59 protein-coding genes and 1 pseudogene (1 of these 60 only partly in view) are annotated in these 56,915 nt (G+C 76.8%); 40 read left to right on the forward strand and 20 right to left on the reverse strand.

The genetic code is table 11. The annotated features are described in order from the left end of the window. Positions 1–195 precede the first annotated feature (195 nt). On the reverse strand, positions 196–939 hold the full coding sequence (locus CHC04_RS03695) for a CDP-alcohol phosphatidyltransferase family protein (RefSeq protein ID WP_245816958.1): 744 nt from the start codon (positions 937–939) through the stop codon (positions 196–198). A gap of 162 nt (positions 940–1,101) precedes the next feature. On the opposite strand from CHC04_RS03695, the gene CHC04_RS03700 reads away from it, so the two are divergent. Together CHC04_RS03700 and CHC04_RS03705 are read left to right on the forward strand one after the other, a co-directional pair. Further along, positions 1,102–2,238, forward strand: coding sequence for a D-alanine--D-alanine ligase family protein (locus tag CHC04_RS03700; RefSeq protein WP_089402487.1), 1,137 nt, complete (start codon positions 1,102–1,104; stop codon positions 2,236–2,238). Next, entirely contained in the window at positions 2,235–2,876 is a 642-nt protein-coding gene (locus tag CHC04_RS03705) for a hypothetical protein (protein WP_089402488.1), read from the forward strand. The genes CHC04_RS03700 and CHC04_RS03705 overlap by 4 nt, the downstream gene beginning before the upstream one ends. A 15-nt stretch (positions 2,877–2,891) precedes the next feature. Here CHC04_RS03705 and CHC04_RS03710 read toward each other — a convergent pair whose 3' ends face one another. Beyond that, entirely contained in the window at positions 2,892–3,419 is a 528-nt protein-coding gene (locus CHC04_RS03710; protein WP_245816959.1) for a DUF3515 domain-containing protein, read from the reverse strand. A gap of 85 nt (positions 3,420–3,504) precedes the next feature. Continuing rightward, positions 3,505–3,762, reverse strand: a complete 258-nt coding sequence (locus CHC04_RS03715; RefSeq protein WP_245816960.1) for an Lrp/AsnC ligand binding domain-containing protein — start codon at positions 3,760–3,762, stop codon at positions 3,505–3,507. A gap of 68 nt (positions 3,763–3,830) precedes the next feature. Between CHC04_RS03715 and CHC04_RS03720 the strand changes: the two genes are divergently transcribed. The 3 genes from CHC04_RS03720 to CHC04_RS03730 are packed head-to-tail and all read left to right on the forward strand — an operon-like array spanning position 3,831 to position 6,017. After that, positions 3,831–4,865: a thiamine-phosphate kinase gene (locus CHC04_RS03720; protein ID WP_245816961.1), complete on the forward strand. Its 1,035-nt coding sequence runs from the start codon at positions 3,831–3,833 to the stop codon at positions 4,863–4,865. Beyond that, positions 4,849–5,403: a GNAT family N-acetyltransferase gene (locus tag CHC04_RS03725; RefSeq protein WP_089402491.1), complete on the forward strand. Its 555-nt coding sequence runs from the start codon at positions 4,849–4,851 to the stop codon at positions 5,401–5,403. The genes CHC04_RS03720 and CHC04_RS03725 overlap by 17 nt, the downstream gene beginning before the upstream one ends. Next, the gene (locus CHC04_RS03730; RefSeq protein WP_089402492.1) at positions 5,391–6,017 is read left to right on the forward strand and encodes a cytidylate kinase-like family protein; all 627 of its coding nucleotides are present in this window, start codon (positions 5,391–5,393) and stop codon (positions 6,015–6,017) included. The genes CHC04_RS03725 and CHC04_RS03730 overlap by 13 nt, the downstream gene beginning before the upstream one ends. Before the next feature lie 164 nt (positions 6,018–6,181). Here CHC04_RS03730 and rpmB read toward each other — a convergent pair whose 3' ends face one another. Continuing rightward, positions 6,182–6,373, reverse strand: a complete 192-nt coding sequence (gene rpmB / locus CHC04_RS03735; RefSeq protein ID WP_012950027.1) for a 50S ribosomal protein L28 — start codon at positions 6,371–6,373, stop codon at positions 6,182–6,184. A gap of 161 nt (positions 6,374–6,534) precedes the next feature. On the opposite strand from rpmB, the gene CHC04_RS03740 reads away from it, so the two are divergent. The 12 genes from CHC04_RS03740 (at position 6,535) to smc (ending at position 19,113) form a co-directional block, all read left to right on the forward strand. Next, complete coding sequence (locus CHC04_RS03740) at positions 6,535–8,130, forward strand: DAK2 domain-containing protein (protein WP_089402493.1); 1,596 nt, start codon at positions 6,535–6,537, stop codon at positions 8,128–8,130. Between the two features lies 1 nt (position 8,131). Further along, on the forward strand, positions 8,132–10,330 hold the full coding sequence (gene recG / locus CHC04_RS03745) for an ATP-dependent DNA helicase RecG (RefSeq protein ID WP_089402494.1): 2,199 nt from the start codon (positions 8,132–8,134) through the stop codon (positions 10,328–10,330). 79 nt (positions 10,331–10,409) lie between these two features. After that, on the forward strand, positions 10,410–10,964 hold the full coding sequence (gene rsmD, locus CHC04_RS03750; protein ID WP_089402495.1) for a 16S rRNA (guanine(966)-N(2))-methyltransferase RsmD: 555 nt from the start codon (positions 10,410–10,412) through the stop codon (positions 10,962–10,964). Then, the gene (coaD, locus tag CHC04_RS03755; RefSeq protein WP_089402496.1) at positions 10,961–11,440 is read left to right on the forward strand and encodes a pantetheine-phosphate adenylyltransferase; all 480 of its coding nucleotides are present in this window, start codon (positions 10,961–10,963) and stop codon (positions 11,438–11,440) included. Before rsmD ends, coaD begins: the two co-directional genes overlap by 4 nt. Before the next feature lie 73 nt (positions 11,441–11,513). After that, complete coding sequence (locus CHC04_RS03760; RefSeq protein ID WP_089402497.1) at positions 11,514–12,203, forward strand: hypothetical protein; 690 nt, start codon at positions 11,514–11,516, stop codon at positions 12,201–12,203. A 201-nt stretch (positions 12,204–12,404) separates the two neighbouring features. Continuing rightward, positions 12,405–12,953: a YceD family protein gene (locus CHC04_RS03765; protein ID WP_245816962.1), complete on the forward strand. Its 549-nt coding sequence runs from the start codon at positions 12,405–12,407 to the stop codon at positions 12,951–12,953. Between the two features lie 2 nt (positions 12,954–12,955). Further along, positions 12,956–13,135, forward strand: a complete 180-nt coding sequence (gene rpmF, locus CHC04_RS03770; protein WP_089402499.1) for a 50S ribosomal protein L32 — start codon at positions 12,956–12,958, stop codon at positions 13,133–13,135. Between the two features lie 44 nt (positions 13,136–13,179). Beyond that, on the forward strand, positions 13,180–13,926 hold the full coding sequence (gene rnc / locus CHC04_RS03775; RefSeq protein ID WP_089402672.1) for a ribonuclease III: 747 nt from the start codon (positions 13,180–13,182) through the stop codon (positions 13,924–13,926). 4 nt (positions 13,927–13,930) lie between these two features. After that, positions 13,931–14,833: a bifunctional DNA-formamidopyrimidine glycosylase/DNA-(apurinic or apyrimidinic site) lyase gene (gene mutM / locus CHC04_RS03780; RefSeq protein ID WP_089402500.1), complete on the forward strand. Its 903-nt coding sequence runs from the start codon at positions 13,931–13,933 to the stop codon at positions 14,831–14,833. Continuing rightward, on the forward strand, positions 14,830–15,102 hold the full coding sequence (locus CHC04_RS03785) for an acylphosphatase (protein WP_089402501.1): 273 nt from the start codon (positions 14,830–14,832) through the stop codon (positions 15,100–15,102). Before mutM ends, CHC04_RS03785 begins: the two co-directional genes overlap by 4 nt. A gap of 151 nt (positions 15,103–15,253) precedes the next feature. Continuing rightward, positions 15,254–15,457, forward strand: coding sequence for a hypothetical protein (locus CHC04_RS03790; protein WP_089402502.1), 204 nt, complete (start codon positions 15,254–15,256; stop codon positions 15,455–15,457). An 89-nt stretch (positions 15,458–15,546) separates the two neighbouring features. Continuing rightward, complete coding sequence (gene smc / locus CHC04_RS03795) at positions 15,547–19,113, forward strand: chromosome segregation protein SMC (protein ID WP_089402503.1); 3,567 nt, start codon at positions 15,547–15,549, stop codon at positions 19,111–19,113. A gap of 61 nt (positions 19,114–19,174) precedes the next feature. On the opposite strand, the pseudogene CHC04_RS03800 reads toward smc, so the two are convergent. The 3 genes and pseudogenes from CHC04_RS03800 to CHC04_RS03810 form a co-directional block, all read right to left on the reverse strand. Continuing rightward, a pseudogene (locus CHC04_RS03800) lies at positions 19,175–20,081 on the reverse strand (IS5 family transposase). A gap of 45 nt (positions 20,082–20,126) precedes the next feature. Continuing rightward, entirely contained in the window at positions 20,127–20,942 is an 816-nt protein-coding gene (locus tag CHC04_RS03805) for an endonuclease/exonuclease/phosphatase family protein (protein WP_089402504.1), read from the reverse strand. Positions 20,943–20,954: 12 nt separating this feature from the next. Continuing rightward, entirely contained in the window at positions 20,955–22,661 is a 1,707-nt protein-coding gene (locus CHC04_RS03810; RefSeq protein ID WP_089402505.1) for an alkaline phosphatase D family protein, read from the reverse strand. A gap of 83 nt (positions 22,662–22,744) precedes the next feature. On the opposite strand from CHC04_RS03810, the gene ftsY reads away from it, so the two are divergent. Beyond that, a complete protein-coding gene (ftsY, locus tag CHC04_RS03815; protein WP_089402506.1) occupies positions 22,745–23,971 on the forward strand; it encodes a signal recognition particle-docking protein FtsY in 1,227 nt (408 codons plus the stop codon). 139 nt (positions 23,972–24,110) lie between these two features. Here ftsY and CHC04_RS03820 read toward each other — a convergent pair whose 3' ends face one another. The 4 genes from CHC04_RS03820 to CHC04_RS03830 are packed head-to-tail and all read right to left on the reverse strand — an operon-like array spanning position 24,111 to position 26,660. Then, a complete protein-coding gene (locus tag CHC04_RS03820; protein WP_089402507.1) occupies positions 24,111–24,854 on the reverse strand; it encodes an energy-coupling factor ABC transporter ATP-binding protein in 744 nt (247 codons plus the stop codon). Next, entirely contained in the window at positions 24,851–25,630 is a 780-nt protein-coding gene (gene cbiQ, locus CHC04_RS03825; RefSeq protein ID WP_089402508.1) for a cobalt ECF transporter T component CbiQ, read from the reverse strand. Before cbiQ ends, CHC04_RS03820 begins: the two co-directional genes overlap by 4 nt. Positions 25,631–25,632: 2 nt before the next feature. Then, entirely contained in the window at positions 25,633–25,959 is a 327-nt protein-coding gene (locus tag CHC04_RS24455) for a PDGLE domain-containing protein (protein WP_217897145.1), read from the reverse strand. Beyond that, complete coding sequence (locus tag CHC04_RS03830) at positions 25,956–26,660, reverse strand: energy-coupling factor ABC transporter permease (protein WP_217897146.1); 705 nt, start codon at positions 26,658–26,660, stop codon at positions 25,956–25,958. The genes CHC04_RS24455 and CHC04_RS03830 overlap by 4 nt, the downstream gene beginning before the upstream one ends. Before the next feature lie 336 nt (positions 26,661–26,996). Here CHC04_RS03830 and CHC04_RS03835 point away from each other — a divergent pair, with 336 nt between their 5' ends. The 4 genes from CHC04_RS03835 to CHC04_RS03850 all read left to right on the forward strand — a co-directional run bounded on the left by CHC04_RS03835 (position 26,997) and on the right by CHC04_RS03850 (position 31,470). Then, a complete protein-coding gene (locus tag CHC04_RS03835; protein WP_089402509.1) occupies positions 26,997–28,367 on the forward strand; it encodes an ammonium transporter in 1,371 nt (456 codons plus the stop codon). Beyond that, the gene (locus CHC04_RS03840; RefSeq protein WP_073421809.1) at positions 28,364–28,702 is read left to right on the forward strand and encodes a P-II family nitrogen regulator; all 339 of its coding nucleotides are present in this window, start codon (positions 28,364–28,366) and stop codon (positions 28,700–28,702) included. Before CHC04_RS03835 ends, CHC04_RS03840 begins: the two co-directional genes overlap by 4 nt. Positions 28,703–28,800: 98 nt before the next feature. Then, the gene (locus CHC04_RS03845) at positions 28,801–31,182 is read left to right on the forward strand and encodes a [protein-PII] uridylyltransferase (protein WP_089402673.1); all 2,382 of its coding nucleotides are present in this window, start codon (positions 28,801–28,803) and stop codon (positions 31,180–31,182) included. 87 nt (positions 31,183–31,269) lie between these two features. Continuing rightward, entirely contained in the window at positions 31,270–31,470 is a 201-nt protein-coding gene (locus tag CHC04_RS03850; RefSeq protein ID WP_089402510.1) for a hypothetical protein, read from the forward strand. A 26-nt stretch (positions 31,471–31,496) separates the two neighbouring features. On the opposite strand, the gene CHC04_RS03855 is transcribed toward CHC04_RS03850, so the two are convergent. Beyond that, positions 31,497–32,537: a baeRF3 domain-containing protein gene (locus CHC04_RS03855; RefSeq protein WP_089402511.1), complete on the reverse strand. Its 1,041-nt coding sequence runs from the start codon at positions 32,535–32,537 to the stop codon at positions 31,497–31,499. After that, positions 32,534–32,968: a hypothetical protein gene (locus tag CHC04_RS03860; protein ID WP_089402512.1), complete on the reverse strand. Its 435-nt coding sequence runs from the start codon at positions 32,966–32,968 to the stop codon at positions 32,534–32,536. Before CHC04_RS03860 ends, CHC04_RS03855 begins: the two co-directional genes overlap by 4 nt. A gap of 224 nt (positions 32,969–33,192) precedes the next feature. Here CHC04_RS03860 and CHC04_RS03865 point away from each other — a divergent pair, with 224 nt between their 5' ends. Beyond that, a complete protein-coding gene (locus CHC04_RS03865) occupies positions 33,193–33,501 on the forward strand; it encodes a helix-turn-helix transcriptional regulator (RefSeq protein ID WP_089402513.1) in 309 nt (102 codons plus the stop codon). A 12-nt stretch (positions 33,502–33,513) separates the two neighbouring features. On the opposite strand, the gene CHC04_RS03870 is transcribed toward CHC04_RS03865, so the two are convergent. The 4 genes from CHC04_RS03870 to CHC04_RS03885 are packed head-to-tail and all read right to left on the reverse strand — an operon-like array spanning position 33,514 to position 38,400. Continuing rightward, on the reverse strand, positions 33,514–33,903 hold the full coding sequence (locus CHC04_RS03870) for a hypothetical protein (RefSeq protein WP_089402514.1): 390 nt from the start codon (positions 33,901–33,903) through the stop codon (positions 33,514–33,516). Beyond that, a complete protein-coding gene (locus tag CHC04_RS03875; protein ID WP_217897147.1) occupies positions 33,900–34,226 on the reverse strand; it encodes a P-II family nitrogen regulator in 327 nt (108 codons plus the stop codon). The genes CHC04_RS03870 and CHC04_RS03875 overlap by 4 nt, the downstream gene beginning before the upstream one ends. Then, on the reverse strand, positions 34,223–36,799 hold the full coding sequence (locus tag CHC04_RS03880) for a DUF2309 domain-containing protein (protein ID WP_089402515.1): 2,577 nt from the start codon (positions 36,797–36,799) through the stop codon (positions 34,223–34,225). The genes CHC04_RS03875 and CHC04_RS03880 overlap by 4 nt, the downstream gene beginning before the upstream one ends. Then, positions 36,796–38,400 carry a proton-conducting transporter transmembrane domain-containing protein gene (locus CHC04_RS03885; protein WP_141233682.1) on the reverse strand — a complete coding sequence of 535 codons (1,605 nt, stop codon included), beginning with the start codon at positions 38,398–38,400 and terminating at the stop codon, positions 36,796–36,798. The genes CHC04_RS03880 and CHC04_RS03885 overlap by 4 nt, the downstream gene beginning before the upstream one ends. Positions 38,401–38,607: 207 nt before the next feature. Here CHC04_RS03885 and ffh point away from each other — a divergent pair, with 207 nt between their 5' ends. Together ffh and CHC04_RS03895 are read left to right on the forward strand one after the other, a co-directional pair. After that, positions 38,608–40,170, forward strand: coding sequence for a signal recognition particle protein (ffh, locus tag CHC04_RS03890; protein ID WP_089402517.1), 1,563 nt, complete (start codon positions 38,608–38,610; stop codon positions 40,168–40,170). Continuing rightward, positions 40,167–41,273, forward strand: coding sequence for an amidohydrolase family protein (locus tag CHC04_RS03895; RefSeq protein ID WP_245816963.1), 1,107 nt, complete (start codon positions 40,167–40,169; stop codon positions 41,271–41,273). Before ffh ends, CHC04_RS03895 begins: the two co-directional genes overlap by 4 nt. Positions 41,274–41,288: 15 nt before the next feature. Here CHC04_RS03895 and CHC04_RS03900 read toward each other — a convergent pair whose 3' ends face one another. Continuing rightward, on the reverse strand, positions 41,289–42,224 hold the full coding sequence (locus tag CHC04_RS03900) for an alpha/beta hydrolase (protein ID WP_217897148.1): 936 nt from the start codon (positions 42,222–42,224) through the stop codon (positions 41,289–41,291). Between the two features lie 86 nt (positions 42,225–42,310). Continuing rightward, positions 42,311–42,904 carry a hypothetical protein gene (locus CHC04_RS03905; RefSeq protein WP_089402519.1) on the reverse strand — a complete coding sequence of 198 codons (594 nt, stop codon included), beginning with the start codon at positions 42,902–42,904 and terminating at the stop codon, positions 42,311–42,313. Between the two features lie 150 nt (positions 42,905–43,054). On the opposite strand from CHC04_RS03905, the gene CHC04_RS03910 reads away from it, so the two are divergent. Continuing rightward, positions 43,055–44,803, forward strand: coding sequence for a proline--tRNA ligase (locus tag CHC04_RS03910; protein ID WP_089402676.1), 1,749 nt, complete (start codon positions 43,055–43,057; stop codon positions 44,801–44,803). A 26-nt stretch (positions 44,804–44,829) separates the two neighbouring features. Here CHC04_RS03910 and CHC04_RS03915 read toward each other — a convergent pair whose 3' ends face one another. Beyond that, on the reverse strand, positions 44,830–45,768 hold the full coding sequence (locus tag CHC04_RS03915; protein WP_176449807.1) for an AraC-like ligand-binding domain-containing protein: 939 nt from the start codon (positions 45,766–45,768) through the stop codon (positions 44,830–44,832). A gap of 203 nt (positions 45,769–45,971) precedes the next feature. On the opposite strand from CHC04_RS03915, the gene CHC04_RS03920 reads away from it, so the two are divergent. The 14 genes from CHC04_RS03920 to dprA all read left to right on the forward strand — a co-directional run. Further along, positions 45,972–48,110 carry a molybdopterin-containing oxidoreductase family protein gene (locus CHC04_RS03920; RefSeq protein WP_089402521.1) on the forward strand — a complete coding sequence of 713 codons (2,139 nt, stop codon included), beginning with the start codon at positions 45,972–45,974 and terminating at the stop codon, positions 48,108–48,110. 244 nt (positions 48,111–48,354) lie between these two features. Further along, entirely contained in the window at positions 48,355–48,840 is a 486-nt protein-coding gene (gene rpsP / locus CHC04_RS03925; RefSeq protein ID WP_089402522.1) for a 30S ribosomal protein S16, read from the forward strand. A gap of 3 nt (positions 48,841–48,843) precedes the next feature. Then, positions 48,844–49,080, forward strand: coding sequence for an RNA-binding protein (locus CHC04_RS03930; RefSeq protein WP_073421815.1), 237 nt, complete (start codon positions 48,844–48,846; stop codon positions 49,078–49,080). 17 nt (positions 49,081–49,097) lie between these two features. Next, positions 49,098–49,622 (forward strand): ribosome maturation factor RimM, encoded by a 525-nt coding sequence (gene rimM, locus CHC04_RS03935; protein ID WP_089402523.1) that lies wholly within the window; start codon positions 49,098–49,100, stop codon positions 49,620–49,622. Beyond that, positions 49,619–50,362 carry a tRNA (guanosine(37)-N1)-methyltransferase TrmD gene (gene trmD / locus CHC04_RS03940; RefSeq protein WP_089402524.1) on the forward strand — a complete coding sequence of 248 codons (744 nt, stop codon included), beginning with the start codon at positions 49,619–49,621 and terminating at the stop codon, positions 50,360–50,362. Before rimM ends, trmD begins: the two co-directional genes overlap by 4 nt. After that, on the forward strand, positions 50,355–50,855 hold the full coding sequence (locus CHC04_RS03945) for an NUDIX hydrolase (RefSeq protein WP_089402525.1): 501 nt from the start codon (positions 50,355–50,357) through the stop codon (positions 50,853–50,855). Before trmD ends, CHC04_RS03945 begins: the two co-directional genes overlap by 8 nt. A 202-nt stretch (positions 50,856–51,057) precedes the next feature. After that, positions 51,058–51,414, forward strand: a complete 357-nt coding sequence (gene rplS, locus CHC04_RS03950; protein ID WP_089402526.1) for a 50S ribosomal protein L19 — start codon at positions 51,058–51,060, stop codon at positions 51,412–51,414. A gap of 66 nt (positions 51,415–51,480) precedes the next feature. After that, positions 51,481–52,404 (forward strand): signal peptidase I, encoded by a 924-nt coding sequence (gene lepB / locus CHC04_RS03955; protein WP_089402527.1) that lies wholly within the window; start codon positions 51,481–51,483, stop codon positions 52,402–52,404. Positions 52,405–52,652: 248 nt separating this feature from the next. Next, positions 52,653–53,369 (forward strand): response regulator transcription factor, encoded by a 717-nt coding sequence (locus tag CHC04_RS03960; RefSeq protein ID WP_089402528.1) that lies wholly within the window; start codon positions 52,653–52,655, stop codon positions 53,367–53,369. Positions 53,370–53,576: 207 nt separating this feature from the next. Continuing rightward, positions 53,577–54,377 (forward strand): ribonuclease HII, encoded by an 801-nt coding sequence (locus CHC04_RS03965; protein WP_089402529.1) that lies wholly within the window; start codon positions 53,577–53,579, stop codon positions 54,375–54,377. After that, a complete protein-coding gene (locus CHC04_RS03970) occupies positions 54,374–54,694 on the forward strand; it encodes a DUF2469 domain-containing protein (protein ID WP_073421822.1) in 321 nt (106 codons plus the stop codon). The genes CHC04_RS03965 and CHC04_RS03970 overlap by 4 nt, the downstream gene beginning before the upstream one ends. Positions 54,695–54,825: 131 nt before the next feature. Further along, a complete protein-coding gene (locus CHC04_RS03975) occupies positions 54,826–55,185 on the forward strand; it encodes a YraN family protein (protein ID WP_089402530.1) in 360 nt (119 codons plus the stop codon). After that, positions 55,182–56,702 (forward strand): YifB family Mg chelatase-like AAA ATPase, encoded by a 1,521-nt coding sequence (locus CHC04_RS03980; RefSeq protein WP_089402531.1) that lies wholly within the window; start codon positions 55,182–55,184, stop codon positions 56,700–56,702. Before CHC04_RS03975 ends, CHC04_RS03980 begins: the two co-directional genes overlap by 4 nt. After that, positions 56,699–56,915, forward strand: partial view of a DNA-processing protein DprA gene (dprA, locus tag CHC04_RS03985; protein WP_089402532.1) — the 5' portion only. The gene runs 1,043 nt beyond the window's last position; the window shows 217 of its 1,260 coding nt (coding positions 1–217); it begins with the start codon at positions 56,699–56,701; its stop codon lies beyond the right edge, outside the window. The genes CHC04_RS03980 and dprA overlap by 4 nt, the downstream gene beginning before the upstream one ends.

Here is a 56,915-nt window from a genome sequence, read left to right on the forward strand (position 1 = left end):
GGCCCGCGGAACCCGACGGAGGCGCACGCGCTCGGGCCGGAGACGTCGGCACGGGCGGCGATGTGCACCGGTGGCGCGTCCTGGCCGGGGGATGCGCCACGGACGCACAGCACCGTCCCACCGGTGACGGTGTGCGCCGAGGCCGCGTTGCGTCCCCCAGGACCCGGCGCCGGCGCACACGCCCGGCCCCGGGCGTCAGGCCGAGCGGGCCGCCCTGCGCCGGCGGTGGGCGGCGCGGGCGGTGAGCCAGCCGCTGAAGGCCAGGTAGTAGACGACGTAGGCGAACGACAGCGCGACGACGACCGGGTGCGGGTCGGGGTACTGCAGCAGCAGCACCGCGTAGGTCACCAGCCAGACGACGGTCAGGCCCATGCTCACCGGCCACAGCGCCTCGGTGCGCGACGGGTAGAGGTAGCGCACCGGGACGAACACCAGGACCGAGAAGACGACCAGCGCGGCGGCGACCACCGGCTGGGGCAGGTCCAGGACGACGACGTAGAAGGCGACGACGTTCCAGTAGCTCGGGAAGCCCAGGAAGGTGTGGTCGTCGGTCTTCGCGTCGACCCGGCAGAACTGGTAGCTCGAGGCCAGCAGCGGCAGCGCGGCGAGCACCCAGCCGCGCCAGTCGTGCGTCAGCGCGCCGGTGGTCCACAGCAGGACGACGGGCGCGAAGACGTAGGTCAGGTAGTCGACGATGTTGTCCAGCAGCGCGCCGTCGAACCAGGGGATCGTCTCCTTGACCCGTGCGCGGCGGGCCAGCATCCCGTCGGTGCCGTCGATCCACAGCGCCGCCAGCCCCAGCCACAGCGCGGTGACGGCCTCGCCCTCCAGCGCGGCGAGCACCACCAGCAGCGCCAGCACCGAGCCGAGCGCGGTGTAGGCGTGCACCGCCGCACCGGCCAGCCGCAGGGACAGCGGGTGGCGCGCGGCAGCGCGCACGTCCCCGTGGCCGTCCCCCTGGTGCGCCGTCGTCGCCGGGGGCCGGGGGTCCACCGGAGGGGCCGCGTTCTCCCGCATCGGGAGTGAGGTTCCCACACGGGGCGGGCCGGAACCCCGCGGGAGACGCGGGTCGGGCGGGGGCGTCGACTAGGGTCGGCCGCGATGAGCGGGACAGGCAGGGTGCGCGTCGCGGTCGTGTTCGGAGGGCGCAGCGCCGAGCACGCCATCTCCTGCATCTCGGCGGGGAGCGTGATCGCCGCGCTGGACCCGGAGCGCTACGAGGTGGTGCCGGTCGGCATCGCCCGCGACGGCCGCTGGGTGCTCCCCGGGGCCGGCCAGCGGCTGGCGATCACCGACGGGCAGCTGCCCGAGGTCACCGGCGGGACGGCGGTGTCGCTGGTCGGCGACCCGGCCGGGCGCGGGCTGGCGGTGCTCGAGCCCGCGGCCGGGATCGGCGCGGCGCTCACCGAGGTCGACGTCGTCTTCCCCGTGCTGCACGGCGCCTACGGCGAGGACGGCACCATCCAGGGGCTGCTGGAGATGAGCGGGCTGCCCTACGTCGGGTCGGGCGTGTTCGCCAGCGCCGCCTCGATGGACAAGGAGTTCACCAAGAAGCTGCTGGCCTCGGCCGGGGTGCCCCAGGGCGACCACGTGGTGCTGCGCGACGCCGGCGGGGCGGTGTGCCCCGACCCCGACGTGCTCTCCGCCGCCGACCGGGAGCGGCTCGGGCTGCCGGTGTTCGTCAAGCCCGCGCGCGCCGGGTCGAGCATCGGCATCACCAAGGTGACCGACTGGGCGCAGTTCCCCGAGGCGGTGGCCACCGCGGCCGTCGTCGACCCGAAGGTCGTCGTCGAGGCCGCCGTCCCCGGCCGGGAGGTCGAGTGCGGCGTGCTGGCCGGCCCCGACGGGGGGCCGCCGCAGGCCAGCGTGCCCGCGGAGATCCGGCTCAAGCCGGGCACCGACTGGTACGACTTCGACGCCAAGTACCTCGAGGACGCCGTCGAGTTCGACGTCCCGGCCGACCTCACCCCCGAGCAGACCCGGGCGGTGCAGCAGGCCTCCTGCCGGGCCTACCGCGCGCTGGACTGCGAGGGGCTGGCGCGGGTCGACTTCTTCCTCGGCACCGGCCCCGACGGCGAGGACCGCCTGGTGGTCAACGAGGTCAACACCATGCCCGGCTTCACCTCGATCTCGATGTACCCGCGGATGTGGGCGGCCAGCGGGGTGTCCTACCCCGAGCTGGTGGACCGGCTGGTCGCCTCCGCGCTCGCGCGGGCGGGCCGGCCGGCCGGTCGGTGACCTCCTTCGCGCCCGCGGCCGCGCTGCTGGCCGGGGCGCTCGCGCTGGCCGGCTGCACCGCTCCCGAGGCCGGCAGCGCCACCCCGGCGCCGGCGTCGCCGACGCCGGACAGCGTCGAGGCGCTCGGCGAGCTGGTGCTCACCGAGGTGCCCTCCGGCCTGCCCCGGATCCCCGACGGCGACCTGCAGCCGCCGGCCGGCGCCAAGACCGTCGACGACGTCGCCTCCTACGCCGAGGACCCGGCGCGGGAGCGGGCGGTGCTGCGCGACTACGGCTACCGGCACGGCTGGGAGCGGTTCTGGGGCTCCACCACCGGTCCGCTGACCAGCGTCTTCCTCGACCAGTTCGACGACGCCGCCGGCGCGGGCTCCTACGCCCGCGACCTCGCCGGCAACGACGCCGAGGTCTACGACGGCGTGCTGCGCCACGACCCCGACGGCCTGCCGGACGGCTGCAGCACGCTGACCGTGCCCGAGGCCGACCCCGCGACCGGCCTGACCGGGCCGACCGCGTTCGCCTGGTGCGGGCACGGCGCGTTCAGCGTCGCGGTGACCGTCGTGGCCGGCACCGAGGAGGCGGCCACCGGCCAGGCGCGCGACGTGGTGCTGGCGCAGCTCGAGGCGCTGCCCCCGGCCTGAGCGCCGGAGCGCGGCTCAGCGCGGGGGCAGCGTGTCGGCGAGGACGTCGCTGAGCACGGTCACCGGGGCGCTGTCGACGTCCGGCGGCAGCGTGACCCGGACGAACACCGCGCGGTCGACGGCGGTCCACACGGTGGCCTCGTCGGACTGCTCCACGAACCAGGTGACCTCGTTGATCTGCAGCAGGCCGGCCCCGGCGTCGAGCCCCTCCGGCTGCGGCACCCCGCACACCAGCACGACGGCGGGGTCGCCCCAGGCGGCGGCGTAGGGCGTGTCGGAGTCGACCAGCCGGGCGGGCTCGCCGAGCAGGTCCAGCGGCAGCGCGCCCATCAGCGCCGGGCAGGCCGCGTCCGCCTCGGGCGTCGGCGGCGGGACCTCGACCGGCAGCACCGGCAGGTCCTCCGCGCGCTGCTGCCCGGCACCACCGCTGACGTCGGCGACCGCGCCGCCGTCGTCGGTACCGCCGTCGTCGCCACCGCCGTCGTCACCGACGACCCGGACGAGCACGAGCACCACGACCAGCACGGGGACCACCACGGCCACCGCGATCAGCGCCAGGCGGCGCAGCGGGTCGGGGCGCCCGGCCGGCGGCGCCGGCTCCCCGGCGGGGGACTGCTCGCTCAGCTGCTCAGATGTTGACGACGGGGCAGGTCAGCGTGCGGGTGATCCCGTCCACCGACTGCACCCGCGCCACCACCAGGCGGCCGAGCGCGTCGACGCTCTCCGCCTCGGCGCGGACGATCACGTCGTACGGGCCGGTGACGTCCTCGGCCTTCGTCACGCCGGCGATCTCGCTGATCGTCGTGGCCACCTGGGCGGCCTTGCCGACTTCGGTCTGGATCAGGATGTAGGCGTGGACCACGGAACGACCTTCCTCGGGCAGCACGTCCGGCGGCTCCCCGGCCCCGGCTGGTGGACTCGATCGCAACCTACCGCAGCAGCGGGAGGGCACCGGTGACACGGCCCCGACCGCTGACCGGGCGCGGCGACCTGGCCGACACCGTGCGGGTGGTCGGCGAGTTCGGCGTGATCGCCCGCGTGGTGGCCCACGCCGGGTCGGCCGCCGCCGCCGAGGTCGGCCCGGGTGACGACGCGGCGGTGCTGCGCGTCCCCGACGGGCGGGTGGTCGCCACCACCGACGTCCTGGTGGAGGGCCGCCACTTCCGCCGCGACTGGTCCTCGGCCGAGGACGTGGGCCACAAGGCCGCCGCCGCCAACCTCGCCGACGTCGCCGCGATGGGCGGCGTGGCGACCGCGCTGCTCGTCGGGCTGGCCTGCCCGGCCGACACCCCGACCTCGTGGCTGGAGGGGGTGGCCGCCGGCATGGCCGCCGAGTGCGCGCCGCTGGGTGCGGCCGTCGTCGGCGGGGACACCGTGGCGTCGGCGCCGGGCAGCGGCGCGGTCGTGCTGTCGGTGACCGCGCTGGGCGACCTGGGCGGGCGCGCGCCGGTGCTGCGCTCCGGTGCCCGCCCCGGTGACGTGCTGGCGGTGGCCGGGCGGCTGGGCTGGTCGGCCTGCGGGCTGGCCGTGCTGCGCCGGGGCTTCAGCAGCCCGCTGGCCGCTGTCACCGCGCACCGCCGGCCCAGCCCGCCCTACGCCGCCGGTCCCGCCGCGGCCGACGCCGGGGCGACCGCCATGTGCGACGTCAGCGACGGGCTGCTCGCCGACGCCGGGCACCTCGCCACCGCCAGCGGCGTCGTCGTCGACGTCGACCGGGCGGCACTGGTGCGCACGATGCTCGAGCCGCCGGGGCCGCTGCAGCAGGTGGCGGCCGCCCTCGGTGCCGACCCGCTGGCCTGGGTGCTCACCGGCGGGGAGGACCACGCCCTGCTGGCGACCTTCCCCCGCGGCACCGTGCTGCCCGGGGGCTGGACGGTGGTCGGGCAGGTGCACGAGGGCCGGCCGGGCGTCACGGTGAGCGGCGAGCCGGCGGCCGACGTCGCCGTGGCCGTGGGAGCAGGGGGGACCGGGCATGTCCACTTCGGTTGAGCACCGGCTGCGCGACGGGTCGCTCGCCCGGCTGCGCGCGGTGCCCTACGACGACCCGGTGGCGCGCGACCTCGTCGCCCGGGTGCAGCAGGAGTACGTCGACCGCTACGGCGGCCCCGACGGCGCCGCGGTCGACCCGGCCGAGTTCGTGCCGCCGGCAGGGCTGTTCCTCGTCGCCGAGGTGGACGGGCGGCCCGCCGGCTGCGGCGCCTGGCGGCGGCACACCGACGACGGCGAGGACGTCGGGGCGGGCGTCGTCGAGGTCAAGCGGGTCTACGTCGTCCCCGGCTCCCGCCGGCTCGGGCTGGCGCAGGTGCTGGTGCGGGCGCTGGAGGACTCCGCCCGCGCCGCCGGGTACCGGTCGGTGGTCCTCAACTCCGGGGACCGCCAGCCCGAGGCGCTCGCGCTGTACGGGGCGATGGGCTACCGGCCGGTCCCCGGGTACGGCATCTACGCCGATGCGCCCGGTGCGGTGTTCCTGGGCAGGGACCTGACGGAGGACCGACCGGGGGAGGAGGAGCGGCCGTGGGCGTCGTGACGATCTCCGCCTCGTACGGCGCGGGCGGCCCGGAGGTGGGCGCCGCCGTCGCCGAGCGGCTCGGGCTGGCCTTCCACGACCGGGCGATCCCGGCGCGGGTGGCCGGCCGGCTGGGGGTGTCCCGGGACGACGCCGAGGCCAACGACGAGCGCGTCGTGCGCGGCCTGTGGCGGCTGGTGGCCTCGCTCGGGGCGATGCCCGACCCGGTGGGCGGGGTCGTGCCGATCACCGACGAGCCCGACGAGCGGGCCTACCGGGAGCAGACCGAGCGGGTGCTGCGGGAGATCGCCGACGGCGACGGTGGCGTGGTGCTCGGCCGGGCCGGCGCGATGGTGCTGCGCGGGCGCCCCGACGTCCTGCACGTGCGGCTCGACGGGCCGCCGGAGGCGCGGCTGCGGGCGGCGGTCGGGCGTTACCGGCGGCCCGAGGAGGAGCTGCGCCGGGAGATGGAGGCCAACGACCGCACCCGCGAGGCGTACGTGCGGCACTACTACCGGTGCGACCCGGCGTCGGCGCGGCACTACCACCTCGTCGTCGACGGGACGGCGCTGCCGCTGCCGGCCGTGGTCGACCTGGTGGTCACCGCGGCCCGCGCCCGCGGCATCCGGCCGTAGTCACGCCGAGGACCCCGGAGGTCGATGACCTCCGGGGTCCCGGTGACGTGCTGGAACGGCCACCCCCCAGGGGTCCGCGCCGGGCACGTGACGTGCTGGAACGGCCACCCTCCAGGGACCCGCGCCGAGCGGAGCGAGGCGTGGGGAGGAGGGTGGCCCTTCGATCAGGCGCGGACGACCTTGCCCGCGCGGATGCAGGAGGTGCAGGCGTTGATGCGGCGGCGGTTGCCGGGGGCGACCAGCGCCCGCACCGACTGGATGTTCGGGTTCCAACGGCGCGGCGTGCGGCGGTGCGAGTGCGACACCGACATACCGAAACCGGGCCCCTTGCCACAGACGTCGCACACGGCAGCCACGGTGGATCACTCCCAGAGAATCGTTCGAAAGACGGCGGTGCACCGACGGCGACCGCGAGACCGTCGACCATCCTAACCGCTCCCGCGCGGCGGCGTCGCCGAGCCCCGGGGGAGGCCGTCTGGGGAGCCGGATCGTCGCCGTCCGTGGGTACCCTCCGCCCGTGCTGCAGGCGCTGGACGACGCCGCGGTCGGTCAGTGGTGCCGCACCGCGGTCTCGGCGCTGTCCGCGGCCCGCGACCGCATCGACGAGCTCAACGTCTTCCCCGTGCCCGACGGCGACACCGGCACCAACCTGCTGATGACCGCCGAGGCCGCGGTGGCCGCGCTCGACGCCGCCGGGCCGGGGGAGTCGCCGTGGACGGCGCTCTCCCGCGGCGCGGTCCTCGGCGCCCGCGGCAACAGCGGCACCATCTACGCCCAGCTGCTGCGCGGCCTGTCCGACCGGCTCGCCGGCGCCGGCCCCGCCGACGGGCCCGCCCTGGCCGCCGCGCTGCAGGAGGCCGCGCAGGGCGCCTACGCGGCGGTGGCCGACCCCGAGGAGGGCACGTTCCTCACCGTGGCCCGTGCGGGGGCCGAGGCGGCGGGAGCTGCCGTCGCGCAGCGGCGCACCGCGCTGGCCGACGTCGTCACCGCGGCCGCCGACGGCGCCCGGGCGGCGCTGGAGGCCACCCCTGGCCAGCTCGACGCGCTGCGCGCCGCGGGCGTGGTCGACGCCGGCGGCGCGGGGCTGTGCGTGGTCCTCGACGCGCTGGTCACCACGGTCACCGGCGTCGAGCCGGCCCGCCCGCCGCTGGACCGCCGCCCGCAGCGCCGCACCGGCTCCGCGCACGCCCCCCACCAGCCGCCGCCGGGCCCCGGCAGCGAGGTGCAGTACCTGCTCGCCGACGCCGACGAGGCCACGGTCGCCGTCCTGCAGAAGCGCCTGGCCGCCCTCGGCGACAGCCTGGTCGTGGCCGGCGTCGACACCCCGACCGGGCGGCAGTGGAACGTGCACGTGCACACCAACGACATCGGCGGCGCCATCGAGGCCGGCATCGAGGCCGGCCGGCCGCGCGGCATCAGCGTCACGCCGCTGGCCCCGGTGCTCCCGGCCGCGCCGGTGCCCGGCCGCCGTGCCGTCGTCGCGGTCGTCCCGGGCGAGGGGCTGGCCCGGCTGTTCGCCGCCGCGGGCGTGCGCGCGGTGCCCTGCGGACCGGGCGGCGTCACCGACGACGACGTGCTCGCCGAGGTGGTCGCCTCCGCGGCCGCCGAGGTGGTCGTGCTGCCCAACGACCCCGCGCTGACCGCCGCTGCCGCCCGCGCCGCCGAGCGCGCCCGCGCGCTCGGCCGCGACGTCGCCGTCGTCCCCACCCGGTCACCGGTGCAGGGACTCGCGGCGGTCGCCGTCGCCGACCCCGCCCGCCGCTTCGGCGACGACGTCATCGGCATGGCCGAGGCGGCCGCCGCCACCCGCTGGGCCGAGGTCACCGTCGCCGAGCAGGAGGCGCTGACCAGCGCCGGCCCGTGCCGCCCCGGCGACGTGCTGGGCGCGGCGGAGGGCGACGTCGTGGTGGTCGGCAGCGAGCTGGCCGCCGTCGCCCGTGACCTGCTCGACCGGCTGCTGTCGGCCGGCGGGGAGATGGCCACGCTGCTCGTCGGCCCCGACCCCGCGCTCGGCGACGCCGCCTGCGAGCACCTGGCCGGCGCCCACCCGACCGTCGAGGTGGTGCGCTACGAGGGCGGGGACGCGGTCCCGCTGCAGATCGGGGTCGAGTGAGATGGCGGTGACCCTCGACACCGACCTGTCCCGCGTGCTGGGCGCCAAGACGGCGAAGGCGATGGCCGAGTCGCTGGACCTGCGCACCGTCCGCGACCTGCTGCGCCACTACCCGCGCCGCTACGCCCGCCGCGGGGAGATGACCCGCCTCGACGACCTGCAGGTCGGCGACCGCGTCACCGTGCTCGCGCAGGTGCGCCGGGTGACCAGCCGGAAGATGCGCAACCGGCCCGGCACGCTCACCGAGGTCACCGTCGGCGACGGCGCCGGGGAGATGCAGCTGGTCTTCTTCAACCGGAGGTTCGGCACGCTCGAGGAGGGCGCCTGGGGGCTGTTCGCCGGCACCGTCGGGGAGTACCGCAGGTCCAAGCAGTTCGCCCACCCCGACTTCCACCTCATCACCGGCGACGACGACGAGGACTGGGCCCGCGCGCTCATCCCGATCTACCCGGCGAGCAAGGACGTCTCCAGCTGGGTGATCCAGAAGTCGATCCGGCTGCTGCTCGACGCCTCCGGCGGCTTCGGCTTCGTCGAGGACCCCCTGCCGGAGGACCTGCGCCGCCGCCACGGCCTGCCCAGCCTGCCCGCCGCCCTCCTCGACGTGCACCGCCCGACCACGGCCGACGACGTCGAGCACGCCCAGGAGCGGCTCAAGTGGGACGAGGCGCTCATCCTGCAGCTGGTGCTCGCCGCCCGCCGCCGCGCGGCGGCGCTGGAGCCGGGCACCGCCCGCCCGCGCCGCCCGGGCGGGCTGCTCGACGCCGTCGACGCCGCGCTGCCGTTCGCGCTCACCGACGGCCAGCGCGCGGTGGGGGAGGAGCTGGCCGCCGAGCTCTCCCGCGACCAGCCGATGCACCGCCTGCTGCAGGGCGAGGTCGGGTCGGGCAAGACGGTGGTGGCGCTGCGGGCGATGGCGCAGGTCGTCGACGCCGGTGGGCAGGCCGCGCTGCTGGCGCCCACCGAGGTGCTCGCCGCGCAGCACGCCCGCAGCATCGCCGCCCTGCTCGGCCCGCTGGCCCGCGCCGGCGAGCTCGACGGCGACCCCGCCGGCACGAAGGTGGTGCTGCTCACCGGCTCGCTGAAGGCCGCCGCCCGCCGGGAGGCCCGGGCCGCGGTCGCCGACGGCAGCGCCGGCATCGTCGTCGGCACCCACGCGCTGCTGCAGCAGGGCGTCGACTTCGCCGACCTCGGCCTGGTCGTCGTCGACGAGCAGCACCGGTTCGGCGTCGAGCAGCGCGACGCGCTGCGGGCCAAGGGCGACCGGCCCCCGCACGTGCTGGTCATGACCGCCACGCCGATCCCGCGCACCGTCGCCATGACCGTCTACGGCGACCTGGAGACCTCCGTGCTGCGCCAGCTGCCCAGCGGCCGCGGCGGCGTGGCCAGCTCCGTGGTGCCGGTCAGCGACAAGCCCGCCTGGCTCGACCGGGCCTGGGAGCGGCTGCGCGAGGAGGTGGCCGCCGGGCGGCAGGCCTACGTCGTCTGTCCCCGGATCGGCGACGACGACACCGGTACCGCCGACACCGACGCACCCGAGGGGGCCGACGGCGCCCCCGACGACACCGGTGGGGGGAAGGACGACCGGCGGCCCCCGCTGGCCGTCCTCGACGTCGCCGAGGCGCTGCACGAGGGCCCGCTGGCCGGCCTGCGGCTGGCGGTGCTGCACGGCCGCATGACGCCGGAGGCGAAGGAGGCGACCATGCGGGCCTTCGCCGCCCGCGAGGTCGACGTCCTCGTCGCCACCACCGTGGTGGAGGTCGGCGTCGACGTGCCCAACGCCACGGTCATGGTCGTCATGGACGCCGACCGCTTCGGCGTCAGCCAGCTCCACCAGCTGCGCGGCCGGGTCGCCCGCGGGAAGCACCAGGGGCTCTGCCTGCTGGTCACCGAGGTCCGCGGGTCGACGTCGACCGGGCAGCGGCTGGCCTCGGTCGCCGCCACCTCCGACGGCTTCGAGCTCGCCCGGCTCGACCTCGAGACCCGACGCGAGGGCGACGTCCTCGGCGCGGCCCAGTCCGGCCGGCGCTCCAACCTGCGGCTGCTGTCCCTGCTGGAGGACGAGGAGCTCATCGCCGCCGCCCGCGCCGAGGCCACCGACCTGCTGGCCGGCGACCGCGGGCTCGCCGACCACCCGGGGCTGGCCGCCGAGGTGGCCGCGCTGGCCACCGACGAGCGCGCGGAGTACCTCGAGAAGGCATGAGCAAGGACCGCCTGCCCCCCACCGCTCGCACGCTCGCGGCGGGACCCTGCAGGGGGCCGTCGACGTCCGGAACCGGGCAGTGACCAGGCTCATCGCCGGTGCCGCGGGGGGACGGCGGCTGAGGGTGCCGCCCAGCGGCGTGCGACCCACCGGCGACCGGGCCCGGGAGGGGCTGTTCAACACCCTGGGCACGCTGCTCGACCTCGACGGCGCCACCGTGCTCGACCTCTACGCCGGCTCCGGCGCGCTCGGCCTCGAGGCGCTCTCCCGCGGGGCGGGGCAGGTGGTGCTCGTCGAGAACGGCCCGCGGGTGCTGCCGGTGCTGCGCGCCAACGTCGCCGCCGTCGGCCTGCCCGGCGCGCGGGTGGTGGCCGCGTCGGTGCCCACCGTGGTCGCCGGCCCGCCGCCGGCCCGCTTCGACCTCGTGCTCGCCGACCCGCCCTACGCCGTCCCCGCGGAGACGGTGCGCGGCGTGCTCGCCGCGCTGGTCACGGGGGAGTGGCTCGCGCCGGGGGCGGTCGTCGCCGTCGAGCGGTCCGCCCGCGAGGAGCCGTGGGAGTGGCCGACACCCCTCGCCGGTGTCCGCGAGCGCCGCTACGGGGAGGCCCTGCTCCGGTACGGTCGCGTCCCGTGAGGCGTGCGGTCTGTCCCGGGTCGTTCGACCCGGTCACCAACGGGCACGTCGATGTCATCACCCGGGTCGCCGCGCTGTACGACGAGCTCGTGGTCGCCGTCCTGGTCAACCCCGGCAAGGCCGGGCTGTTCACCGTCGACGAGCGCATGGAGCTGCTGCGCGAGGCCGTCGCCGAGCTGCCCAACGTCGTCGTCGACAGCTTCAGCGGCCTGCTCGTCGACTACTGCCGCAGCCACGACATCCCCGTGGTGGTCAAGGGTCTGCGCGCCGTCGGCGACTTCGAGTACGAGCTGCAGATGGCCCAGATGAACCGCGAGCTGGCCGGCGTCGAGACGCTGTTCGTGCCCACCGCCCCGCAGGTCGGGCACCTGTCCTCCAGCCTGGTCAAGCAGATCGCCACCTTCGGCGGCGACGTGTCCCGGCTGGTGCCCGAGGGCGTCCTCGACCGGCTGCTGGCCAAGCGGGAGGCGTCGTGACCGGGCTCGCGAGGTCACCGATGGGTGGAGCACCGCCGGGCACGGGGTCGACGAGCGCCAGCGAGGAGCCCCTGTGACCGAGGTCGTGTACCGGCTCTACGAGACCGTCGACGAGCTCAGCCGGGTCATCGAGAACGCCCGCAGCGTGCCCATGTCGGGCTCCTGCATGGTGCCGCGCGACCAGCTGCTCGACCTGCTCGACGACCTGCGGGAGAACCTCCCCGACGAGGTGCACGCCGCCGGGGCGATCGTCGAGCAGCGCACCGAGATCCTCGAGCAGGCCCAGGCCGAGGCCGAGCAGCTCACCGGCCGCACCCGCGAGGACGCCGACCGGCTGGTCGCCGCCGCCCGCCGGCAGCGCGAGGAGATCCTCGGCACCGCCCGCCGCCAGCGCGACGAGGTGCTGGCCCGCGCGCAGGCCGAGGCCGAGGCCCTGCTCGCCCAGGCCGAGGCGGAGGCCGACCGGCTGCTCGCCGAGGCCGAGGCCCACCGCGAGGCGGTGCTGGCCGACGCGCGGGCGCAGCAGGCGGAGATGCTCGCCGCCGCGCAGGCCGAGCACGAACGGCTGGTCACCGAGACCGAGGTCTACCGCGGCGCGGTCGTGCGCTCCGACGAGCTGGGCGCGCAGACCGTCGCCGAGGTCAACCGGATGCGCGCAGAGGTCGACGAGTACGTCGACACCCGGCTGGCCGACTTCGGCAGCACGCTCGAGCGGATGCTGCGCTCGGTGGAGAAGGCCCGCGAGACCCTGCGCGAACCCTGACCGCCGGTCCCGCCCGCCATCGCACCGTCGGCCGTCGCGCGGGATCGGGTAGTCTCGGATGCTGGTCCGACCGCCGGTGCCGTCCCCGGCCGGGCTCCACCCACTCCCACGACCGCGAGTACCGACATGCCTGCCGCACGATCCGATCGCCCGGGCGCCGCGTCCACCGAGACCCGGCGCCCTGCCGCCAACCCCTGGGCCGTGGAGCTGCGCGAGCTCGGCCGTCGCGCCGGCTCGATGCAGGAGCTCGACCGCACGGTCCCCGCGCCCGCCGGCTGGAAGCTCGAGCTCGTCGGCGTGCCCGAGGGCGCCCCCGTGCACCTGCGGCTGCGGCTGGAGTCGGTGATGGAGGGCGTGCTCGTCTCCGGCGACGTCGAGGTCCCGGTGGAGGGCCAGTGCGCCCGCTGCCTGGACCCGTTCGCCGACACCCTCGAGCTCGACGTCCAGGAGCTCTACGCCTACCCGGGCAGCACCACCGAGGCCACCAGCGAGGAGGACGAGGTCCGCCTCGTCGAGGGTGAGCGCATCGACCTCGAGCCGATGGTCCGCGACACCGTCGTGCTCGCCCTCCCGCTCTCGCCCACCTGCACCGAGGACTGCGCCGGCCTGTGCTCCGGCTGCGGGCAGCGCCTCGACGACCTGCCGGCCGACCACTCCCACGAGCTGGTCGACCCCCGCTGGGCCGGCCTCGCCGGCCGTTTCACCACCGGAGCGGTCGACGACCGTCCGGGCGACCCTGAGGAGAACTGACCGTGGCCGTCCCGAAGCGGAAGATGTCCCGCGCCAACACCCGCGCCCGCCGGTCGCAGTGGAAGGCGAGCGCCCCCACGCTCGCCCCCTGCCCCAACCGCGCCTGCGGCCAGCTCAAGCCGCCGCACCAGGCCTGCCCGAACTGCGGCCAGCACGCCGGCCGCCAGGTCCTCTCCGTCTGACCCGGCCGGACGTGGGCAGCGCCGCCCGTACCCCGGTCGTCCCCGTGGGCGACTCACCGGGAGGACAGGCTCACGCCGACCGCGCGGCCGCCTGGCTGCTCGACGCCCTCGGTGTCGAGCTGCCGGGCGGCCTGCTGCCGTTGGCGCTGACCCACCGCTCGTACGCCTACGAGAACGGCGGTCTGCCCACCAACGAGCGGCTGGAGTTCCTCGGCGACGCCGTCCTCGGCCTGGTGGTCACCGACGAGCTCTACCGCAGCCAGCCCGACCTGCCCGAGGGCAGGCTGGCCAAGCTGCGCGCCTCGGTGGTGAACATGAACTCGCTGGCCGGCGTCGCGCGCCGGCTGGGCGCCGGCGGGCTGGGCCCGCACCTGCTGCTCGGCCGCGGCGAGGAGACCACCGGCGGCCGGGAGAAGGACTCGATCCTCGCCGACGCCCTCGAGGCGCTCATCGGGGCGGTGCACCTGGGCCTCGGGCTCGAGGTCGCCGGCGCGATCGTGCACCGGCTGTTCGACCCGCTGCTGGTCGTGGCCGCCACGCGCGGGGCCGGGCTGGACTGGAAGACCAGCCTGCAGGAGCTCGGCGCCGCCCGCGGCCTGGGCGCCCCCGTCTACGACGTCACCGACGAGGGCCCGCCGCACGCCAAGACCTTCACCGCGGCGGTGTCGCTGGCCGGTGTCGTCCGCGGGAGCGGCACCGGCCGCACCAAGAAGGCCGCCGAGCAGGAGGCCGCCGAGGCCGCCTGGCAGGCGATCTCGGCCGAGGAGCCGAGCGCCCCGGCCGGGGAGTAGCGCCGTGCCCGAGCTGCCCGAGGTCGAGGTGGTGCGGCGCGGCCTGGAGCGCTGGGTCGCCGGACGCACCGTGGCCGCCGTCGAGGTGCACCACCCGCGCGCGGTCCGCCGGCACCTCGAGGGCGCCGAGCACTTCGTCGAGGCGCTGACCGGCCGCACCTTCGCCGCCGCGCACCGCCGCGGCAAGTACCTGTGGCTGCCGCTCACCGAGCCCGACGGCGCCCCGTCCGGGCGCGCGATGGTGGCCCACCTGGGCATGAGCGGCCAGCTGCTCGTCGAGAAGCGCACGCAGCCCGACGAGACCCACCTGCGCGCCCGGTTCACCTTCACCGACGGCGGCCGCGAGCTGCGCTTCGTCGACCAGCGCACGTTCGGCGGGCTGGCTGTGGAGGAGTGCGCCGGGGGCGGTGGGGCGGGTGAGGACACGGCCGAGCGGATCCCGCAGCGGCTCGCGCACATCGCGATCGACCCGCTGGACCCCTCCTTCGACGAGGCCGGGTTCAGCGCCGCGCTGCGCCGGCGGCGCACCGAGGTCAAGCGCGCGCTGCTCGACCAGACGCTGATCGGCGGCGTCGGCAACATCTACGCCGACGAGTCGCTGTGGCGCGCGAAGCTGCACGGCACGCGGCCCACCGACCGGCTCACCCGCGCCCAGGTCGCCGACCTGCTCGACGGCGTGCGCAGCGTGCTCGGCGAGGCTCTCGCGCAGGGCGGCACCTCCTTCGACTCCCTCTACGTCGACGTCAACGGCCAGAGCGGCTACTTCTCGCGCTTCCTCGCCGTCTACGGGCAGGTCGACCGCCCCTGCCCGCGCTGCGGGACGCCGATCGTGCGCGAGTCCTTCATGAACCGCTCGAGCTACAGCTGCCCGACCTGCCAGCCCCGGCCCCGGACGGGACGCACGTGAGCGCGATCCGGGTGCACGCGCTGGTGGCCGGTCACGTGCAGGGGGTGGGCTACCGCTGGTTCGTCCGCGGCCTCGCCGACTCCGCGGGGCTGTCGGGGTGGGCGCGCAACCTGCCCGACGGCCGCGTCGAGGTCGAGCTGGAGGGACCGGCCGACACCGTGCGGGCGGTCGTCGCCGCGCTCGACGGGCCGCGCGCCCCCGGAGCGGTGACCGCCGTGGTCCACGAGGAACGTGCGGTGCAGGGGGGATCGGGCTTCACGACGGCGTGACGAAGACGACATCCCGCCGACACATCCGGCGTCGAGTGTGGCCGTTGACCTGCCTCTCCGGGGGTGTCACCCTGGGGGTACCGAGCCCGCGCCGACCGACTCTCCGGGGCGGCGGGCACCCCCTCTCGCTGTCGGAAAGGCCGTTTCCGCCATGGCCAAGGCCCTCTTCGGTTCTGTCGTATCCCCCGCGGAGCTCCGCGTCCTCGACGAGAACGCGGTCCTGCGCGCCAAGGTGCGCCGTCTGGAGCAGGAGCTGACCGAACTGCGCGCCCAGCGGGACGCCGCCCGTGACGCCGTCATCGCCTCCGAGCTGCTGAGCCTGGCCGGCGACAACGCCCAGCCGGCCCTCGCCTAGTCGAAGGACCTCGCTGCCCCCACCACTCGCACGCTCGTGGTGGGCCCCTGCAGCGAGGCCGCCCGCTGGGCCCGTCGCCTGATCTCCCCGTGCACCTCTCCAGCCTGACGCTCAAGGGCTTCAAGTCCTTCGCGTCGGCCACGACGCTGCGCCTGGAGCCGGGCATCACCGCCGTCGTCGGGCCCAACGGCTCGGGCAAGTCCAACGTCGTCGACGCCATCGCCTGGGTCCTCGGCGAGCAGGGCGCGAAGACCCTGCGCGGCGGCAAGATGGAGGACGTCATCTTCGCCGGCACCGCCGGCCGCCCGGCGCTGGGCCGCGCCGAGGTCACGCTCACCATCGACAACGCCGACGGCGCCCTGCCGATCGACTACACCGAGGTCTCGGTCACCCGCCGCATGTACCGCTCCGGGGAGAGCGAGTACGAGATCAACGGCGACAAGGTGCGCCTGCTCGACGTGCAGGAGCTGCTCAGTGACGCCGGCATCGGCCGCGAGATGCACGTCATCGTCGGCCAGGGCCAGCTCGACGCCGTCCTGTCCGGGCGCCCCGAGGACCGCCGCGCCTTCGTCGAGGAGGCCGCCGGCGTCCTCAAGCACCGCAAGCGCAAGGAGAAGGCGCTCCGCAAGCTCGACGCGATGCAGGCCAACCTCGACCGGCTGGCCGACCTGACCGCCGAGCTGCGCCGCCAGCTCAAGCCGCTGGGGCGCCAGGCCGAGGTCGCGCGCCGGGCCGCCGGTGTGCAGGCCGAGCTGCGCGACGCGCGGCTGCGGCTGCTCGCCGACGACCTCGTCGGGCTGCGCGACGCGCTGGACAAGGACGTCGCCGACGAGGCCGCCGCCCGCGCCCGCCGCACCGTCGTCGAGGCCGAGCTGGGCGCCGTGTCGCGGCGGGAGAGCGAGCTGGAGACGGCGCAGGCCGCCGACGCCCCGCGCCTGGCCGCCGCGCAGGACACCTGGTACCGGCTGTCCGCGCTCACCGAGCGCTTCCGCGGCATCGCGCAGCTGGCCGCCGAGCGGCACCGCCACCTGTCGGCCGCGGCACCGGCGGGCACCGGCGGCCGCGACCCCGAGCAGCTGGAGGCCGAGGCCGACCGGATCGCGGCCACCGAGGCCGAGCTCGCCGCCGGGCTGGAGGCCGAGCGCGGCCGCCTCGCCGCCGCCGTCGCCGCCCGCGCCGGCCTGGAGGAGGCGCTGGCCGCCGAGGAGCGCGCCTGGGTGGCCGCCACCCGCGCGCTGGCCGACCGCCGGGAGGGCCTGGCCCGCCTGTCGGGCAAGGTCGCCGCCGGCCGCTCACGCGCGGCCGCCGGCCAGGCCGAGGTGCAGCGCCTCGCCCAGGCCGCCGCGGAGGCCGCCGCCCGCGCCGAGGCCGCGCGGGCCCGGCTCGACGAGCGCCGGGCCGTGGTCCCCGACGCCGACGACGAGGACGTCGCGCTGGTCACCGCGCACACCGACGCCGTCACCGCGCACAGCGCCGCCGCGCGCGCCGTCACCGAGCTCGCCGACGCCGAGCGTGCCGCCGAGCGCGACCGCGCCTCCTGGGCCGCCCGCCGCGACGCCCTCGCGCTGGGCCTGACCCCCGCCGACGGCGCCGCCGCCGTCCTCGCGTCCGGCCTGCCGGGCGTGCTGGGGCCGGTCGCGGAGCGGATCACCGTCGCACCCGGGGCCGAGGTGCCGCTCGCGGCGGCGCTGGGCGGGCTCGCCGAGGCCGTCGTCGTCGCCGGGGTGGACGACGCCACCGCCGCGCTGGCGCACCTGCGCGACGCCGGCGCGGGCCGGGCCGGGCTGCTGGTCACCGGTGGCCCGCCGCCGCTGCCGCGCGAGGGCTGGCCGGTGCTGCCGGAGGGGCTGCGGTGGGCGGCGGACCTGGTCGAGGCCCCCGAGGAGCTGCGGCCGGCGGTGGCGCGGGCACTCGACCGCGTCGCCGTCGTCCCGACCCTGGACGTCGCCGCGGCGCTGGTCGCCGCCCATCCGCGGGTGCGCGCGGTGACCGCCGACGGCGACCTCGTCGGCGCCGACCGGGCCGCCGGCGGGTCGGCCGACGCGCCGTCGAACCTGGAGGTGCGGGCCCGGGTCGACGAGGCCGAGCGCGAGCTTGCCGCCGCCGTCGCCCGCGCCGCCGACCTCGCCGACCGGCTGGCCGCGGCCCGGGAGGCCGCCCGCGCCCGCTCGGCCGACGTCGAGGCGGCGCTGGCCGCCCGGCAGGCGGCCGACCGCAGCCGCGCGGAGCTCGCCGCGGAGCTCGCCGAGCTCGGGGCCGCCGCCCGGTCGGCGGCGGCGGAGGCGGAGCGCTCGGCCGCGGCGCAGCGGCGGGCCGAGCGGGCGCTGGAGGAGTCGCAGGCCGGGCTGGGGGAGCTCGAGGCGCGGCTGGCCGAGGCCGAGGCGGCGCCGGCCGCGGAGGAGCCCGACGCCGGGGAGCGCGACCGCCTGCGGCTGGAGGTCGCCGGCGCGCGGCAGGCGGAGACCGAGGCCCGGCTGGCCGTGCGCACCGCCGAGGAGCGCGCCCGTGCGCTGTCCGGCCGCGCCGAGGCGCTGCGCCGCCAGGCCCGGCAGGAGCGGGCCGCCCGCGAGCGGGCCGCGGCCGCCCGGCTGGCCCGCCGCCGCGGGGCGGAGGTCGCCGCCCGGGTGCGCGCCGGCGCCGAGGAGGCGCTCACCGCGCTGGCCGGCTCCCTCGCCCGGGCCGCCGCCGAGCGCGACCGGCTCGCCGCCGAGCGCAGCACCCGCGAGGCCGAGCTGCTCGAGGTGCGCACCCGGGTCCGCGCCGCCACCGGGGAGCTGGAGCGGCTGACCGACGAGGTGCACCGCGACGAGGTCGCCCGCGCCGAGCAGCGGCTGCGCATCGAGGCGCTGGAGGAGCGGGCCGCCGAGGAGTTCGGCGTCGACCTGCCCACGCTGGTGGCCGAGTACGGCCCGGCCGCGCCCGTGCCGCCCACACCGGCGCAGCTGGCCGCCGCCGAGGCCGCGGGGGGGCCCGAGCCCGCGCCGGTGCCCTACGACCGGGCCGCGCAGGAGCGCCGCGCCGCCCGCGCCGAGCGCGACCTCGCCACCCTGGGCCGGGTCAACCCGCTGGCGCTGGAGGAGTTCGCGGCGCTGGAGGAGCGGCACACCTTCCTCGCCACCCAGCTCGAGGACCTCAAGGCCACCCGCCGCGACCTGCTCACCGTGGTCCGCGAGGTCGACGGGCGCATCCACGACGTGTTCGCCGCGGCCTTCGCCGACGTCTCCCGCGAGTTCGAGGGCGTCTTCGCCACGCTGTTCCCCGGCGGGCAGGGACGCCTGGTGCTCACCGACCCCGAGGACATGCTCACCACGGGCGTGGAGATCGAGGCGCGGCCGCCGGGCAAGAAGGTCAAGCGCCTGTCGCTGCTGTCCGGCGGGGAGCGCTCGCTGACCGCGGTCGCGCTGCTGGTGGCGATCTTCCGGGCGCGGCCCTCGCCGTTCTACGTGCTCGACGAGGTGGAGGCCGCCCTCGACGACGTCAACCTGGGCCGGCTGCTCACCCTCGTCGAGCAGCTGCGGGCGACCTCGCAGCTCATCGTCATCACCCACCAGAAGCGCACGATGGAGATCGCCGACGCGCTCTACGGCGTGAGCATGCGCGGCGACGGCATCACCGGCGTCATCAGCCAGCGGCTGCGCGAGCCCGACCCGGCCTGACCCGTGCACTTCCGCGCAAGTGCCCGCCTCCTGCCCGTGCACTTCCGCGGAAGTGCCCGGACTAGGGCCTGTCCTGCGGATCTTCGCGTAGCCAGAGGACGAGCGCGGCGATGATCAGGATGGAGCGGTAGTAGGCGGCTCGTTTGGCGTAGCGGGTGGCCAGGGCGCGGAACTGCTTGAGCCGGGCGATGCACCGTTCGACGACGTTGCGTCCGGCGTAGACCTCGGGGTCGAAGGCCGGGGGGCGGCCCCCGGCGGAGCCTTTGGCCTTGCGCCGGGCGATCTGGTCGATGCGCTCGGGGCTGGTGAAGGCGATGCCCCGGGCCCGCAGCGCGGCCCGGGTCGAGGGATGGGAGTAGGCCTTGTCGGCGATCACCCGGTCCGGGCGATCACCCGGTCCGGTCGGCGGCGCGGGTGGCCGGGACCGGAACGAGCGACCGCCACCTGCTCCAGCAGCGGCAGCAGCTGCGGATTGTCGCCGGCCTGCCCGGCGGTCAGCAGCACGGCCATCGGCAGGCCGCGCCCGTCGACGGCCAGGTGCAGCTTGGTGGTCAGTCCACCGCGGGAGCGCCCGAGGGCCTCGCCGGCGACGGCGAGGTCCTCGACCGGGCCGCGGCAGCCCCCTTTTTCCGCGCTCCGGCGGCGTGCTGATGAGCGCGCACGGAGCTGGAGTCGATGCTGAAGGTCCATTCCACCGCGCCGACCGCGTCGTTCTTGACGATCACCTCGGTGAGGATCCGGTCCCAGGTGCCATCGGCGGTCCACTTCCGCAATCGCTCGTGCGCGGTCTTCCACGGCCCGTAGCGCTCGGGCAGATCCCGCCAGGGCACGCCGGTCTCGGCCTGCCACAGGATCGCGTTGATCACCTGCCGGTGGTCCCGCCACCGCCCGCCCCGGCGCCCGGTGGCGGGCAGCAGCGGCTCGATCCGTGCCCAGGCTGCATCGGTGAGCTCATGCCGGCTGACCATTCCGCCAGCCTGGACCACGCTGACGAAAGATCGCCAGGACAGGCCCTAGACGCCGGAGGGGACGAGCAGGTCGACGACGACCGGCAGGTGGTCCGACGCGCCCGCGCCGTCGAGCACCCGCGCGGAGGCCACGGTGATGCCCGGGGTCACCCACACCTGGTCGATGCGGGCGTGCGGCGACCGCGCCGGGTGGGTCAGCCCCTCCTGGCGCTGCCAGAACCGCCAGCGGGCCTGGTCGTCGCGCTCGGGTGCCAGCTCCCAGGCGTCGGCGAAGGACTCCCGCAGCGCCGCCAGCTCCGGGGCGTCCGGGGCGGCGTTGAGGTCGCCGACGACCACCCCGGTCGCCATGGGCTCGGTGTGCAGCGCCCGCAGCACCGCCACCTGCTCGGCGCGCTCGGCGGGCGACCGGGTGGTCAGGTGGGTGGTGGTCACCCAGAGCGCGCCGCCGTCGAGCTCGACCAGGGTCCGCAGCGCGCTGCGCGGCTCCCCGCCCCCGGGCAGCGGGTGCACGTCGCTGACCAGGATCGGCAGCCGCGACAGCAGCGCGTTGCCGTACTGACGGCGCTGGTCGTCGCCGGGCCGCGGCTCGTCGATCGCCGGACCCCAGGCCAGCTGCATGTCCAGCGCCCGGGACAGCAGCAGCGCCTGGTCGACGTCCTCGCTGCGGTCGCCGAAGTGCCGGTCGACCTCCTGCAGGCAGATGACGTCGGCGCCGGCCGCCGCGAGCACCTTCGCCAGCCGGGGCAGGTCGTGCCGGTGGTCGGCGCCCACGCCGTGGTGGGTGTTGAAGGTGACCAGGCGGACGGGGATCGGGGGCTGGTCGGGTCCGGGGGCCGGCTTGACCCCGTGGGCATCGGTCACCCGGTCAGCCTGTCACCCGCCGGCCGGCACCGTCGCCGGGACCGGGTCGGCCAGCGGCAGGTCGAGCACCTGCTGCAGGCACTCGTCGCCGTCCGGCCGGTGGTCGCTCACGTGCAGCAGGAAGCGCGCCTGCCGGCCCTCGAGCACCAGCTCGCCGACCTGGTTGCCGAAGAACGGCCCCGCGGCCTTGGCCCACTCCACCGACGGCGGGCGCACCCGCGCGGCCCGGGCGATCGCACCGGTGAACCGCCGCGCCCACCGGCTCCAGCCGATGCGGAACCCCACCCGGATCGGGTGCGGCGCCTGGTTGTGCAGCGGGGAGACGGTCAGCTGGTGCACCCGGCCGGTCAGCCCGCCGGGGGCGACCACCTCGGCGGCGTAGGCGTGGTGGACGTCGCCGGAGAGCACCAGCGCGGTCGCCGGTGCCGGGCCGTGCTCGCCGCGGGCCACCGCCAGCAGCGCCGCGGCCAGCCGGTCGAAGCTGTGCCCGAACGCCGCCCAGTGCTCGAGGTCGGCGGCCTGCCGCAGCGCCTCGGCGGCCCGCCCGACCAGGCGGCCGTCGTGGCGCACCGCCAGCGCCTCGTCGACGCGCTCGATGGAGTCGATGGCGTGGGGGAGCAGCCAGGGCAGCGACGTGCCGACCAGCAGGTGGCCGACGCCGTCCTCGACCGCCTGCCGCATCTGCTGCTCGACCCAGGCGAACTCCTCGTCGTCGACCATCCGGCGCGCCTGCTCGTCGAGCACCCGGCCGGCCCGGCTGTCGACCATCAGCAGCCGGGCGTCGCCCCAGTGCCGGACGTAGCTCCAGCGCACCGTCCGCGGGTCGCGGTCGGCGGCGAGGGCCATCTCCCGCAGCAGCGGCTCGGCGTCGGCGTCCTCGGGCAGCGCCCGCACCGCCTGCCAGGTGGCGTTGCCGGCCAGCTCGGCGGGGGAGAGGTTGCCCAGGTGCTGGTACACCCAGTAGCTGGCCAGCCCCCCGGCGATGCGGGCGTCCCACCAGCCGGTGGCGGTGACCCGGCGCCGCCAGGCGGCCGAGGTGTTCCAGTCGTCGATCATCTCGTGGTCGTCGAAGACCATCGACGACGGGACGGTCGACAACAGCCACCGCACGTGCGGGTCCATCCAGGACTCGGCGTAGAGGCGGGTGTACTCCTCGTAGTCCCGGGTCTGGGCGTCCTCGGACACCTCCTCACCGCGCCGCACGCGCAGCCACGAGCGGGTCGCCGTCGTCAGCTCGTCGGCGTAGACCTGGTCACCGAGCAGCACCAGCGCGTCGGGCCACTCGTCCTCGGGCAGCGCCGCCACGCGCTCGGCGTAGGCGTCCAGGGCGTCGGGCGGGATGCCCTCGGCGAGGTCGACGGTGCTGGGCGTGGCGTACCGGCAGGAGCCGAACGCCAGCCGGAACGGGCCGGGTCGGCCGGGCGTGCGGATCCGGCTGGGCGGGAACGGGGAGCTCGACTCCGGCCACACCCGGACGCCGTCGGTGCCGTCGGTCGACAGGTGCACCTCGTAGGGCGTGGTGCTGCCGGGCTCGAGCCCCTCGACGACGACGAGGGCGTACCAGTGGCCGCCGACGGCGAAGGTGCGCGCGGTCCGCCCGAGGACCTCGACGGTGCACGCGCGGTCGGTCTCCACCCAGACGGTGGCCGACACGGGGTCGACGTGCCGCAGCAGGGGTCCGATGAGCAGGCGGGGGGTGTCCTCCCCGGGTGGCGGCATGGACCCAGCGTGCTCCACGGTGACCCCTTCCGCCCAGACCCGCCGGTACGGCGATCGGGGGAGCGGCTGGGAGACTGGCCGGCATGGAGTTCGTGCTGATCGCGATCGCGATCGTCCTCGTGGCCCTGGTCGCCGGGCTGAGCCTGCTGGTCGGCCGCGGCCGGCGCACCACCCGGCTCGACGACGACGCAGCCGCCGGCACGACCCTCACCCGGCCGCGGCCACCCAGTGCCCCGCCCGCACCGCCGGAGGACCGCCCGGCCGGCGCGACCGCCTCCGGCCAGGGCCTGGCGCCCGCCGAGCCGGTTGCGCCCGAGGCGCCGCCGCCGGTCGACCTGCCCCCGGCGGTCGCCGAGCCGGACCTGGTCTTCGAGACGCCGCCGCCGTCGGCCGGCCGGCTGGTGCGGCTGCGCTCCCGGCTGGCCCGCTCGCAGTCCTCGCTGGGCCGCGGCCTGCTCACCGTGCTCGCCCGCGAGCGGCTGACCGAGGACGACTGGGAGGAGGTCGAGGAGACACTCCTCGCCGCCGACGTCGGCGTCGCGGCCACCCAGCAGATCGTCGACCGGCTGCGCACCCAGTCGCTGGTGCTGGCCACCGCCACGCCGGCCGACCTGCGCGCGCTGCTGGTCCGCGAGCTGACCGCCGTCCTCGGGCCCGACCTCGACCGCAGCCTGGGCACCGACCGCCGCGAGGGCCGGCCCGGCGTCGTGCTGGTCGTCGGGGTCAACGGCGCGGGCAAGACGACGACGGTCGGCAAGATCGCCCGCGTCCTCGTCGGCGACGGCAGGAGCGTCGTCCTCGGGGCCGCCGACACCTTCCGCGCCGCGGCCGCCGACCAGCTCGAGACCTGGGGCGAGCGGGTGGGGGTGCTCACCGTCCGCGGCCGCGAGGGCGCCGACCCGGCGTCGGTGGCGTTCGAGGCGGTGCGCACCGGGGTGGAGGCCGAGGTCGACACCGTCGTCGTCGACACCGCCGGCCGGCTGCACACCAAGTCCGGCCTCATGGACGAGCTCGGCAAGATCAAGCGCGTCGTGGAGAAGCAGAGCCCGGTCACCGAGACGCTGCTGGTGCTCGACGCCACCACCGGCCAGAACGGCATCGTGCAGGCGCGGGTGTTCACCTCCGCCGTCGACGTCACCGGTGTCGTGCTGACCAAGCTCGACGGCACCGCCAAGGGCGGCATCGTCGTCTCGGTGCAGCGGGAGCTGGGCATCCCGGTGAAGCTGATCGGGCTGGGGGAGGGCGCCGACGACCTCGCGCCCTTCGAGCCCGAGGTCTTCGCCGAGGGCCTCGTCGGCGGCGCGGACTAGCGGCGCGGACCAGCGGACGGCGACGGCGGCGCTGGCGGCGGTCGGTCCCGCCCGCGCCGGGTGAGCAGCCGAGGTCGCCGACACGGCGCGACCCGCCGCGCAGGCCGACCGGAACCGCGCAGTCGGCCCCGGCCGGCGGTCAGGGGACGGCGTGCGGGTCGAACCCGTAGGGCAGCTCCAGCCGGTGGCGGGCGAGCAGGTCGGCGTCGGCGAGCACCTCGCGGGTCGGCCCGTCGGCGACCACCACGCCGCCGTCGAGCACCACTGAGCGCGGGCACAGCTGCAGGGCGTAGGGCAGGTCGTGGGTGACCATCAGCATCGTCACCGGCAGCCCGGTGAGGACCTCGGCCAGCTCGCGGCGGCCGGCCGGGTCGAGGTTGGACGACGGCTCGTCGAGCACCAGCACCTCCGGGTGCATCGACAGCACGGTGGCGACGGCGACCCGGCGGCGCTGGCCGAAGGAGAGGTGGTGCGGCGGGCGGTCGGCGGCCCCGGCCATGCCCACCTGCTCGAGCGCGGTCGCGACGCGGGCGGCCACCTCCGGCTCGGGCAGGCCGAGGTTGCGCGGGCCGAAGGCGACGTCCTCGCCGACGGTGGGCATGAACAGTTGGTCGTCGGGGTCCTGGAACACCACGCCGACACGGCGGCGGACCTCGCGCAGCGTCCGCTTCTCCACCGGCAGCCCCGCGACGGTGACCCGGCCCCGACCGCCGGTGAGGATGCCGTTGAGGTGCAGCACCAGCGTCGTCTTGCCCGCGCCGTTGGGGCCCAGCAGCGCCACCCGCTCGCCGCGCCCGATCCGCAGGTCGACGCCGAAGAGCGCCTGGTGCCCGTCGGGGTAGGCGAAGGCCAGGTCCTCCACCAGCAGCGAGGGATCGGTCACGCCCCGAGCACCCCCGCCGCCAGCACCGCGCCGGCGGACAGGGGCAGCGCCAGCCCGGTCAGCCACGTACCCACGGGGACGGCGGGAGCCGGACCGGCGGGCAGCCGGCCGTCGCCGCCGCGGGCGAGCATCGCCAGGTGCACCCGCTCGCCGCGCTCGTAGGAGCGGACGAACAGCGCGCCGGCGGTGGCCGCCACCACCCGCAGCGCCCCGGGCCCGCGGCCGCGGAACCCCCGCGACTCGCGCGCCACCCGCATCCGCCGCAGCTCACCGGTGACGACGTCGGCGTAGCGGACCATGAACGACAGGATCTGCACCAGCACCGCCGGCAGCCGCAGCCGCTGCAGGCCGCGCACGAGGTCCTGCGGGGTGGTGGTGGCCGCCAGCACGGTCGCGGCGAGCACCGACAGCGTCGCCTTGGCCAGCAGCCCGCCGGCGGTTACCAGGCCGCTCTCCGACAGCGACAGGCCCAGCACCTCGACCCGCGGCCCGCGGGCCACGACCGGCAGCAGCAGCGCGAAGAGCACGAAGGGCAGCTCGACGACGAGGCCGCGGGCCAGCCGGGCGGCCGGAACGCGGGCCAGCGCGGCCGCGGCCAGCACCAGGACCGCGTACCCGCCGTAGGCCGGGGCCCAGGCCGGGTCCAGGGGCGTGGCGACGACGACCAGCGCGAACGCCAGCACCGCGACCAGCGAGACGTGCGCCGGCAGCCGGTGGACGGCGGTGTCGCGCGCGACGTAGGCCGCGCCCAGCGGGCCGCCGTGCCCGGCCCCCACGGTCAGTCCCGGGTGCCGGTGCGGGCGCCGCGCCGCCGCAGCAGCAGCGCCAGGCCGCCGGCGAGCAGCAGCGTGACCGCGACGCCGATGACGCCGGCCAGCCCCCCGGAGACCCGGGCGTCGTCGACCCCGGCGACGCCGTAGTCGGCCAGCGGCGAGCCGGCGACCGCGCTGTCGCGGGCGGTGTCGGCGAAGCCGGCCTCACCGGCGGCCCACTCCAGGCCGTCGGGGGAGGCGCTCGCGTAGTGGCTGACGACCCCGGCGACGACCAGGGTCAGCAGCAGGCCGGCGATCCAGAACGCGCGCCGGCCGACCGGGCGGCGGCTCACCGGAGGGCCTCCTCGGCGCGCAGGCCCGGGCGGGTGGCGAGGTCGGCGGGCCGGCGCAGGTGCGCGGCGCCGTGCACGAGGTCGGGCCGCACGGAGAGCACCGCACCCAGCACCGCGACGGTGATGAGGGCCTCGCCGATGCCGATGAGCAGGTGCGCCCCGCCCATCGCGGCGAGCACCGCCCCGAGGGGGACGTCGGCGACCCCGCCCACGGCGAACAGCCCGACGAAGGCCAGCGCCGCAGCCGGCACCGACAGGAAGGCGCCCGCGCCGGCGGCGGCGAGCAGCCCGGTGCCGGTGCGCGGCAGCAGCCGCACGAGCAACCGGGAGAGGCCGTAGCCGACGCCGACGGCCACCACGCCCATCAGCACCACGTTGGTCCCGAGTGCGGTCAGGCCGCCGTCGGCGAACAGCAGCGCCTGGACGAGCAGGACGACGGTCGTGCAGAGGATCGCCGTCCAGGGACCGACCAGGACCGCGGTCAGCACGCCACCGATCAGGTGGCCGCTGGTGCCGGCGCCGACCGGGAAGTTGACCATCTGGACGGCGAAGACGAAGGCCGCGGTCAGCCCGGCCAGCGGCGCGGTGCGCTCGTCGAGCTCGCGGTGGGCGCCGCGCAGGGCCAGGCCGACCGCGCCGGCGGCGACGGCACCGGTCACCAGCGACGTGGGGGCGTCGAGGAACCCGTCGGGGACGTGCACGCGGACCTCCCGGGACCGGCTGCTGCGGGGCGGCCGGGCGCCGTCCCCCGGGCACCTTATTGCACACGAGTTGCAGGTGCACAGGCGTCGCAGGTGGAGCCGGGAGGGGCCGCAACACCCCGGACACACGGCGGCCGGACACGCGATCGGGAGTTCACGGTCCGGAAACGTGCCGACGCCGCCGGTCGAAACACGGCCCCGGCACGGTGGACGCCGCGTCGCCCACCGCCGCCGGTGGCGGGCGCACCGAGCACCGCCCCGGGCTCTCCCGCTCGCCCGGGTCCGTCCGTGGCCCTGCCCCGTCGCACGGCCACACCACACCGTCAGGAGGTTGCCGTGGACACCGGCGACACCGCCTGGGTCCTGGTCAGCGCCGCGCTGGTGCTGTTCATGACCCCCGGTCTGGCGCTCTTCTACGGCGGCATGGTCCGCGCGAAGAACGTCCTCAACATGATGATGATGAGCTTCGGGGCACTCGCGCTGATCAGCGTGCTGTGGGTGCTCTACGGCTACTCGATCGCCTTCGGCGACGACGTCGGCGGCGGCCTGCTCGGCGACCCGACCGAGTTCTTCGGCCTCTCGTCGCTGATCGGCACCGCGGGCCTGGAGGGCGCGTTCGCGCCGGACAACCTGGTCTTCACCGTCCCCTCGCTGGCCTTCGTCGCCTTCCAGGGCGTCTTCGCGATCCTCACCGTGGCGCTGATCTCGGGCGCCATCGCCGACCGCGCCCGCTTCGGCCCCTGGATGGTCTTCGCCGGCGTCTGGGCCACGCTGGTCTACTTCCCGGTCGCCCACTGGGTGTTCGCCTTCGACGGCGCGGAGTCCGAGACCGGCGGCTGGATCGCCAACGACCTGCTGGCGATCGACTTCGCCGGCGGCACGGCGGTGCACATCAACGCCGGCGCCGCGGGTCTGGCGCTGGCCCTGGTGCTCGGCAGGCGGCGCGGGTTCGGCCGCGACCCGATGCGGCCGCACAACCTGCCCCTGGTGATGATCGGCGCGGGCATCCTGTGGTTCGGCTGGATCGGCTTCAACTCCGGCTCGGCGCTGGCCGCCAACGGCCAGGCCGCCGAGGTGTTCGTGACCACGCTCGCGGCCACCGGCGCGGCCACCCTGGGCTGGCTGCTCACCGAGAAGCTGCGCGACGGGCACGCCACCTCCCTGGGCGCGGCCTCCGGCGTGGTGGCCGGCCTGGTGGCCATCACGCCGGCCTGCTCCGCGGTGACCCCGCTCGGCGCGATCGCCGTCGGCCTCGTCGCCGGCGTCGTCTGCGCCCTCGCCGTCGGCCTGAAGTACCGGCTGGGCTACGACGACTCCCTCGACGTCGTCGGCGTCCACCTCGTCGGCGGCCTCTGGGGCACCCTCGCCGTCGGCCTGTTCGCCTCCGGCGCGGCGACCGCCGGCGTGGACGGCCTGTTCTACGGCGGCGGCGTGGACCAGCTGTGGCGGCAGGCGCTCGGCGCCCTCGCCGTTCTGGTCTACTCGTTCGTGCTGACGCTCGTCATCGGCCTCGTCGTCGCGAAGCTCATGCGCTTCCGCATCACCGAGGAGGACGAGGTCGCCGGCATCGACGGCGTCGTGCACGCCGAGACCGGCTACGACCTCGCCTCCCTGGGCGGCGGCGGTGGCGGCTCGGCCCTCACGGCCGCCGGCCAGACCCGCGCGGAGGCCCGGGGCACCACCCTCACGGACAGGAGCCGGGTGTGAAGCTCGTCACCGCCATCATCAAGCCGTTCAAGCTCGACGACGTCAAGAACGCCCTCGAGCTGATCGGGATCACCGGACTCACCGTCAGCGAGGTCCAGGGCTTCGGTCGCCAGCGCGGCCACACCGAGGTCTACCGCGGTGCGGAGTACCAGGTGGACTTCGTCCCCAAGGTGCGCATCGAGGTCGTCGTCGGCGAGATCGAGGCCGCGCGGGTGGTCGACGCCGTCGTCGAGTCGGCCTCCACCGGGCAGATCGGCGACGGGAAGGTGTGGGTCACCACGATCGACGAGATCGTGCGGGTCCGCACCGGCGAGCGGGGCGAGGACGCCCTGTGACGCGGGAGTAGGACCAGGTGGGCGACGCCGGCCGGGGTGGCGGGAGGACCGCGGCCCCGGCCGGCGCCGTCCCGACCCACCGACCGACAGGGGGGACCGTGCCCGACCTCGGGGCGCTGCCCGGCCTGACCCGCGCCGAGCGGGTGCAGCAGCTCGACGCCTGGCTGGGCGGCCTGCTCGCCGCCGCCGTCGCCGGCACGCCGCCGCCCCGGCAGGGCCGGGGTGCCCCGCCGCCGCGCACCGGCACCGAGGGCGTCGCGCTGGTCGCCGTGGGCAGCCTGGGACGGCGCGAGCCCCCGCCGCACGGCGACCTCGACCTGGTGCTGGTCCACGACGGCCGGCCGGAGGTGGCCGCGCTCGCCGACGCCGTCTGGTACCCGGTCTGGGACGCCGGCGTGCGGCTGGACCACTCCGTCCGCTCGGTCGCCGAGGCCGTCGCGGTGGCCTCCTCCGACGTCAAGGCCGGGCTCGGCCTGCTCGACGCCCGCCTGGTCGCCGGGGACGCCGCCCTCGCCGCGGCGCTGCGCACCGCGACGCTGGCCGCGTGGCGGCAGTCGGCGTCCCGGCTGCTGCCGCAGCTGCGCGACCTGCGCCGCGGCCGGGCCCGGCAGGTCGGCGAGCTGGCCTTCCTGCTCGAGCCCGACCTCAAGGAGGCCTACGGCGGCCTGCGCGAGGGCCAGGTGCTGCGCGCGGTCGCCGCCGCCCAGCTCGGCGACGAGCCGGCCGCGGAGGTGGAGGCGGCCTACGCCCTGCTGCTCGACGTCCGCGACGAGCTGCGCCGCCGCACCGGCCGGCCCTCCGACGTGCTGGTCCGCCAGGAGCAGCGCCCGGTCGCCGCCGCGCTCGGCCTCCCCGACGAGGACGTGCTGCTGCGCCGGGTCAGCCTCGCCGGGCGGCGGCTGGCCTTCGTCGCCGACGACACCTGGCGGCGGGTGGAGGCGGCGCTGGTCCGCCGCCCCCGCGGCCGCTACCGCCGGGTGCGCCGGGAGCCGCTGGCCGAGGGCGTGGTGCGGCAGGGCGACGAGGTGGTGCTCGCCCGCGACGCCCGCCCGGCCGCCGACCCCGGACTGGTGCTGCGGGGGGCGGCCGCCGCCGCCCGCGCCGACCTGGTGCTGTCCCCCTACACACTCCGGGTGCTCGCCGCGCACTCCCCGCCGGTGCCCGAGCCGTGGCCCGCCGAGGTGCGGTGGTCGTTCCTGCGGCTGCTGGCCGCCGGCCGGCCCGCGGTCGCCGTCCTCGAGCAACTCGACCAGGAGGGCCTGCTGACCCGGCTGCTGCCGGAGTGGGAGCAGGTGCGGTCGCTGCCGCAGCGCCACCCCTGGCACCGCTTCACCGTCGACCGGCACCTCGTCGAGGCCGCCGCGGCCGCCGCCGAGCTCACCCACGACGTCGACCGGCCCGACCTGCTGCTGGTCGCCGCGCTGCTGCACGACATCGGCAAGGGCCGGCCCGGTGACCACAGCGTCGTGGGGGAGCCGATCGCGGCCGGCGTCGCCGCCCGCATGGGGTTCGTGCCGGCCGACGTCGCCGTCGTCGGCACGCTGGTCCGCCACCACCTGCTGCTGCCCGACACCGCCACCCGCCGCGACATCGACGACCCCGCGACCATCGGGCGGGTCGCGGCGACCATCGGCGGGGACGCGCAGGTGCTGCAGCTGCTGCACGCGCTGGCGCAGGCCGACGGTGCGGCCACCAGCTCCTCGGCGTGGTCGCCGTGGAAGGCGCACCTGGTCGCCCACCTGGTCGCCCGCGTGCAGGCGCACCTGGGCGGGACGCCCGCCGCCGGCCCCGACCCGGTGCTGCACCCCACCGCGCCCACCGTCACCGAGACCGGGGCCGACGGCGCGGTGACCGTGGGCGTCGAGGACGTCGCCGACGGCCAGCAGGTGACGATCGGGGCGCCCGACGAGCGGGGCCTGTTCAGCTGCCTGGCGGGGGTGCTCGCGCTCAACCAGCTCGACGTGCGCGCCGCGAAGGTCAACGTCGTGGACGGCCGGGCGACGGCGGTGTTCGCCGTCCGCCCCCGCTTCGGCCGGGCACCGCAGCCGGCGATCCTGGCCGACGCCGTCCGGGCCGCCCTGGAGGGGACGCTCCCGCTGGCCGACCGGCTCCGCCAGCGGGAGGCCGACTACCGGCAGGACGCCGCCCGGTCGGCACCGCCGCGGATCTCCTGGCACGACTCGGAGGCCAGCGGCGAGGCGACCAGCATCGTGGAGGTGCGGGCCGGCGACCGGGCCGGGCTGCTCTACCGGCTCACCGCCGCGCTCGGCTCGGCGGGGCTCGACGTCACCTCCGCGCGCATCGAGACCCTCGGCGCCGACGCCGCCGACTACTTCTACGTCAGCAACCCGGCCGGCGGCTCCCTCGACCCCGGCCGGCGGGCGCGGGTGGAGGCGGCGCTGGTCGCCGCGGCGCGGGGCGCGGTCCTCGACCCGGCGCGCGGCGCGGTCCTCGACCCGGTGGCGGACACACCGCGCTGAGTGCTCGGGACTGTCGGTGGGCCGTGCGACCGTCGGGGCGACCACGGGACGGAGCAGTCCCGGTACCGACGGCGAGGGGGAGTCCCCGTGCAGCACCAGCAGAGCTGGCCCTGCCCCACCTGCGCGCAGGACACGGTGTTCGAGCAGCCGCCGTGCGCCGACGGGCACACCGACGACGGCGGCGAGTGCCCCGAGTGGATCTGCACCGGCTGCGGCACCGGCTTCCTCCTCGGCGGCCTCGAGTCCGTCGTCGAGGCGGCGGGACGGCGGGCCGGCGCCGCCGCCTGAACCCGCCGCCCGACCGTTGCCTCACGTCACCGGAGGGTGAGCGCCACCCGGCCGGATCCGGCCAGCGCGCCGTCGGCCACGAAGGCCACCCAGCCGCCGCGCACCAGCACCGTCTCGATGAGCTCGTCCACCACGTCGTCGACGACGTCGGGGTGCTCGACGTCGTCGGCGGGGACGAGGAAGTCACCGTCGGCGCTCAGCCGGGCCGCGAGGGCGAAGCCCTCCTCCACCGCGAGCATCTCCGGCCGCTCCCGCCGCGCGGCCAGCCACGCCGCGTCGATGCCCTCCACCACGGCCTGCCGGGAGCGCCGCCGGTCCAGGTGCGCCAGCGCCTCGCCCTGCCGGGACAGCAGGTAGCCGTCGAGCACCTCGCGCACCCGCGGGACCAGCACCGACAGCGGGGCGCGGGTGAGGTTGCCGGTCACCGTCCCGGCCAGCCGCCCGGTGTTGCGCGACAGCCGCCGGAACCGGCCGACCACCCGGTGCCCGCCGACCAGCACCAGCGGAGCGGGGTGCAGCCGCAGGAAGGTGCCCAGCGCCCGGTCGACGCGCCGCAGGAAGTCGCCGGCGTCGTCGTCGGCCCGGAGCGGGAAGGGTGAGCGCCGGGGCGGGCGCAGGGTCCCGGCGCCGCCCTCGAGCAGCCGCGCGTCCTGCTCCGACAGCAGCAGCACCACGTGGCGCGGGATCCGGTGCAGCGCCCGGACGAGGTCGCGGGTGGCGAAGGTGGGGTCGACGACCACCCGGTCGGGCACCGCCACCGGCAGGCGCACCACCTGGCGCAGCGTCCGGTTGACGTACAGCGCGATGCCGGCGCCGGTGGGCTCGCCGCGGGCGGCGGACACGAGGTCCTCGAGGGCGTCGGCGAGCCCACCGGGCGCGCCGTCGCGGGCCAGGCGCGCCCCGGCCTCACGGGCCAGCCGCTGCAGCGTCCGCGCGTCCGCGTCGGTCATGCGGGCGGCGGGGGTGGTCGTGGCGAGCAGGGACACGCACGGCTCCTCGCGCACCGACTGGAGCAGGACGACCTGCTCGGGTGAGGGGCCGGGGACCCGCGGCACGGTGGCGGTCACGGGACCGGCCGGCCCACGGGGACGGCGTCGAGCCGCCGGGCGAGGCGGGCGACGGCGCGGTCGAGGACCCGCTCCCGGCGGCGACCGCGCAGGCCGGCGAGGCGGTGGACGCTGATCCGCGCCGGCAGGCCGGCCGCGGCGGCGCGCTGGGTGGCCAGGGCGACCAGGTCGGCGACCTCCCGCTCGGCCTCCTCGCCGAGGCGGACCAGGAGGGCGGTGTCGGCGGTGACGGGGACGCGGGGGAGGAGCAGGGCGGTGTGCACCTCGCGGCCGGTCTCGCGGGCGAGGGCGTGGGCCTCGTCGAGGGCGGCGAGCGCGCCCTCCCGGCCGGTGAGCGGGACCAGCAGCCGGGGCGGGACACCCCGGGGACGGTGGGCGGGCCGGGTGCGGGCCGGCGCGGGAGGCGGTGCTACGGGGACGGTCGCGGTCACGGGGACTCCCACGGTGCGGCGAGGTCTCCCCCGGTCCCGGAGGACCGGCCGCGCCCGGGCCGGAGGCCGGGACTGACGGGCGGCGGCTTCGCGGATGCGGTCGGGTACTCCCCTCGCAGGAACCACGATACACGAAATCGACTTCGGGTGGAGGAGGTTCGGAGGTGCGCCCTGTCCCGGCGCCGCCGTGCCCACCGCGGGCACCGGGCGACTACCGTTCCCCCGTGACCGCGTCCTCGCCGGGGTGGACCTTCCTCTCCAACCACGGGCACGTGCTCGTGAGCCTCGCCGTCGACCCCGAGGCCCGCATCCGCGAGATCGCCGGCCGCGTCGGCATCACCGAGCGGGCGGTGCAGATGATCCTCGCCGACCTCGAGGAGGCCGGCTACGTCGTCCGGGAACGCGTCGGGCGGCGCAACCACTACACCGTCGTCGAGCGCGGCCGGTTCCGGCACCCGCTGGAGGACCACGTGCGGGTCGGCGACTTCCTGGAGCTGGTCGTGCGCGACCGGCCCTCGGCCGACTCCGCCTGAGCGTCCGGGCGCTCAGGCCGCGTGCGGCAGCACGAGCAGCGTCAGCGGCTCGGGTCCGGCCACCGCCGCCAGGCCCCGCTCGGCCAGCGCCGCCTGCACGGCCGCGAGCACGGGGGAGCCGTTGACGTGCAGCAGCAGCGGTCGCGTCAGGGCGCCCGCGGCGTCGAAGGCCGACTCCTCCTCGGCGGTCCAGAACGCGTACGAGCAGGCCGCCGCGGGGAAGCGGGCCAGGAGCGCGGCCGACAGCGCCACCCGGGTGGCGCCGGCGTCCCCCGGGAGCCCGCCCGCGGCGAGGATGCCGAGGGCGCGCAACCGGGCGCAGGCGAGCTCCAGCAGAGCCCGGGCGCCGGGCGTCGCGGACGGGGGTGCGGTCGCGGGCAGGGGTGTCGTCAGGACGGTCACGAGAAGTACTCCGGTCGGCTCACGTAGGTGTCGGACACGAACATCACGCCCGAGCCGGAGGCGAGGATCCGCCGCAGCCCGGCCAGCAGCGCGTCGGCCCGGTCGTCGGGCACGACGGTGATGAGCAGTTCCAGGGGCGCCTGGTCGTTGAACAGCAGCCGCCCCTGGTGGTAGCCGGAGTGCCCGAGGCCGGACACCCCGGACAGGGCGGTGTAGCCGGTGGCCCCGGCCGCGGTGAACACCTCCCGCACCCCGGCGGCCCCCGAGCCGGGGACCACCACCTCGACCCGCGTCATCCGGGTCAGCCCCTCCCGGGCGGTCACCGGTCCTCCTCGGTGGGGGACCACGGCGCCCAGCCGGAGGGCGTCCAGCGCTGCCACGGGTCGCCGGGGTGCTCCCGGGCGGCCAGGGCGAGCCACTCGTTGGCGAACAGCTGCGCCAGCTCGCGGTTGCGCGCCAGGACGCCGGCGGTGCGTGCCAGGGGGGCCTCGACGACGGCCAGCAGCCGCATCGGCTCGTGCACCAGGCGGTCGCCGTCGGCCACCGACTGCCAGGGCAGGCCCAGCCGCAGGTCGCCACCGGTGCCGGACAGCACCCCGACGTCGCCGACGACGTTGTGCACGGTCTTGGTCCCGGCGCCGAGCACCTCGGGGTCGACGGTCGAGAAGTAGTACTGCGCGTTGATCCACTGGGCCACGACCAGCGGCGCGGTGAGGATGGTCTCCAGCACCACGCCGGAGGTGTCGGCCGCCGCGTCGTAGGAGTGCAGGAACACCCGGCGGCCGAGGTCGAGGCCCACGGTGGTCGAGCGGGGGGCGACCACGAAGGCGGCGTTGCCGGCCAGCCCCCACTCGGGCACCACCTGCGCCCAGTCCGCCGCACGGGAGCGCACGTGCCGGGCCCTCCGCCTGCGGCCGGCACGCCTCGGCGCCCCGGGCAGGGCGGCGCACCGCTCGGCGGCCAGCCGGGCGCCGGCCTCGGCGAGGTCGGCGGCGAGCCGGTCCAGCGCGGCCCGGTGCCCGGGCGGCGTCAGGTGCACGTCGAGCAGCCGCACCCGGTCGGTCGCGGTGTCGTGCTCGGCGGCGACGAACCAGGTGTCGGCGGGGACGGCGGTGCCGCGCTCGGCCAGGGCGGCCCGCACGTCGGGCAGGTTGAGCAGCGCCGCGGCCGAGCGGGCGTTGGGGCCGCCGCGGTGCCCGCCGCACGCGCCGCAGTCCAGCGCCGAGGCGTAGGGGTTGTTGGTGCTGGTACCGCCGTGGCCGCACAGCACCACCAGCGGCGCCAGCTCGCCGGCGCGCCCGCCCGTGGGCAGCGCCATCGTGGCCAGGCAGGCCTCGGCGACCGCGGCCCGCTCCTCCGGGGCGAGGCCCGCGGGGACGTCGACGGCGGTCCGCGCCGGCGGGGCCACCAGGCGGCCGAGGCGCTCGCCGAGCGCGGCGGTGGGACCGGCGGCCAGGGTGCGGGCGGCGGCCAGCGGGCCGGCCGCCCAGCCGGCGGCCTCGGCCAGCGCGAAGGGCGCCAGCAGGTCCTCCTTGGCCGTGCCGAACGCCTCGCGGGCACCGCCGAGGGTGCGCAGCCCGGCCAGGCGGCGGGCCGCGCCGCCGCCGGCGGCCGGTTCCTCCGCCAGCTCGAAGCGGGGGCGCACCAGCACCGGGCACTGGTCGGCCGCCGGCCCGCCGGCGAGGTCGCGGAAGGCCATCGCGACGCCGAAGAAGCCGGCCGACCCCAGCGTCTCGTAGGGGCCGGTGGCCTCCAGGTGCCGGCGCAGCCCCTCGGAGCGGACGTCGATGCAGCACACGACCTGGGCCGCGGGCCGCCGGTGGGCGGCGACCGGGCGCGGGGCGCGCAGCGCGGCCAGCAGCGCGTCGCGGTGGTGGGCCTCGTAGGCCTCGAGCCACACGAGCGTCCGCGCGGACACCGGCAGCGGGCCGAGCACGGCGGCGGCCGCCTCCAGCGCGGGCGCGGGCAGCTCGGCCAGGCCCAGGGCGCGGACGGCGGCCTGCGCCCGCGCCCGCGCCGAGGGCTCCTCCGGCGGAGCGGGCAGCGGCTCGGCGTCGTCGGCTCCCGTCGCGCCGGCGGCCGCGAGCAGCGCCTCCTCGCAGGCGAGCCGGACCGCCAGGTACTCCACCAGGTCCGGGCCCCCGTCGCGGTCGCCCCGCCACCGGACGTGCGCCGCCCACCCGGGCAGGCGGGTCAGGTGCGCGCGCAGCGTCGCGGCCCAGCGGTCCTCGGGCACGCCGCGCGCGTCGAGCACCTCGAGCACGGCGTCGTCGGGGGTCGGCGGCAGCCGCCGGAGGTGCTCGCGGGCGGCTGCCGGCAGCGTCCGGTCGTGCGGGGCGTGCCCGCGCCACGCGCCGTAGAGGCCCCGGTCGCGGCCGGGCAGCGGCCAGCCGGCGTGCTCCTCGGCCAGGAAGGCCGCGCACCACGCCGCGGTGTGCGCGTCGACGGCGTCGGCGACGTCCGGCGCGCGCCGCTCGGTGGCCGTGAGCTCGCGGCGGGCCGGGGCGGGGGTGGGGCGCCCGTACAGCAGGTCGGCCAGCAGCAGGTCGGCCTCCTCCACCTGCCCGCCGCCGAGGGTCAGGGCCGGCCGGCCCGGCGCGGTGAGCCCCCGCCGGTGCAGCGCGGCGCGCAGGTCGGCCGCGGTGACCCGGCCCGCGGCGAAGGCCGCCCGGAAGTCCGCCTCGGGCAGCGTGCCGCGGATGCCGAGCGCGGCCCGCGCGGTGTCCAGGGCCGTCCCGAACGGCAGCCCCTCCAGCCCGGCGAGTGGGTTGACCGCGATGAAGGTGCGGATCGGCCAGGCCGTCGGCAGCACCCGGGCCGCGGCGCGGACGTCGCCGCGCAGCCGCGCGCGCCGGGCGCGCCGGTGGGCGAGCAGGTCGGGGAGGACGTCGGTCACGGGCGGGCTCCCAGGCTGGAGGGCACCGGCGGGGCCGGCACGAGGACGGGCGGACGGCCGGGAGAGCGCCGTCGGGCGGCGGTGCGCACGGGCGAGGGCGAAGGGGAGCCGGCGGCGAGGGCGCGGGCGTGCAGCGGCACCTGCCACGACCGCAGCCGGGCGGGGACCCGCCCGGACAGCACCGCGGTGAGCAGCACCGCGGCGGCGGCGGGCACCAGCAGGAGCAGGGCCGACGGCGCCGCCGCCGGCGCGGCCGGCAGTGCGGGGGCGAGGAAGGCCGCGACCGACGTCGTCACGAGCAGGTGGGCCGGCACGAGGGCGAGCAGCGCGGCGGCGGCTGCGGCGACGCCCCGCGGCGTGGGCACCCGCCGCAGCCAGCCGCGGGCCAGGGCCGCGCCGGTGGCCCAGGCCAGGACCGCGAGGACGACGCCGCTCGCACCGCTCGCGTGGCCGGGGACCACGGCCACCGCCAACGCCGTGGCGCCCGCGGCGAGCGCGGCCGCGACCAGCGGCGTGCCCGCCGGCGCCGCGCGCACCGGCCGGGGGGCCGCCGCGGCCCGCCCGGCGGCCTGCACGGCGGAGCCCGACGCGAGGAACAGCGTGGCCTTGAAGGCGCCGTGTGCCACCAGGTGGACCACCGCGGCCGCCCACCAGCCCAGCGCGCAGGCGGCGACCATGAGCCCCATCTGGCCGGCCGTCGAGGCGGCCAGCGCGCCCTTGACGTCGGGGCGGGCCAGCATGGCCAGCGTCATGACCACCGCGGTGGTGGCCCCGGCCGCCAGGGCCAGGTGGGTGGCCCACCCGGAGGCGCCGACCACCGGGGCGGTGCGCACCATCAGGACGCCGCCGGCGTTGACCACCCCGGCGTGCAGCAGCGCGGAGACCGGGGTGGGCGCCGCCACGGTGGCCGGCAGCCAGCGGCCGAGGGGGAGCTGGGCCGAGCGGGCCAGCGCGGCGACCACGAGGAGGCAGGCGACCGCGGCGCCGGCGCCGGTGCCCAGGCCCGCCGCGGCCGGGGCGAGGTCGGTCAGCCGGCGGTCCCCGCCGTCGAGGACGAGCACGCCCACCGCCGTCCACAGCGCGAGGTCGCCGACGGCCGTCGTCGCCGCGGTGCGCACGACCGCCGACCGCGTCCCCGCCACGCCGCGGGCGCAGCCCAGCAGCAGGCAGAGCGCCAGCCCCGCTCCGCTCCACGCCGCCGCGAGGGAGACGAGCGTGGCCGCCGTCGCCAGCGCGGCGCTGGCCGACAGCAGCAGGCCGGCCCCGAGCGCGTGCCGGGTTGCCGCGGGATCACCCTGCAGGTAGCGCCGCGCGAAGGCGGCGACCACCGTCCCGACGCCGGTCACCAGGAGCAGCAGGACGACGCCGAGCCGGTCGGCCTCGAGGACCGGGAGGGCGCTCCCGGGCAGGCCGACGGCCACCGGGCCCGCCGCGGCGACCGCGGCGGCGAGTCCGACCGCCGCCGCCAGCGCGACGCCCGCCCCGACGGCCAGCGCGCGGGACGCCGGGCCGGGGCGGCCTCCGGTGAGGATCTCGGCGAGCACCCCGGCGGCGGCCGCCCCCACCGGGGCGAGGACCGCGGTCAGCAGCAACCAATGCACGAAGCAAAATTAGCGTAATGAAGTTCATGTGTCGAGTCGACGGCGCCGACCGCGACCGGCCCGCGCCCGCGGAGCGGCTGGGGCGCGGCCGCCGTGTCGATACCCTGGTGGCAGGAGGCGCGTGGGCCCGGTCGGACCGGGACCTCGCCGTGTCGCCGGTCGGGTGGACCGGGCGGGCCGCGCCGCGAGCTCTGACGAGGACGTGCTGTGTTCGAGACCCTCTCCGACCGCCTCGACAAGGTCTTCACCGGCCTGCGGGGCAAGGGCCGGCTGACCGACGCCGACATCGACGCCACCGCGCGCGAGATCCGCATCGCGCTGCTGGAGGCCGATGTCGCCCTGCCGGTGGTGCGGGCGTTCATCGCCGCGGTCAAGGAGCGGGCGCGCGGCGCCGCGGTCTCGCAGGCGCTCAACCCCGCCCAGCAGGTCATCAAGATCGTCAACGAGGAGCTCATCGAGATCCTCGGCGGCGAGACCCGCCGGCTGCGCTACGCCAAGCAGTCGCCCACGGTGATCATGCTGGCCGGCCTGCAGGGCTCCGGTAAGACCACCCTCGCCGGCAAGCTCGGCCGCTGGCTCAGGGCCCAGGGCCACACCCCGCTGCTGGTCGCGGCCGACCTGCAGCGGCCGAACGCGGTCAACCAGCTCTCGATCGTCGCCGGTCAGGCCGGGGTCGACGTCTTCGCGCCCGAGCCCGGCAACGGCGTCGGCGACCCGATCCGGGTGGCCGCCGACTCCATCGAGCACGCCCGCCGCACGATGCACGACGTCGTCGTCGTCGACACCGCCGGCCGGCTGGGCATCGACGCCGAGCTGATGGCCCAGGCCGCCGGCATCCGCGACGCCGTGCAGCCCGACGAGACGCTGTTCGTCGTCGACGCGATGATCGGCCAGGACGCCGTCACCACCGCCGAGGCCTTCCGCGACGGCGTCGGCTTCTCCGGCGTGGTGCTCACCAAGCTCGACGGCGACGCCCGCGGTGGTGCGGCGCTGTCGGTCCGCTACGTGACCGGTCAGCCGATCATGTTCGCCTCCACGGGCGAGAAGCTCACCGACTTCGACGTCTTCCACCCCGAGCGGATGGCCTCGCGCATCCTCGGCATGGGCGACGTGCTCACCCTCATCGAGCAGGCCGAGCAGGCCTTCGACGCCGACCAGGCCGAGAAGATGGCCGGCAAGCTCGTCAGCCGCGAGGGCTTCACCCTCGAGGACTTCCTCGAGCAGATGATGGCCATCCGCAAGATGGGGCCCATCGCGAACCTGCTGGGCATGCTGCCCGGGGCCGGTGCGATGAAGGAGCAGCTCAAGCAGGTCGACGACCGCGACCTGGACCGCACCGCGGCGATCATCCGCTCGATGACCCCGCAGGAGCGGGTCGACTCGAAGATCATCAACGCCTCGCGCCGGGTGCGCATCGCCAACGGCTCGGGCGTCACCGTCACCGAGGTCAACCAGCTGCTGGAGCGCTTCGCGCAGGCGCAGAAGATGATGGGCCAGATGGCCGGCAGCATGGGCCTGCCGGGCATGGGCCCGATGTCGAAGAAGGCCCGCGGCCGCCAGATGCAGGCGCAGGCGAAGAAGGGCAAGGGCAAGAAGGGCAAGGGCGGCAAGCCGGCCCGCCGGCCGATGGGCGCCCCGGCCCTGCCGCCGGGTGCCGGCTTCGGCGGCGGGCTGCCCGGCGGGATGCCGTCGCTGCCCCCGGGCCAGGCGCTGCCGGACCTGTCGAAGCTGGACTTCGGGAAGTTCGGGGACGAGCGGCCGGGACGGTGAGCGCCCCGGCGCTGCACCTGTCCGGCCCTGCCCTGCACCTGAGCGGCGTCGTCCTCCCCGAGGGCGAGCACCGCGACCTGTGGGTCCGCGACGGCCGGATCACCACCGAGCCGGTGCCCGGCGCGGAGACGGTCGCCCGCGGCGGGTGGCTGCTGCCGGGCCTGGTCGACGCGCACTGCCACGTCGGGATCGGCCGCGGCGGGGTGCTCGTCGAGGACCTCGCCGGCCTGCGCGAGCAGGCGCTGGCCGAGCGCGCCGCCGGCGTGCTGGCGCTGCGCGACTGCGGCTCCCCGGTCGACACCCGGGCCCTCGACGACGAGCCCGACCTGCCGACGATCGTGCGCGCAGGCCGGCACGTGGCCGCCACCCGCCGCTACATCCCGGGGCTGGCCGTCGAGGTCGAGCCCGCCGACCTCGTCGCCGCGGTGCGGGTGCAGGCCCGGCGCGGCGACGGGTGGGTCAAGCTCGTCGGCGACTGGATCGACCGCGCCGTGGGCGACCTGGCGCCGGAGTGGCCCGACGACGTGGTGGCCGAGGCGATCGCCGCGGCCCACGAGGAGGGCGCGCGGGTCACCGCGCACACCTTCGGCACCGACGCGCTGCCCGGCCTGGTCCGCGCCGGCATCGACTGCATCGAGCACGGCACCGGGCTGACCGAGGACCTCGTCGCCGAGATGGCCGCCCGCGGCACCGCCGTCGTCCCGACCCTGGTCAACGTGGAGAACTTCCCGGGGTTCGCGGCGGCGGGGGAGAAGCGCTTCCCGGCCTACGCCAGCACGATGCGGCGGCTGTACGCGGGCTCGGGCGCCGTCGTGCGGGCCGCGTACGAGGCCGGGGTGCCGGTGTTCGCCGGCACCGACGCCGGCGGCGGCATCGAACACGGCCGCATCGCCGACGAGGTCCGCGCGCTGTGCGAGGCGGGGCTGCCGGCCGAGGCGGCGGTGGCCGCGGCGTCGTGGTCGGCGCGCCGCTGGCTCGGGCTGCCGGGCATCGAGGAGGGTGCGCCGGCCGACGTCGTCGTCTACGACGCCGACCCGCGCGCCGACCTCGACACCCTCACCCGGCCGCGGCTGACCCTGCTGCGCGGCCGCGTGGTGGCCTGACGCCCGGGGCGGCCCTCAGACGGCGGGGGTGGACCCGAAGCTCTCGGCGAGCCGCCGGCCGATGAGCCGGCGGGCCGCGTCGGCGTCGTCCACGATGCTGCCCAGCAGGACGAACGGGTGCACCTGGCCCCGGAAGGACTCGTAGTGCGTCGGCACGCCGGCATCGGCGAGGGCCTGGGCGTAGGCCGCGCCCTCGTCGCACAGCGGGTCGCACTCGGCCGTCACGACCGTGGCCGGTGCCAGACCGGACAGGTCGGGCGCGAGCGCCGGTGACAGCCGCACGTCGGTCCGGTCGGCGTCGCCCGCGTAGGCCTGCAGGAAGTAGTCGATGTCCCGGTGGGTGAGGAAGTGCCCCTCGCCGTACGTGCGGTAGCTGGCGGTCCGGCCCGTGCGGGCGTCGGTCAGCGGGTAGACGAGCACCTGGTGGGCCAGTCCCGGCCGGGCGTCCCGCAGGGCCTGCGCGACGCCGGCGGCCAGGTTCCCGCCGGCGCTGTCCCCGGCGACGGCGACCCGCGCCGGGTCGGTCCCCAGCCCGGCGGAGTCGTCGAGCAGTGCCCGGGTCACCGCCAGGCAGTCGTCGTAGGCGGCGGGGAACGGGGCCTCGGGGGCGCGGCGGTAGTCGACCGACACGACGACCGCGCCGGCGTACCGGGCGATGTCCCGGCAGGTCGTGTCGTGGGTGTCCAGGTCGCAGAGCACCCAGCCGCCGCCGTGGAAGTAGGCCACGGCGGGCAGCCCGTCGTCGGTGCCGGGGCGGTAGACCCGGACCGGGACGGGACCCGCGGGCCCGGGCAGCGTCGTGTCCCGCACGTCCGCGAGCGGGGCGGGGACGCCGGTCAGGGGGACGACGGCGGCGAGCTGCGCGCGGTTCTCCTCGACGGTGCAGGTGTCGAGCGGGGGTGCGTCGGCGACCATGTCGAGGAACGCCTGGGCCTGGGGGTGTGTCGGCACGGGACGGCACGCTAGGGGCGGCCCGGACCGGGGTGTCACCCCCGGGCGGGGGGACACCCCGGGGGTGGCAGCCGGGGACCGCCGCCTCAGACGCTGACGCCGGCCGCGGCGCAGGCCGTGCCGAAGTCGGTGGCCGGCTGGGTGAGGCCCTCGAAGGCGACGAAGACGTCGGTGCCCGACTCGATGTCGTCGATCGCCGCGTCGGTGGCGGCCGAGACGTCCTCGGCGGCGGCCAGCACCGGCGCGCTGGCGTCCTGGTGGTCGGCCGGCGCGTCGCGCAGCGCCTCCAGCAGCGGGACGACGCCCGCGGGGTCGACGTAGCCGGTCTCGTCGACCGAGATCAGCGCCAGGCCGGCGTAGCCGAACCACCCGGCCACCGCCTGGCACAGGCCGGCGTCCCCGGGGACACCGGCGCCGGGCACGGGCAGGTCCTCCCCGCCGGTGTCGGCGGGCACCGACTCCGCGGTCGGCTCGGCCGGCGTCGGCGCGGTGGGCTCGTCGGTGGGCTCGGTGGGCTCGGCGGGCGTCGGGTCGGTGGTCGTCCCGCCGGCCTCCGGGGTGGCGTCCTGGGCGGCGGAGACCAGCGTGGCCTCGCCGGTCACGGACGTCGTGCAGGCGGTGAGGGAGGCACCGGCGGCGAGGGCGAGCGCCAGGCCGGCGAGACGGGGGCGGGTGCGCATCAGGGGACTCCGGGAGGTCGGTGGCCACCGGTCGGTGGCTCGCTGCCGACGACGGTCGCGCGGGCTCCTTGCGGCGCGATTGCGAGTGACTGGCCCCGACGTGCACCGGTGTGCGGAGAACCGGGTCGCGTGGCCTGGGAGACTGACCGCGTGCTGTTGCGGATGTCCACGCTGTTCCTGCGCACCCTGCGCGACGACCCGGCCGACGCCGAGGTCCCGAGCCACCGCCTGCTGGTGCGGGCCGGCTACATCCGGCGGGCCGCGCCCGGCGGCTTCACGTGGCTGCCGCTGGGCTACCGGGTGTTCCGCAACGTCGAGCGCGTCGTCCGCGAGGAGATGGACGCGATGGGCGCCCAGGAGGTGCACTTCCCGGCCCTGCTGCCGCGGGAGCCCTACGAGGCCACCGGTCGCTGGACCGAGTACGGCCCCAACCTCTTCCGGCTCCAGGACCGCCGGGGCGCGGACTTCCTCCTCGGCCCCACCCACGAGGAGATGTTCACGCTCCTGGTGAAGGACCTGTACTCGTCCTACAAGGACCTGCCGCTGTCGATCTACCAGATCCAGGACAAGTACCGGGACGAGGCCCGGCCCCGGGCCGGGCTGTTCCGCGGCCGCGAGTTCACGATGAAGGACAGCTACTCCTTCGACGTCGACGACGCCGGCCTCGACGCCTCCTACGCCGCGCACCGCGCCGCCTACATCCGGATCTTCGACCGGCTGGGCCTGGACTACGTCATCGTCTCGGCGATGTCGGGGGCCATGGGCGGGTCGAAGAGCGAGGAGTTCCTGCACCCCACCGAGATCGGCGAGGACACCTTCGTCCGCTCGCCCGGCGGGTACGCCGCCAACGTCGAGGCCGTGGGCACCGTCGTCCCCGAGCCCGTGCCGCTCGACGGCCTGCCCGAGGCGCACGTCGAGGACACCCCCGACACCCCGACCATCGACACGCTGGTCGCCGTCGCCCGGCAGCTGTTCCCCGACGCCGGGTACACCGCCGCGGACACGCTGAAGAACGTCGTCGTCACGCTGGTGCACCCCGACGGCACCCGCGAGCCGCTGGTCGTGGGCATCCCCGGCGACCGCGAGCTCGACGTCAAGCGGCTGGAGGCCCAGGTCGCCCCGGCCGAGGTGGAGCCGTTCACCGACTTCGCGGCGCACCCCGCGCTGGTCAAGGGCTACATCGGACCGCAGGTGCTCGGCAAGGACAGCGAGTCGGGCATCCGCTTCCTCGTCGACCCCCGCGTGGTCCCCGGCACCCGCTGGGTCACCGGCGCCAACGAGCCGGGGAAGCACGTCTTCGACCTCGTGGCCGGCCGCGACTTCTCCTGGGACGGCACCGTCGAGGCCGCCGAGGTGCTGCCCGGTGACCCCGCCCCCGACGGCTCGGGCCCGCTGGAGCTGGCCCGCGGCGTCGAGATCGGGCACATCTTCCAGCTGGGCCGCAAGTACGCCGAGGCGCTGGACCTGCAGGTGCTCGACGAGAACGGCAAGCTCGTCACGGTCACGATGGGCTCCTACGGCATCGGCGTCTCCCGCGCCGTGGCCGCCATCGCCGAGTCCACCCACGACGAGCTCGGCCTGGTCTGGCCGCGCGAGATCGCCCCGGCCGACGTGCACGTGGTGGCCACCGGCAAGGACGCGGCGGTCTTCGAGGCCGCCGAGGCCCTGTCGCAGGAGCTGGTCGGGGCCGGCCTGACCGTCCTCTACGACGACCGGCCCAAGGTGTCGCCCGGCGTGAAGTTCAAGGACGCCGAGCTGCTCGGCATGCCGACGATCGTCACCGTCGGGCGCGGACTGGCGCAGGGCGTCGTCGAGGTGCGCGACCGGGCCACCGGTGAGCGGTCGGAGGTCGCGGTGGCCGACGCCGCGGCCGCGGTGCTGACCCGCGCGCGGGGCTGAGCCGGGAGCGGGGCTGAGCCGGGGGCTCAGCCCCCGGCGGCCAGCGCCCGGTAGCGCGAGGGCGTGAGGCCGTAGGCCGCGCGGAAGGCCCGGCCGAACACCGACGGGTCGGGGAAGCCGCAGCGGCGCGCCACGGCCGACACCGGCAGGGCGCGCGCGTCGGCCCGGCCGAGCTCCTCGCGCGCCCGCTCCAGACGCCGGCGCCGCACGTGGCCGGCCACCGTCTCCTGACGGCCGGCGAAGAGCCGGTGCAGCTGGCGGACGGAGACGAAGTGCGCCGCCGCGATCTCCCGCGGGCCGAGCCCGGGGTCGGCGAGGTGCTCCTCCACGTAGGCCCGGACGGCGCAGACCAGGGCGTCCTCGCCCCGCGGCGTCCCGGCCGGCCGCGGCGGCGCGGCGCCGGCCGCGGTGGTGACCAGGTCGAGCAGCTCGGCGGCGAGCCGGTCGCCGGGGTCGGCGGCGGTGACGTCGGGGCTGTGCACCAGGTCGGTCATCATCCGGCCCAGCACCCCGGTGAGGCCGGCCGAGCCGTCCAGGCGCCGCGCGGTCAGCGCGCCGGCGGACGCCTCGGGGCGGCACCAGGTGACCACCAGCAGGGACCAGGCCGGCGCCGTCCCGGCCGACAGCTCCCAGGTGAACGGGCGGTCGGTCTCGTAGAGGGCGTAGTCCCCGGGCTGCAGCCAGCACTCCCGGCCGTCCTGCTGCACGCGGGCGGCGCCCCGCTCGAGCAGCCCGACCTGCACGTAGCGCCGCCCGTCGGCGCGGGCCAGGCCCGCCGTGCGCACCGCCCGCTGGTCCACCGACCCCACCCGGGACAGCTGCAGCGACCCCAGCGCCCGGCTGGAGACCTCACCGGCGACCGGCCGGTCGGTGGCCGGGGCGACGTCGAGGTCGACGAAGTGCTCGCCCAGCAGGTCCCGCCACGGCCGGACGCCGCTGCACCGCGTGGTCGTCGACGTCGGCACGGGACCTCGCTCGGGGTCGGCCGCGCGGGCCCGCGCGCGGCGCCGTCCTGGGCAGGACGGGCCGAGGGTGCCACGCGACACCGGCCCCGCGGAAGGCGCTGGGGGTCGAGGGCGCGGCACGCACCGTCGAGCCGGCCGGCCCGGCGGCGCGCGACGATCCCCGCACCGCGCCGGGGCGCCGTCCCCGGGGGAGGAGGACGACCATGGCGGTGACCGACCTGCCGGTGCCGGGGACGGGGACGGGGACGGGGACGGTGCACGGCGCCTGCCCGCTGGACTGCCCGGACACCTGCGCGATGGAGGTGACGGTCGAGGACGGCCGCGCCGTGCGGGTCCGCGGTGCCCGGTCGCACCCCTACACCCGCGGCGTGCTGTGCGTGAAGATGAACGACTACGAGCGCACGGTCTACAGCGAGGACCGGGTGCTGCACCCGCTGCGGCGGACGGGCCCGAAGGGCAGCGGGCGGTTCGAGCGGATCTCGTGGGACGAGGCGCTCGACGAGATCGCCGGGCGCTTCACCGAGATCGTCGAGACGTCCGGGGCCGAGGCGATCATGCCGGTCAGCTACCTGGGCACCCAGGGGATCCTCAACGGCCTCAACGTCGGCGACCCGTTCTTCAACCGGCTCGGCGCGACCGTCAGCGAGCGCACCTACTGCGACTCCGGCTCCTGCACCGCCTACGCCATGACGGTGGGCGCCACCGCCGGCGTCGACCCGGAGTCCTTCGTGCACGCCCGCTGCATCGTCATCTGGGCCAACAACATGCTCAGCACCAACCTGCACCTGTGGCCGTTCGTGGCCGAGGCGCAGCGGCGCGGGGCCAAGGTCGTCGTCATCGACCCGGTGCGGCACCGGACGGCGCAGCACGCCGACTGGTACATCCCGATCCGCCCCGGCACCGACGGCGCCCTGGCGCTGGCCATGATAAATGTGATCATCGCAGAGGGGCTGACCGACGAGGACTACGTCGCGCGGTACACCGTCGGCTTCGACGAGCTCGCCGAGCGCGTGGCGACCTACACCCCCGAGTGGGCCAGCGGCGAGACCGGCATCCCCGCCGAGGACATCCGGACGCTGGCGCGCGAGTACGCCGCGGCCGATCCCTCGGTCATCCGGATCGGGGTCGCCATCGAGCGGCACGCCGGCGGCGGGCAGACCGTGCGCGCCATCTCCTGCCTGCCCGCGCTCACCGGGGCCTGGCGCCGCCCCGGCGGCGGTCTGCTGCAGCTGCCGCTGTGGGCCTTCCCGGTCAACTGGCCGGCGTTCCTCGGCGCGGAGTTCATCCGGCCGGGGACGCGGGTGGTCAACCAGTGGCTGCTGGGCCGGGCGCTGACCGGCGAGCTGGGGCTGGACCCGCCGATCCGGGCGCTGGTGGTCTACAACAGCAACCCGCTGGTCGTGTGCCCCGAGCAGGACCGCATGGTCGCCGGGCTCTCCCGCGAGGACCTGTTCACCGTCGTCAGCGAGCACTTCCTCACCGACACCGCCGACTACGCCGACATCGTGCTGCCCGCCACGACCCAGCTCGAGCAGCGGGACCTCATGTTCTCCTGGGGCCACCTCTACGTGACGCTGAACGAGCCGGCCGTGGCGCCGCTGGGCGAGGCGGTGTCCAACACCGAGCTGTTCCGCCGGCTGGCCGCGCGCATGGGGTTCACCGAGCCGGTGTTCCGCCGCACCGACGAGGAGATGATCGCCGAGGCGTTCGACTGGTCCTCGCCGGTCCTGGAGGGGATCACGCCCGAGACGCTGGCCCGGGACGGCTGGGCGCGGCTGCGGCTCCCCGGCCCGGACGAGTACGCCCCGCACGCCGAGGGCGGGTTCCCCACGCCGTCGGGCAAGGTGGAGTTCCTCTCCTCGGCCGCCGCCGGCGGCAACTTCGTGCTGCCGCTGTTCCGCCAGGGCTCGAACGACCACCAGTCCGGCGAACCGGTGGACCCGCTGCCGCACTACGTCCCGCCGCGCGAGCGGCCCGACGGCCGCTACCCGCTCACGCTGCTGTCGCCCAAGTCGCACGCCTACCTCAACTCCAGCTTCGCCGACCGCCCGGGCCAGCAGCGGGTGCAGGGCGTCCCCGCCGTGCACGTGCACCCGGAGGACGCCGCGGCCCGCGGCCTGACCGACGGCGCCGAGGCCACCGTCGTCAACGACCGGGGCCGGTTCACCGCGCGGGTGCACGTCACCACCGACGTCGCCCCCGGCGTGGTGGTCTCCCCGATGGGGGCCTGGCGCAAGCACTCGCGCGGGGCGACGGTGAACGCGCTGAGCCCCTCGGTGTTCGCCGACCTCGGCCGCGCCCCGACCTTCTCGGACAACCTCGTGGAGATCGAGCCGGCCTGACGAGGGACCTCCCTGCCCCCCACCGCTCGCACGCTCGCGGCGGGCCCCTGCAGGGAGGCCGTTCCAGCACGTCACCGGCTGTCGCGCGGGCGGGGTCCGCCGTCTGGCATGATGGACGGTCGAACACGGCGGCGCGCGGCCCTCTCACCGACGCCGGCCGTGTCCCTGGCTCCGCCCCGGCGTAACCCCACGCGTCCGTCCGGCGAGCACCGACGAACAGCGTTCGAGGAGAATCCGAGCCACCGTGGCCACCAAGATCAAGCTCATGCGTCTGGGCAAGATGCGTGCTCCGTACTACCGGATCGTCGTCGCCGACGCGCGCACCAAGCGCGAGGGCCGCTCGATCGAGACGATCGGCAAGTACCACCCGAAGGAGGACCCCTCCTTCATCGAGGTCGACAGCGAGCGCGCGCAGTACTGGCTCGGCGTCGGCGCCCAGCCCACCGAGGCCGTCGCGGCCATCCTCCGCGTCACCGGTGACTGGCAGAAGTTCAAGGGCGAGCCGGCTCCGCCGCCCATGAAGGTCGCCGCCCCCAAGCCCGACCGCAAGGCCCTCTACGAGGAGGCCGTCCGCAGCTCCGGCGAGGAGCCGGCCGCGGGCGCCACCACCCCGAAGAAGAAGGCCGCCCCCAAGGCCGACGCCCCGGCTGCCACCCCGGACGCCGACGCCCCGGCTGCCGACGCCACCCCCGCCGGCACCGACGGCGCGGCCGAGACGCCCGCCGAGTAAGACGTGCTCGAAGAGGCGCTCGAGCACCTGGTCAAGGGCATCGTCGACCACCCGCGCGACGTCACCGTCGACCTCGTCGGCGGTCGCCGCGGCAAGACCCTCGAGGTCCGGGTCCACCCCGACGACCTCGGCAAGGTGATCGGCCGCGGCGGCCGCACGGCCAAGGCCCTGCGCACCGTCATGGCCGGCGTCGGCGGCCGCGGCCTGCGGGTCGACGTCGTCGACACCGACGGGCGCTGAGCCCCCGCGTCCGGGACGTGGGACCCACTCCTCCGGACACCGTGGTGGTCGGCCGCATCGGCCGGCCCCACGGTGTCCGCGGTGAGGCCACCGTCGAGCTGCGCACCGACGACCCGGACGCCCGGTTCGTCCCCGGCGCGGTCCTGCGCACCGACCCCGCCGAGCGCGGTCCGCTGACCGTCGCCGGCGCCCGCTGGCACCGCGAGGTGCTGCTGCTCGCGTTCGAGGGCTACGACAGCCGCGAGGCCGTCGAGACCCTGCGCGACACCCTGCTCGAGGTCCCGGTCGCCGACCTGCCGGCGCTGGATGACCCCGAGGCCTTCTACGACCACCAGCTCGTCGGCCTGGCCACGCGGCTCCCCGACGGCACGCCGCTGGGCGAGGTCACCGCCGTCCGCCACGAGGGCGCCGACCTGCTGGTCGTCGCGCGCCCCGACGGCGGGGAGCTGCTCGTGCCGTTCGTCACCGCGATCGTGCCCACCGTCGACCTCGCCGGCGGTCTGGTCGTCGTCGACCCGCCGGAGGGGCTGCTCGACCTGTGAGCGACCCCTTCCGGATCGACGTCGTCACCATCTTCCCCGAGTACCTGGCCCCGCTGCGCCAGTCGCTGCTGGGCAGGGCCGCCGAGCGCGGGCTGGTCTCCGTCGGCGTGCACGACCTGCGGCAGTGGACCGACGACGTCCACCGCACCGTCGACGACGCCCCCTACGGCGGCGGGCCCGGCATGGTGATGCGGCCCGAGCCGTGGGCGCGGGCGCTGGAGGCCGTGCGCCGGCCCGGCACCCGGCTGGTCGTCCCGACACCCGCCGGGCGGCCGTTCACCCAGGCCGTCGCCGCGCAGTGGGCCGCCGAGCCCGGCCTGGTCTTCGCCTGCGGCCGCTACGAGGGCATCGACCAGCGGGTGGCCGAGTGGGCCGCCGCCTCCGGCCCCGTGTCGGAGGTCTCCATCGGCGACTACGTGCTCGCCGGCGGGGAGTCGGCGGTGCTGGTGATGGTCGAGGCGGTCACCCGGCTGCTGCCCGGCGTCGTCGGCAACCGCGAGTCGGTGGAGGACGACTCGCACGCCGACGGCCTGCTGGAGGGCCCCTCCTACACCCGGCCGGCGTCGTGGCGCGGCCTCGACGTCCCGCCGGTGCTGCTGTCGGGCGACCACGCCGCGGTGGCCCGCTGGCGACGCGCCGAGTCGCTGCGGCGGACCGCCGACCGCCGTCCCGACCTGCTGGCCGCGCTGCCCGAGGACGCGCTGTCGCCGGCCGACCGGGCGGTCCTCGACGGTGCCTGAGAAGCCCTGGGTCCGGCCGACGGCGCGGGTGGTCGTGCTCGACCCCGACGGGCGGGTGCTGCTGCTGGGGGCCCGGCTGACCGACCCCGCGGTCCCGCCCGGCGAGGTGCTGTTCTGGTACACCCCCGGCGGGGGAGTGGAGGACGGCGAGAGCGTCCGGCAGGCCGCCGTGCGGGAGCTGGCCGAGGAGATCGGGCTGGTCGTCGACCCCGCCGCGCTCGAGGGCCCGGTGTGGTTCCGCCGGCACGTGGGCCCCTTCGCCGGCGTCGACGTCGACTCGCGGGAGACCTTCTTCGTCCTGCGCGACGTCGTCCACGAGGTCGACCCCGCCGGCCGCACCGAGCTGGAGCTGCTGGGGGAGGAGCCGCACCGCTGGTGGACGGCGGAGGAGGTCGCCGCCGGCGGCGCGCAGTTCGCGCCGCGCGAGCTCGCCGCGGTGCTGCCCGAGCTGCTGGCCGGGCCGTGGCGCCGGCCACCCCGCGTGGTCGACTGACCGGCGCCTGCCGGGGCCGCGCTCGGCAGGCCGCGGCGGATGTGGCACAGTAGAGAGTCGCTGCAGACCGGAGGCGCCCGCCGACGGGCACTCCCTCCCGGAGTCGCAGCCGCACACCTGGTCCGGAGCGCGGGGGCACCCCGCTGCCCGGGCCGACCACGAGCCACCGCTGAGCCACCGCTGAGACCGAGGACAAGCTGCGATGAACACCCTGGACGTACTCGACGCCGACTCGCTGCGCGACGACATCCCCGAGTTCCGCCCCGGGGACACCGTCAAGGTGCACGTCCGCGTCGTCGAGGGCAACCGCTCGCGCATCCAGGTCTTCCAGGGCGTGGTCATCCGGCGCCAGGGCGGCGGGATCCGCGAGACCTTCACCGTCCGCAAGGTCAGCTTCGGCGTGGGTGTGGAGCGCACCTTCCCGGTGCACACCCCGGTCGTCGAGAAGATCGAGGTCGTGACCCGCGGTGACGTCCGCCGCGCCAAGCTGTACTACCTGCGCGAGCTGCGCGGCAAGGCCGCCAAGATCAAGGAGCGTCGCGAGACCGTCGCGCGCTGAGTCGCCCCGGGCGTCGTCCGCCCGGCCTGACCACGGCGGGTCTCCCGCGGCCGTACGCTGGCTCCGATGAGCAGTGACCGGTCCGGGGGGCCCGCCGACGTCGTTCCCGGGGAGGACCCTCCACCCGAGTCCTCAGCCCGCCGCCGCCTCCCCTGGCAGCGCCGCCCCGCCCGGCCGGAGAAGAAGACCTCGCTGCTGCGCGAGCTGCCCGTCCTGCTGGTCGTGGCCTTCGTGCTGGCGCTGCTGGTGAAGACCTTCCTGGCGCAGGCGTTCTTCATCCCGTCGGGGTCGATGGAGCAGACGCTGCACGGGTGCCCCGGCTGCACCGGCGACCGCGTGCTGGTCAACAAGGTCCCGTACTGGTTCGGCGACCCCGAGCCCGGAGACATCGTCGTCTTCCAGGGGCCGGACACCTGGGTGCCCGAGGTCGAGATCTCCGAGCCCTCGAACTGGTTCACCGGCGCCCTGCTGTGGCTCGGCCGCGCGGTCGGCGTCGCCCCGCCGAGCGAGGACGACTACGTCAAGCGCGTCATCGCCGTGGGCGGGCAGACCGTGCAGTGCTGCGACGCCGAGGGCCGGGTGACCGTCGACGGCGAACCCCTCGACGAGCCCTACATCCACGAGAACACCCCGATCGAGACCCGCGCGTTCGGCCCGGTGACCGTGCCCGAGGGGCGGCTGTGGGTCATGGGCGACCACCGCTCGGCCTCCGCCGACTCCCGCTCGCACGTCGGTGACCGCTACGGCGGCACGATCGCCGTCGACGACGTCATCGGCAAGGCCGCGCTCATCGTGTGGCCGATCGACCGCTTCGGCACCCTCGAGTCCCCGGACATCCAGGGCACCGAGGCCGCCGCGGCCGGGAGCGCGGCCGGGAGCGCGGTCGGGGGCACGGTCGGGCAGGTCGCGCCGCTGGGCCTGGGTCTGGCCGGCGCGGTCCCCGTGGCGGTGTGGAACCGCGACCGCCGCCTGCGCCCGCCCCCGGGCTGACCCCGCCCCGCGTCCTCCGACGGCGCCGTCCCGCACCCGGGGCGGCGCCGTCGTCGTTCCCGGACCCCTCGGGCGACCATTCCAGGAATGGTCGTCGCCATGTCGACAACCAATCGAGGTCGTTTCGCGTGTGACGACGATCGCGGACATTCGCGCCGAGAAAATCCCCAGAAAGTGTTCAAGCAATGGGAGAGGGGGCCCGATGGAGTAATCGAGAACAACCCGGTTTCCCCGAAATGGAGTAAGTCGTGTCCGCACCCCTGGCCAGCGCCACCCGCGGCGTCACCCGCGTGCTCCTCCTCGCCGACGCCCCCGTCCTGCGCCGTGGCCTGGTCGGCATGGTCAACGAGACCGCCGGCATGCAGTCGGTGGGCACCCCCGGCGAGCTGCGCCGGGCCCTGACCCTGGTCGAGACCGCCCGTCCCGACGCGGTGGTCGTGGAGCTGGGGGCCGGGCGCGCCGCCACCCTCAACGTCGTCCGCGACCTGCGGCGCCGCTTCCCGCGGGTCGCCGTGGTGGCCCTGGCCACCTCCGAGGACCCGGCCGTGGTGAACGAGGCCGTCGCCGCCGGGGTCCGCGGGTACCTGATGCTCAACACCTCGCCGACCCTGCTCGGCTGGGCGATCCTGGCCGCCCGCGCCGGCCGCACGGTGGTCGACCCGCAGATCCGCCGCGTCGAGCCGACCGCCGCGCCCGTGGGCAAGCCGCTCACCCCCGAGGTGCCGCTGACCCGCCGCGAGTCCGACGTCCTCGACGAGCTCCTGCAGGGCCAGTCCAACCGGCAGATCGGCCGCAACCTGTTCATCAGCGAGGACACCGTCAAGTCGCACGTCAAGGCGATCCTGCGCAAGCTGGGTGCCCGCGACCGGGCGCACGCTGTCTCGCTGGTGCTGTCCGCGCGGGGCTCGGCCGCCTGCACCTGCGGCGCCCACGGCCTGACCTCCCCGGCCCCTGTGGAGGCCTAGTCCCCGACTCCGTCCGGACCGTCCGCCTCCTCGGCGGTCCGGCCCGCGGGCGCTCGCGCCCGCTCCGGTCCGCGGGCCGGTCCCCTCCGACCCCGGGGACCGGCCCGCGGTCGTTCCCGCCGGCCGACCCACTGCCGACCCGCCTCCCGACGGGCGGGCCGACCGTCCGGCCGGGCCGTCGGTGCCGGGTCGTACTGTCGGACGGCGATGGCAGGCCGTCTTCCCCCCGCCCACCGGGCCGCCGCCGCGCCGGCCGCCCGCACCCGCCCCTCCGCCCCGCCCGGGGAGGCCGGGACCGACGCCCCCGGCGACGCGCTGTGGGACATGGAGCGCTCGCTGCGCCGCCGCGGCTTCACCGCCGTCGCCGGTGCCGACGAGGCCGGGCGCGGAGCCTGCGCCGGCCCGCTGGTGGCGGCCGCCTGCGTGCTGCCCGCGGGCCGGCGCGGCCGCGTCCCGGGCCTGGCCGACTCCAAGCTGCTCACCGCCGCCGCCCGGGAGCGGGTCTACGACGAGGTCGTCGCCCGCGCGGTCTCCTGGTCGGTGGTCGTCATCCCGGTGACCGACCTCGACGCGCGCGGGATGCACGTGACCAACCTCGAGGCCCTGCGCCGCGCGGTGAGCACGCTCGACCCCGCCGCCGACTACGTGCTGACCGACGGCTTCGCCGTGCCCGGCCTGGGGGTGCCGACCCTCGCGGTGTGGAAGGGCGACCGGGTCGCAGCCTGCGTGGCCGCGGCGTCGGTGCTGGCCAAGGTGACCCGCGACCGGATCATGCTCGACCTGCACGAGCGCTTCCCGCAGTACGACTTCGCGGTGCACAAGGGCTACACGACCGAGGCCCACACCGCCGCGCTGGAGCGTCACGGGCCCTGTCCCGAGCACCGGTCGCGCTTCGTCAACGTCGTCCGCGCCCGCGACGCGCGCGCCGGCCGGGAGCTCCAGCTCACCGCCGCGGGCGGCATGGTCGATGATGGGGGCATGCGCACCGTCTCCGGAGAGCCGCGATGAGCACCGAGGACCTGGAGAAGTACGAGACCGAGATGGAGCTGCAGCTCTATCGCGAGTACCGGGACATCGTCCGGCAGTTCACCTACGTGGTGGAGACCGAGCGCCGCTTCTACCTGGCCAACTCCGTCGACCTGCAGGTCCGCGAGGCCGGCGGCGAGGTGTTCTTCGAGCTCAAGCTCTCCGACGCCTGGGTCTGGGACATGTACCGGCCGGCCCGCTTCGTGCGCAACGTGCGCGTGCTGACGTTCAAGGACGTCAACGTCGAGGAGCTCGACAAGCCCGACCTCGAGCTGCCCGACGGGCCCCGCATCACCTGATCCGCTCTCCACGTCCCGGAGGCTGACCCGCCGGGACGACACGACCGCCCCGGCCGTCCACAGCCCGCACCGCCGTCCACAGACCCGGCCGGGAACGACCACCGGCGCCCGGCCGCGGTCACGGTCCGTGGGTGTCCACCACCACCTCCCTCGGCAGCCGCGGCGAGTCGATCGCCGCGGCCTACCTCACCGACGCCGGGCTGCGCGTCCTCGACCGCAACTGGCGCTGCCGCGACGGCGAGCTCGACATCGTCGCCCGCGAGGGCGCGGCGATCGTCTTCTGCGAGGTGAAGACCCGCCGCGCCACCGGCTTCGGCCACCCCGTCGAGGCCGTGCCGCCGGCTAAGCGGCGGCGGCTGCGCACGCTGGCCCAGCGCTGGCTGGCCGCGCACGACGAGCACGCACCCGACCTGCGCTTCGACGTCGTCGGCGTGCTCGTCCCGCCGGCCGGGCCGGCCGTCGTCACCCACCTGCGCGGGGCCTTCTCGTGACCCTCGCCCGCACCTGGTCCGTCGGCCTGGCCGGGGTCACCGGCGCGATGGTCGAGGTCGAGGTGGACATGTCCGCCGGGCTGCCCGGCGTCGTCCTGGTGGGCCTCCCCGACGCGGTGGTGCGCCAGTCGGTCGACCGCGTCCGCGCCGCCGTCGTCAACACCGGCGCCGCGTGGCCGATGCGCCGGATCACCATCGGGCTGTCGCCGGCCTCGATGCCCAAGCAGGGCAGCGGGTTCGACCTCGCGCTGGCCGCCGCGGTCCTGGCCGCCGCGGGCACGCTGCCGGCCGAGGCCGCCGACGGCCTGGTCCTGCTCGGCGAGCTGGGACTCGACGGGTCGGTGCGCCCGGTCCGCGGTGTGCTGCCGGCCGTGCTCGCCGCGGCACGGGCCGGGCACGCCACCGTCGCCGTCCCGGCCGGCAACGCCGACGAGGCGGCGCTGGTCGCCGGGGTCGACGTCCTCGCCGTCGCCACGCTGGGCGACCTGGTGGACCACCTGTCGGGCCGCACCCGCCTGGCGCCGCACGTCCGGGGGCCGCTGCCGCCCCCGGCGCCCGCCCCCGACCTCGCTGACGTGGTCGGGCAGGCCGCCGGGCGGCGCGCGGTCGAGGTGGCCGCCGCCGGCGGGCACCACCTGTACCTCACCGGCCCGCCCGGCGCGGGCAAGACGATGCTCGCCGAGCGGCTGCCCGGCCTGCTGCCGGTGCTCGACGAGGAGGCCGCCCTCGAGGTCACCGCGATCCACTCCGTCGCCGGCACCCTCCCGCCCGGCGCACCGCTGGTGGGCCGGCCGCCGTTCGAGGCGCCGCACCACTCGGCCACCATGGCCGCGCTCGTCGGCGGCGGCTCGGGAGCGATCCGCCCCGGCGCGCTGTGCCGGGCTCACCGCGGGGTGCTCTTCCTCGACGAGGCGCCGGAGTTCCCGCGCGCGACGCTGGACACACTGCGCCAGCCGCTGGAGCGGGGGGCGGTGACGATCAGCCGGGCCGCCGGGTCGGCCACCTTCCCCTGCCGGGCGCAGCTGGTGCTGGCGGCCAACCCGTGCCCGTGCGCGAGCGCCGCCGGGGACGTCGCGTGCACCTGCAGCCCGCTGGAGCGGCGCCGGTACCGGTCGCGGCTGTCGGGTCCGCTGCTCGACCGCATCGACCTGCGGGTGGAGCTGCCGCCGGTCACCCGGGCCGCCTGGCTGGCCGCCGACGTGACGCCGGAGCCCACGGCCACCGTGGCCGCGCGGGTCGCGGCCGCGCGGGAGGCCGCCGCGGCCCGGCTGCGGGGGACCGGGCTGTCGCTCAACAGCCAGGTGCCCGGCCGGCTGCTGCGGGAGCGCTGGCCGCTGCCACGGACCGCCCTGGCGTTGGCCGAGCGGGCGCTGGACCGCGGTCTGCTGTCGGTGCGGGGCCTGGACCGGGTGCTGCGGGTGGCGTGGACGCTCGCGGACCTGGCCGGACGGAGGGTGCCCGGCGGCGACGACGTCGCCGAGGCCCTGGGCATGCGGCTGCAGCGGGCCGCGGCGTGAGCGGGCTGGAGGACGACCTGACGGCGGCCGTCGAGGACCCGGCCTCGCCGGCCGGCGCCGCGGGGCTGCGGCGGGCGCGGGCGTGGCTGACCCGCGCGGCCGAGCCCGGCTCGGTGGAGCTGTGGCGGTTCGTCGAGGACACCGGCCCGGCCGGGGCGGTCACGGCGCTGCGGGCGGGTACCGCGCCGCCGTCGGTCCGCGCGCTGGTCGGCG

Source organism: Geodermatophilus saharensis (genome assembly GCF_900188205.1).
In the GTDB taxonomy this organism is placed as follows: domain Bacteria; phylum Actinomycetota; class Actinomycetes; order Mycobacteriales; family Geodermatophilaceae; genus Geodermatophilus; species Geodermatophilus saharensis.

Excerpts from the sequence above, each read along its gene's own strand:
- CHC04_RS03700 (WP_089402487.1), top strand. The coding sequence starts at position 1,102 with ATGAGCGGGACAGGCAGGGTGCGCGTCGCGGTCGTGTTCGGAGGGCGC.
- CHC04_RS03725 (WP_089402491.1), top strand. The coding sequence starts at position 4,849 with ATGTCCACTTCGGTTGAGCACCGGCTGCGCGACGGGTCGCTCGCCCGG.
- recG (WP_089402494.1), top strand. The coding sequence starts at position 8,132 with ATGGCGGTGACCCTCGACACCGACCTGTCCCGCGTGCTGGGCGCCAAG.
- CHC04_RS03790 (WP_089402502.1), top strand. The coding sequence starts at position 15,254 with ATGGCCAAGGCCCTCTTCGGTTCTGTCGTATCCCCCGCGGAGCTCCGC.
- CHC04_RS03810 (WP_089402505.1), bottom strand. The coding sequence starts at position 22,661 with ATGCCGCCACCCGGGGAGGACACCCCCCGCCTGCTCATCGGACCCCTG.
- ftsY (WP_089402506.1), top strand. The coding sequence starts at position 22,745 with ATGGAGTTCGTGCTGATCGCGATCGCGATCGTCCTCGTGGCCCTGGTC.
- CHC04_RS03905 (WP_089402519.1), bottom strand. The coding sequence starts at position 42,904 with ATGCGCACCCGCCCCCGTCTCGCCGGCCTGGCGCTCGCCCTCGCCGCC.
- CHC04_RS03920 (WP_089402521.1), top strand. The coding sequence starts at position 45,972 with ATGGCGGTGACCGACCTGCCGGTGCCGGGGACGGGGACGGGGACGGGG.
- rplS (WP_089402526.1), top strand. The coding sequence starts at position 51,058 with ATGAACACCCTGGACGTACTCGACGCCGACTCGCTGCGCGACGACATC.
- lepB (WP_089402527.1), top strand. The coding sequence starts at position 51,481 with ATGAGCAGTGACCGGTCCGGGGGGCCCGCCGACGTCGTTCCCGGGGAG.
- CHC04_RS03965 (WP_089402529.1), top strand. The coding sequence starts at position 53,577 with ATGGCAGGCCGTCTTCCCCCCGCCCACCGGGCCGCCGCCGCGCCGGCC.
- CHC04_RS03970 (WP_073421822.1), top strand. The coding sequence starts at position 54,374 with ATGAGCACCGAGGACCTGGAGAAGTACGAGACCGAGATGGAGCTGCAG.